Raw genomic sequence first — 57671 nt, forward strand, 5'->3', positions numbered from 1 at the left:
AACACGCAGCTGGCCGGCCTGCGCCACATCTCGCTGACCTCCATCGACAACGGGAACTTCACCGTCGGTGCGCAGGCGGCGAAGTTCCTCATCCAGCGCATGGACCGGCTCACCGCCCCGCGGCTTGTCTACCGGCACACGCCCGAACTGGTGGTCAGACGGACGACGGCGGCACCCCGCTGATGTTCGAGCAGGGCGCCGCCGTCGGACTCAGCCGCGGGCGTACAGGGCCAATGCGACGAGCGCGGGCTGGCCGAACAACCGGATGAGACGTTTGCGATCCGAGTCCAGACCGAACGCATCGATCTTGTTGCGGTACTGATGGATGTTGCCCGGGAACACCGCGACGAAGAACGCCGCAGTCAGGGCGCCCAGCGTGCGACGCTGTTTCGGTAGTCCGACGAGCCCGAGTCCGAGCCCGATCTCGGCGACGCCGGAGGCGAGCACGGTGGCATCCGCGCCGAGGGGGACGAAGTCCGGCACCTGAGCCTGGAACTCCTTGCGCTGGAACGTCATGTGTCCTACGCCCGCCGTGGTGAGGATGACACCAAGCGTCAGGCCGGCGACGCGGTGTGCGTCAGTCATCGGCGAGTGAGAGTGCGACGTCGATGTTGCCGCGTGTCGCATTGGAGTACGGGCACACCTCGTGGGCCTTGTCGACCAGCGACTTCGCTGTTGCATCATCGACCGACGGGAGTGACACCTCGAGCTCGACCGCGAGCCCGAAACCGCCCGATTCGGTGGAACCGAGCGAAACCCGGGCTCCGACAGCAGAATCGGTCACATCCGCGCCTGCCTGGCCGGCCACGAGTCGCAGGGCGCTGTGAAAGCAGGCGGCATACCCGGCCGCGAAGAGCTGCTCGGGGTTCGTGCCGACCCCGGAGCCGCCGAGTTCCTTCGGCATGTCGAGGTCGACGTCGAGCTTGCCGTCGGAGGTCCGGGCATGTCCGTTACGACCATCGCCGGTCGCCAGTGCCTCTGCCGTGTAGATCGCCTTCATGATGTGATTCCTTTCGGTGATGCGGGCGCGTCGAGGTGTCGGCGCAACTCGTCGGTGAGTTCGTGCAGGGTGGTGCGGAGCGCGATGAGTGCCGCGGGGTCGAACGAGACGTCGGTGTCCGATCCCGCTGGGCCCGATCCCGCCGGGCCCGATCCCGCTGGGCCCGGATCTCGTCCACCGGATTCCTCCGCGGCGGCATCGGCGATCGCCGACACGAGGGATTCGTAGACGCAATCCGCCTGCCCGCCCAGGGCTATCCCGTCGGGGGTGAGGGCCACGGTGACCGATCGCTCGTCGTCGTCGGATCTGCGCCGGGTCAGGTAGCCGAGCGTCTCGAGTCGTCGGACGAGCGGTGACACCGTCCCGGAGTCGAGGTGGAGTCGCCGACACAGTCGGCCGATCGAGATCTCGTCTTCTTCCCAGAGCACGAGCATCGCGAGGTACTGCGGATATGTCAGTCCGAGTTCGCGCAGGCCGGGCCGCTGCGCCGCGATCACCGCACGGGATGCCGTGTAGAGGGCGAAGCAGAGCTGGTCGTCGAGCCGGACGGAGGTCACCCGTCCGACAGTAGCGCATTTAAGTTGTGCACAACATGGTTGTGGGGCATTTAACCAAGCATGTCAACCAGAGTTGACGAATCGACAGATACTCGGCACCCTGGACGGATGAAGACCGGAATCGACAGCGACGACGGCGATACGCCGATCGAGGAACTGGCGCGGGTGGCCGCGCTCCGCCGCGACATAGCCCGCGAGGAAGAGGTCGCGGTTGGACGTGCGCGCCATGCGGGTCTGTCGTGGGCCGAGATCGGCACTGTGCTCGGTGTCTCGAAGCAGGCGATGCACAAGAAGTATCGGAAGGTCGGATGAGCGCGGCGCAGCCGCTGGCCGACGACGCGGTGATCGATGCGCTGGGTGTCGACCTGCGATCGGCGGGCTACAGCGCCGACGGCGTGGCCGATCTGCTGGGTGAGGAAGCGAACGAGGCTCTCGGCCGGGGGATCTGGTGGCCTGCGCTGCACGCCACCCGGCGGGCGCAGGAGGACTCGTCCCGACTCGCCACGGTGATCAGGCTCTTCCTCCTGGGTGCCGATGAAACGGAAGCGGCGGTTGCACAAGCGTTTCCCACCGCGGGGATCGATGCGCTGATCGCCAACGGTGTGTTGGCCAGGTTCGGCGCCGAGATGATCCGCGCGACGCTCGACATCCGGCCCCACGCCGACGACGTCCGCGAGTACCTGGTCGTATCGGACCAGGATGCGGTGATGAGGTCGGGGCCGGTCGACCGTGCACACGTGCTCGGGATCGGTGGCGCATCGGTGTCATTGGCGCGTGCGGTGATCCGCACCCCGGTGCGCCGCGCGCTCGACATCGGGACCGGTTGCGGTATCCAGGCGTTGCACCTGGGCACCCATTGTGACGAGATCGTGGCCACCGACACCAATGAGCGAGCCCTCGCGCTCGCCGGTGCCACCGCACGACTCAACGGTATGCGCTGGGAGCTGCGGTCGGGCAGCCTGTTCGAGCCGGTGGCGGGCGAGCGGTTCGATCTGATCGTCTCCAACCCGCCGTTCGTCGTCGGTGCAGGCGGCCAGGATTACGTCTATCGGGATTCCGGCATGATCGGTGATGCACTCTGCGCCGACCTGATCAGGCAGATTCCCGATCACCTGAATCCCGGTGGCACGGCGCAGATCCTGGCGAACTGGATCGTGCCGAAGGATGCGGACTGGCGGGACCGGGTGCGTGGCTGGCTTGCCGGCACGGGCCTCGACGCCTGGGTCGTCCAGCGTGAGCTGGCCGACCCCGTCAGCTACATCTCGCTCTGGTTGTCCGATGCGGGGGAGTCTGCCAACACCGTCGCCGAACGCGGCGCGGCGTGGCTCGACTGGTTTGACGACTCCGGTATCGCAGGAATCGGGATGGGACTCATCACGATGCGCCGCCGGGAGGGTGGTGAGGCCGGGGAGCCGGACCTGGTCGTCGAGGAGATCACCGGGGCGGGGGAGGAGGTGACGGGGACCGAGGCCCAGGCATTCCTGGCCCGGCGCCACTACCTCCGGACCACGTCTGACGAGCATCTGCTCGGCGCCCGGTTGTCGACCGCACCGATCTTCCTGGAGGAACAGTCATTGCCGGGAGAGGATGGCTGGCAACAGATCTCGGCGGCCGCCCGTCGGCCGGGTGGGCCGGGTGCCGTACTCGGGGTCGACGAGGTGTCGCGAGCGCTGCTGGCGGGTTGTCGTGGGCAGGTGCCTCTCGGCGCGCTGATCGACCTGCTCGCCGGCTTTCACGGGGTGGACGAGGGAGCGCTCGCCGAGGCGGCGTTGCCGGTCGTGCGGGAAGCGATCGGCCGGGGGATTCTCTACGAGGCTACCTGACGTGGGTGTCGCCCGCATTCACGTTGTGCGACAGCACATCTCACGTCCGAGGCGGTGTCAACCGAAGGTAGCGTCCAAGGCGTGACGGAGGTCTGATTCGAGGTCGGCGTGATCCTCGAGGCCGACCGAGAACCGGAGGTGCCCCCAGCGCCGGAACTCGGCCGGGTAGGCGGCCACCCGAGGACCGTCGGCGCCGACGTGCACGATCAACGACTCGTCGTGGCCGAGGGAGACCGCAGAGGTGATCACCCGCAGGTGGGAGACGAAACGATTCTGGTCGTCGGGGCTGCCGTTCACCGCGAACGCCATCATTCCGCCGAAGCCACGGCCGCCGAATTGTCGGGTGGCGAGCCCGTGTTGCGGGTGTGATCGCAGGCCAGGATAGGCGACGAACGCGATGCGCTCGTCGGCCTCGAGGAACTCGGCCAACCGTTGCGCATTCGACTGGTGCTGGGCCAGTCGCAGAGGGAGGGTGATCGATCCGCGCGAGATGAGCCACGCGTTGAACGGTGAGATCACCCCGCCCACATCGACCATCGCCTCGGCCTTGATCGGTTCGACGAGGTCGGTTCGCCCGATGACCGCACCGCCCATCGCGTCACCGTGCCCATTGATGTACTTCGTGAGCGAGTGGGCCACGAGATCGGCACCATCGGTGAGTGGGCGGTACAGCGGCGGCGGGGTGAACGTCGAGTCCACCACCAGAAGTGCACCGGCGCCGTGAGCGATGTCGGCGAGGGCCGCGATGTCGGCCACCTTCGTCGTCGGGTTGGCGACGGCCTCGGTGATCAGCAATCGGGTGCTGGGGCGCACTGCCGCGCGTACGGCGTCGAGATCGGTGACGTCGACGAAGGTGGCCTCGATCCCGTATTTGCGGGGCAACAGCGACGACCAGAGCTTCCACGTCGCCTCGTACGTGGTATCCGACACCACAACGTGGTCGCCGGTCGCGACGTGGGTGAAGAAGATCGCGTGAAGGGCGGCGACACCGGACGCGAGCGCGACGGCATCCTCACCGTGGTCGAGCGCCGCGAGCTTGCGCTGCAACGCGATCTGGTTGTCCCCCGAGTTGCGGGTGTAGAACGGCCGATCGGTCGCGGACCAGTTCATCGTGGACGGGTCGTCGGGCAGGCGATAGGAGTTCGCCATGGTGATCGGCGTCCGGATGGCGCCCGACGGGCCCCCCGTGTTGCCGGCGTGGACACACAGCGTGTGGTCGCCGATGCCACGCAGTGGTTCCGGGTGGGATGATTCTGTGGACGTCATGGTGGCGCTCCGACGGTCTCGGCGGCTTGTGCCGCCACAGTGGGTGGATGTGTGTGGTGGCTGCGTCGCTCGAGCCGCCGCGCGAGGATGACCGGCAGCCGGTGGAGTTTGTCGATGTGACAGGCACTCCGGAACTCCGACCATGCCCAGCAGAGGCCGAAGACCGTCAGTACCACGCAGGTGGTCGTCAGTGATCCCCATGGTCGGTGGGCCACATGTATCGGTATGAGTACGAGGGCGATGGCCTGCAGCACATAGGAGTCGAGGCTGCGGGTGCCGGTCATCACAAGCGGTCGCAGCCAGTCCTTGTGCCACCAACGGAGCAGCATGCGGAAGATCCCGTAGATCGCCGGGACCACGAGCCATGCACCGATCGCGCGCGCGGGCCGAAAATCCAGCTTGTCGGCGATCGCCGGCTCGAATCGCATCCACGGGCCGGCGTCGACCACGAAATGGAGGATCAGCGCGACACCGATCGCGACCGCGACGATCGCCGGTAGCCACCGATCGATGAACTCGGGAACCCGCCAATCCCGCCACTTCCAACCCACCACGACGGCCGGGACGAACATGATCTGCCACGCCGCCCAGTTCTGGATCCGCGGTGCCTCCATGGTCGCCGTCAGATAGAACCAGTCCGGCGAGAACGTCAGCGAGATCACGTACAGGGCAACCGAACCCCCGAGGACGATCGGCCACCATCCCCGAATCAACATGGGGAAGAGGACATAGGCCGACGCCATCAGCACCATGTAGAGCAACAGGATGTTGCCGCCGCTCGGCAGGTATTGCATGCGCAATGCCAGACCGAGGCCCTGACCCCAACCGTCGACCGGGAGGAGCAGCGTGAGCCAGCGATGGCCCTCGAGGGCCGCCGCGACCGCGATCAGGGCGATCGTCAGCTGGCACACATAGAGGACCGCAAGTCGTTTGGTGAGTCGCCAATAGGCGAAACGCAACGAGATGCGTTCGATCCAACGGCGGTAGACCAGCCCCAACACCATCCCCGACAGCAAGACGAACGCCGACATCCCGTCGACATAGGGGTACGCGTGGGTGGGCGCGGCGATGTGCGTACCTGCGGCAAAGTGCAGCGAGATCATGCTCCAGATCGCGAGCCCCCGTGTCGCGTCGATGGCGAGATCTCGATTCATCGGATGACACCTTACGTTGTCGACCCTCCGGGGACGCCACGGCGACCGTGGTCACCCGCCCGACGAGAACGCCCGGCTCCCGAGAGGGGAGCCGGGCGTCGGTCGTCTACCCGGTGGGTGTCGGCCCGGCCGGGTGGGCGATCAGGTGTAGAGATCTGCGATGGCCCGCTTCTGCGCGTCGTGGATCACGTTGCGCTTCAACTTCATCGTGGGCGTCAGTTCGCCCGACTCGATGGTGAAATCGGTGTCCAGGATGGTGAACTTCTTGATGGCCTCGGCCTTCGACACCTTCGCGTTCGCATCCTTGACCGCGGCGTCGATCTCGGCGGTCAGGGTCTCGTTCTGGGCGAGATCGGCGAGCGAGGTGTCGGCGGGCAGGTGATGACGCTCGAGCCATCCCGGGATCGCTTCCGGATCGATCGTGATCAGTGCGGCGATGAACGGCTTGTTGTCGCCGACCACGAGGCACTGGCTCACCATGGGATGTGCCCGGATGGTGTCCTCGAGCTGGGCAGGCGAGACGTTCTTGCCGCCGGCCGTGACGATCAGCTCCTTCTTGCGACCGGTGATGAACAGGAAGCCGTCGTCGAGATGCCCGATGTCGCCGGTGTGGAACCAGCCGTCGACGATGGATTCCTCGGTCGCCTTGGGGTTCTTCCAATAGCCATCGAAGACCACCGGACCGTTCAGCAGCACCTCGCCGTCGTCGGCGATCCCCACCGTCACCCCGGGGACCGGACGCCCGACGGAGCCGACACGCTGATGCTCCTCGTTGTTGGCGGTCACCGCGGCGGTGGTCTCCGACAGCCCGTAGCCCTCGTACACCGGGATGCCGACGCCGCGGAAGAAATGCCCGAGTCGCGCACCGAGGGGTGCGCCGCCGGAGATCGCGCCCTCGCACTGGCCACCGAGCGCGTCGCGGAGCTTGCCGTACACCAGCCGGTCGAACAGCGCGTGCTTGAGCTTGAGGCCGAGGCCTGCGCCGCCGTTCTCCATCGCCTTGCTGTATTCGATCGCGGTGTCCGCTGCGCGGTCGAAGATCTTGCCCTTGCCGCCGTCGTAGGCCTTCTGCTTGGCGGAGTTGTAGACCTTCTCGAAGACACGTGGCACCGACAGCACGTAATTCGGTCTGAACTTGCCCAGGTCGTCGATGAGGTTCGGGATGTCGCTGGTGTGACCGAGGACCACCCCGTTCTCCACACATCCGACCGCGACGACACGGGCGAACACATGCGCCAGCGGGAGGAACAGCAGCGTCGACTTGCCCTCGACCAGGCCGGCGCCGACGGCGTCGCGGGTGGCCTCACACTCGGCAAGGAAGTTGGCGTGGGTCAGGACCACGCCTTTCGGCCTGCCCGTGGTGCCCGAGGTGTAGATCAGTGTCGCCGCATCCGAGGAGAGCGCGTTGGCGTGCCGCGTGTCGAGCTCCGCGTCCCCGATCTTGGCGCCGCGCTTGGTGATCGTCGCCAGCGCGTGGTCGTCGATGACGAGGGTCTCGCGCAGCTCGGGAGCTTCTTCGATGACGCGGATGTGCTTGGTGTGGTGGGCGTGCTGCTCGACGAACAACATCGAGGTGCCCGAGTCCTCGAGAATCCATTTCACCTGGTCGGGCGCCGACGTCTCGTAGATCGCCACCGTCGTGGCCCCCGCGCGCCAGATCGCATAGTCCAGGACGGTCCACTCGTAACGGGTCGATGACAGGATCGCGACGCGTTCGCCCGGCTTGATCCCGGACGCGATGAGGCCCTTGGCCACCGCGTCGACCTCGTCGGCGAACTGTTTGGCCGTCACGTTCACCCACTGATTCCCGGAACGTTTCCGGAACAACGGCATCGTCGGGCGTTCCGATCGGTACCGGAGAATGCTGTCGACGGTCGTCGCCTTGTCCTCGATGGAAAGGTTCGACGGGGTGGAATACTGCTCCATGGCGGGCTCCCCTGTGCGCAACGAAATTGGTACATAACGGACACGGGCGGGCCCGCGTGAACTCCGTCAGCTGTCTGTTGAGTGTCACTGACAGTACCAGTATCAGTGGGCGCGATCACAGGTCGGTGCCCACGTGAGCAACGGCAGGTCGAGGCCGTGACGTCGGCGTTCGGTGAGATTCCTCGCCAGAGGCCTCGGCGGATTAGAGTGACAGTGATGAACGGACAGATCGCACATGAGTGAGTCCACCGACGAGAAGGCCGACAACGGCGACGGCCCCGGCGTCACGTTCGACGACCTGGACATCGACCCACAGGTCCGCCAGGCGATCACCGATGTCGGATACGAGACGCCGTCGCCGATTCAGGCCGCCACGATCCCGCCCCTGATGGCCGGCCGCGATGTGGTGGGCCTCGCCCAGACCGGAACCGGCAAGACCGCCGCGTTCGCGATCCCGATCCTCTCCCGGCTCGACGCCTCGGCGCGTCGCCCACAGGCGTTGGTGCTGGCTCCCACGCGTGAGCTCGCCCTGCAGGTATCCGAGGCATTCGGGCGCTACTCGTCGCACATGGCACAGGTTCGGGTGCTGCCCATCTACGGCGGCCAGAGCTATGGCGTCCAGCTCGCCGGGCTCAAGCGTGGCGCGCAGGTCATCGTCGGGACGCCGGGACGTGTCATCGACCACCTCGACAAAGGCACTCTGGACATCTCCCAGCTGGAGTACCTCGTCCTCGACGAGGCCGACGAGATGCTCACCATGGGTTTCGCCGAGGACGTCGAACGGATCCTGGCCGAGACGCCGGACTCCAAGCAGGTGGCGCTCTTCTCGGCGACCATGCCCAGCGCGATCCGTCGGCTGGCGCAGCGGTATCTCGACAACCCGCAGGAGATCACGGTCAAGTCCAAGACCGCGACGGCCCAGAACATCACCCAGCGCTATCTGCAGGTCTCTCACCAGCGCAAACTCGATGCGCTCACCCGGTTCCTCGAAGTCGAGACCTTCGACGCCATGATCGTCTTCGTCCGCACCAAGTCGGCCACCGAGGAACTGGCGGAGAAATTGCGCTCCCGCGGCTTCTCCGCCGTTGCGATCAACGGCGACATGGCGCAGGCCCAGCGTGAGCGGACCATCAACCAGCTCAAGGGCGGGGCGATCGACATCCTGGTCGCCACGGATGTGGCGGCACGCGGACTCGACGTCGAGCGCATCTCGCATGTCGTCAACTACGACATCCCGCATGACACCGAGTCGTATGTGCACCGTATCGGTCGCACCGGGCGTGCAGGCCGGTCGGGAAATGCGCTGCTGTTCGTCTCGCCCCGGGAACGGCATCTGCTGAGGGCCATCGAGCGGGCGACGCGTTCGACTCTGGTCGAGATCGGTTTGCCCAGCGTCGAGGACGTGAACGCGCAGCGTGTCGCGAAGTTCGCGGATTCGATCAACGCGAACCTGGGTTCGGACCACCTCGATCTGTTCCGCAAGCTCGTGGAGGACTACGCGCGCGACAAGGACGTCACGATGGCCGACATCGCCGCGGCACTTGCGCTCGAGACCCGCGACGGCGGTTTCCTGATGGCCCCCGACCCGCCGGAGGGGCAGCGTCCCGAACGGCGTGAACGTGCTCCACGGTCCGGCGGCGGCCAGTTCGCCACCTATCGGATCGCGGTCGGACGCAAGCACAAGGTCTCACCGGGTGCCATCGTCGGTGCGATCGCCAATGAGGGCGGACTGTCGCGTGGGGACTTCGGCAACATCAGCATCCGCGACGACTTCTCCCTCGTCGAGCTGCCCGAGAATCTCGACAACGAGACCTTGGCGGGCCTGCGGAACACCAGGATCGGGAAGACCCCTATCGACATCCGCCGTGACTACGGACCACCGCGGTCACGAGGTGGCGCGAAACGCGGACAGGGTCAGCGCGGCGGGCATGGGCGCGACGGCCACGGGAAACGACCGGATCACTGGGGTAAGCGCACGACGCCGAGAGTCGCCGGCCGCGGCCGGGGCTGAACGTATCCGACGAGATACCTGTGGGGTGTGGTATTTCGTGGTGCAAAACTTGCCGGATCGAGATATTTCCGTAACCTTTCGTGGTGGGGGAGCGACAGACCTGATGGGTCGTGCACATCGCGACCCGAGCCCTTCTGATCACGGCTGAGGCCGTGTGTCAGTGGCGGTTTCAGACAGGACGACACAACAGGAACGGTGAGTCACCAGTGTCAGTGGTGGATTCGATAACAGCAGCCGACGCGAAGTCGCATTGCGAGGACGATCACGCAGTGATCGTCGATGCGCGACCGCAGGTAGTCCGTCACCAGGGCAGTCTGCCCGGTGCGGTCGTGGTGGACCCGAAGGACGTCCGCGATCGGTTCAAGCCGACCCCGTCGGGAACATTCCCCGTCGTGCGTGACCCCGACACCGAGATCGCCGTCGTGTCGGTCCGGTCGCAGGCGCCCGCTATCGCCGAGGAGATCGCGGATCTCGGCTACACGAACGTGCGCTACGTCGACGGCGGTTTCCCCGCCCTGCGCACCGCGTATCGCGCGTAGTCGAAACCGCACGAACCGCACCCGATTGGTAGCGTTTCTTGACGTATCCACGCCAGTGAATCCAGCCGACGACGCCGGATAGGGCGGACGGAGGAGGGAACGGAACAGGCATGGCCGACGGGACCGACACGGCCCAGACCGATCGAGAGCAGACCGATCGAGGGCAGACCGATCGAGGGCAGACAGATCCAGGGCAGACAGATCCAGGGCGCACCGATCAGGCCGACCAAGTGGTGCGACTGCTGGGTTATCTCCGGGAGCTGGTGCGTTCCCGATCAGAGGTCGTCAGCGACGTCGAGCACCATCCGGGCCTGGTCTGGGTGGGCAAATCGACCGACGTGCCGATACGGGTGGGTGCCGGGGCCGGTCAGGCCGTCATCGAGCTCGCGCCTGACAGCCAGGGATATGACGCCGTCTCGCGCCTGATCGACGAACTGCACGACAGTCCGGAGACGCTCGAACTCGTCTTGGCCAACGCGCTGGTCACGGTGCGTGACGTCGAGTCCGCGGGTGACCCCCGCATCCGTGAGCACCTGGTGACCCAGCAGGTGGTCGCCGATCGTGACGACGACACCGCGGCAATCCGGGTGACCATCGGTACCGGCGCGACGCCGATGATGCATGACACCTATCTTCTCGCCCCGATCGACGGTGTCGACCTCGCCGCGGCGGTCAAGGTGCGCGGCAAGATCACCGAACTCGTCAGTCCGGTGGGCAGTCAGGTCTCCGAACTCGTGGACACCTGGCTGCGGCAGGTCCGAGCCGACTCCGCCACCGTGTCGCTCTCGGTCGACATGCGTCCGGCGCTCGTGCTGCGGCGCCGTGGCGTCACGGCAGCACTCGCGTTCTACGACGCGATCCTCGCCGAGCTACGGGAGACCGCCGGTATCGAGAACGACCCGGACCGACCGGGCCGGGGTGAGGTGCCGATCGGACTCGCGCAGTTGGTCGCCCCGATCGAGGCGCCCGAACGCCTGGCCGCGCTCACCCGATCCGGTGCGTTGCCTGCCGAGGACCTCGTGCGCGACGCGCTGTACCCGCTTCCCGCGAACGTGGAGCAGCGTGATGTGTTGGCGCAATTGGGCGTTGACAGTGGCGTGGTCGTCGAGGGGCCACCGGGGACCGGTAAGACCCACACCATCGCCAACCTCACGGCAGCGCTGCTGGCCAAGGGGCAGCGCGTGCTGGTGACGAGCGAGAAGGCACACGCCCTGCAGGTGATCCGGGACATGTTGCCTCCGGAACTGCGAGACCTCGCGGTCTCGATCGCCGACGTCGGGCAGGACGATTTCGAGGCGATGGTCTCCGGTGTGGAGGCCATCGCCGAACGCAAAGCCGGGCACCAGCCGCGGGTGGTGGCCGCGGAGATCGCCGACCTCATCGACAAGCGGGGACAGGCGATCGGTAAGCGTGAGCGGGTGCTCCGTGAACTCTGGATGGCGCGCGAGTCGGAGACAGAGGTCCACGAATGGGTGGCCGGGGAGTATCGCGGGACGGCTGCCGAGGTCGTTCGGCAATGCAACGATGACAAGCACCGATACGACTGGCTGCCGGGTCCGGTGGAGGGGGCGTTGCCCCCGCTCGATGCCGGTGAGTTCGAGGAGCTTCTCGAACTACTGCGCACCACCGACGGTGCGACAACACGATTGGGGCAGCGGCTCCCCGATCTCGCCGATCATCTGCCCGACTCGGCCGACCTCGAGCAGATCTGCGAACGGATCGGGCGGCGGCCGCACGAGCCGATGGTCGGGAGCGGATCTCTGCTGTCGATCCTGTCGGGGGTGGACAGTCGACGGCTGGTGCGGATCAAGGACGTCTGCGACCACCTCGCAGTCTCCGCCGGTGAAGTGGCGTCCTTCCCGCCGCTGGTCGCAGATATGGCCGATCGTCTGCTCGCCGGTCAGGCGGCCCATCTGTGGTCGCGGGTCACCACCCTCTCGCCGATCATCGGCGAGGCCGCCGAGCGCGACCGGGCGATCGGGGCGCATGTGATCGCCACCGAGGGGGCGCGGCCGGGCGACAGCTCGATCTTCCGCGCCGCGGCCGATCACCTTGCCGCAGGCGGCCGCTGGCGAGGCCGGCTCCTCCGGTCGGCAGAACAACGTGCCGTCGAGGAATCCGGTGTCCGGGCCACCGTCGACGGCGTCGAGGCAACCGATGAGCAGTCGTTGCGGCTCGTCGCCGACCACCTCTCGGTCTTCGACGCGGTACAGCAGGTGCAGAAAGTACTCGCGGATCTGCATGTCCCGGTGGACAACTCGGGATCACGGTCGGCGCAACTGAACAGCCTTGTGCGACTGGACAACCAGCTGGCCTGGATCTCCGAGCTGATGGCCGGCCGCGACCAGCTGGTTCGCGAACTCGAGGCGATCAGCCCGGGCGGCCCACGGCCACGCAGCGTCGCCGAGGTGACCGAGGTCGCTGTCCAGGCAGGCGTGATCGCCGCCACCAACGATGCCGTTCTCGCCGAGCACGAGTTGGCCGAATGTGCGTACCGACTGTCGGCCGAAGTGGACCGCGGACCTTCTCCGGAAGGCGATGCGCTTGTCGCCGCACTGGCGAAAGCCGATGCGCAGGCGATCAAGTCGGCGCGGCGGGACTGGAGCGCGGCGCGCGGCGAACTGGAGGCACAGACCGCGCTCGATCTCTACACGCTGCGACTGCGCAACAAGGCGCCGGAGTTCTACGGTCTGTTGTACGAGACCGCGCACGACGACAGCTGGCCGCCCCGACTGCGTGACGTCGGAGCGGCCTGGTCATGGCGTCGCGCCCAGACCTGGGCTCTCGAGCGCAGTGATCCGACGCTCGAGGCACGGCTGCAGGCCGAACTCGACGAACACGAAGCCGACATCGAGCAGTTCACCGCGCGGCTCACCGCTGCCTACGCCTGGCGCGAGTGCCTGGATCGGATGAGTGTCGCGCAGGTTCAGGCGCTGCAGTCCTACCGCGACCACATGATCAACCTGGGCAAGGGATCCGGAAAGCACGCCAACCGTTTCCGGGCGGCTGCTCGGGCGGCGATGGAGCATGCGCAGGGCGCGGTACCCGCGTGGATCATGTCGATCAGTCAGGTCGCGGAAACTGTTGACCCGCACCGCAACGCGTTCGACGTCGTGATCGTCGACGAGGCCAGTCAGGCCGACATCACCAGCTCGTTCCTGCTCTGGCTGGCCCCGCGGGTCATCGTCGTGGGCGATGACCGGCAGTGTGCGCCCACCGGGCTGTCGGGAACCACCCTCGACGACGCGTTCGCCAAACTCGACGCCCACTTACCAGACCTACCGCAGTATCTGCGGGATGGGCTCACGCCCCGATCGAGCCTTTTCTCCCTGCTGCGCAGCCGATTCGGTCATTTGATCCGGCTGCGTGAGCATTTCCGGTCGATGCCCGAGATCATCGAGTTCTCGTCACGTCAGTTCTATTCGGGCGCCCCGCTGCTGCCGGTGCGCCAATTCGGCGCGGACAGGTTGCCCCCGTTGCGATCGGTCGCCGTCGACGACGGTGTGGCCGGCGGTCAGGGGGCGTCGGTGGTGAACGAGAACGAGGCGGCGGCGATCGTGGCGGCGCTGGCCACCTGTCTGGACGACCCCGCCTACGACGGACTCGATTTCGGCGTCATCGCGCTGCAGGGCACCAAGCAGGTGGACGAGATCACCCGCAGGCTGCGTGCCGCCGTCAGCGAAGACGATTGGCGGTCGCGTCGTATCCGGGTGGGGACGCCGCCGGACTTCCAGGGCGACGAGCGGCACGTGATGATGTTGTCCATGGTGGTGTCCGATCCATCCGCGATCGCTCCGCTGACGCGGGCCGAATCCCAGCGCCGGATCAATGTCGCTGCCTCGCGCGCAATGGATCAGATGTGGCTCTTCCACTCGATCGACCTCGATGCGCTCAAGACGAACGATCTGAGGTACTCGCTGCTCGACTACGTCCGGGCCGGACAGGGGCCGACCAATCCGCCGATGCCATCCGATGTCTCGGACATCGAGCGGCAGCAACCGTTCTCCAGCCTCTTCGAGCAGCAGGTCTTCAATCGACTGGCCGACCGGGGCTACTACGTCGTGCCGTCGATGACCATCAACAACCGCGTAATCGATCTCGTGGTCACCGGGGCCGACGCCCGGATGGCCGTCGAGTGCGACGGGGACTCGTTCCGGACCACCGGCGAGCAGGCCCGTTCCGACATGGAACGCGAACGCGAATTGCGTCGGTGTGGTTGGTACTTCTGGCGAGTGCGGGAGTCCGAGTTCGAGCTCGACCCCGACCGTGCCCTCGACGGGCTGTGGGAGGTGCTCGATCGGCGCGGGGTGAAGCCGGGATCGATCACGCCCCTGCCTGCGGATGCGGCGGCGACATCCGACAATCGCTGGGACCCGATCGATCTCAGCACGGGGGAGTGAGAGGCGCAGAACCCTGATCGTCAGTCGGTGGATCGGACCGCTGCGACCAGCGCGGGCAGGCCGATCGCGGCCGACGATCGGATGGTGTGCGTGACCTCGCGACTCAACGCCGATGGCTCCGGATTGAACTCGATGACCGGGGTGCCGGCGGCGATGGCCCGCTCGGGGAGCTCGGCAGCCGGATAGACGATGCCGCTGGTTCCGACCACGAGTACGACATCGCTTGCGGCAAAGACATTCTCGGCCGTCGTCCAGGCGTCGGTTGGCAGCGGCTCGCCGAACCAGACGACACCGGGACGGATCGCGGACAGGCAGACCGGGCATGTGGGCGGTTCGACGCGTACCTCGTGTACGGCCACCTCCGGGTCGGCGTCGGTGCCCTGGTACGGCCGCCCGCAATGACTGCATCGCGGCGCGAACAGGCTTCCGTGCAGATGGCTCACCACGTCGCTGCCTGCCCGCTCGTGGAGATCGTCGACGTTCTGGGTCACGACCATCACCGCACGATCGCGAGCCAGTTCGACGAGCGCGCGGTGCCCGGCGTTGGGCTGGGCGTCGCGAATCATGCGGGCCCGCCACTGATACCACCCCCATACGAGCGCGGGATCGGCCGCCCAGGCCTCCGGCGTCGCCAGCTGCGCGGGGTCGAACTCCTCCCACAGCCCGGTCTCGGCATCGCGGAAGGTGGCGATGCCGCTCTCGGCGGACATTCCGGCGCCGGTGAACACCGTGATCCATTCGGCCCGCCGGACCGCCTCGACCACGTCACCGGGCAGGTCGGGACCAGGCGCGGATGCCGACGACGACGTCGACCGGTTGGTCGGCGGCGATTGGTCGCGCTCGCTCATCGATGATCCGGTTCCAGCGCCACCCGGAGCAGCTCGGCGGTCTGGTCGGGATCGGGGTCGCGGCGTACCACCAGCCCCTTCGCGAAGCTCAGCTTGTCGCCGTTGTGGCGGGGGACGACGTGTAGATGCGTGTGGAACACCGTCTGAAAGGCCGCCCGGCCGTCGTTGACGACCAGATTGACGCCGTCGGCGCCCAGCGCACCCGACTTCATCGCCGCGGCGACCCGTTGACCGGCGGCGAAGAGGCGGCCGCCCATGTCGGGGTCGAGGTCGGCGAGCCCGGACGAGTGCTCGCGCGGGATCAACAGGGTGTGACCGCGGGTGACCGGGCGGATGTCGAGGAAGCCGACGACGTGGTCGTCGCGGTAGACCGTCCGAGCCGGCGCCCGCCCGCCGACGATGTCGCAGAACACGCACGTTGCCATGTCGAGCACCCTACGTTTCCGGACGCGGGCCGTCGCGATCGGTGGCGACGGGTGACCGTCCTGGATCGAGAGTGCACCATGTCACATAACGATTGGATAACGGATCGTCGCCACTTCCGGATGGGCCGAACGAGCGCTCGGAAACGATCCGTGATCAGGGACGATCCGGGGGTGTCCGCCCGAGGGTTCGGTGCACACATGTGTTACCCGCGGGGTTACCCACGGGTATACCCGCGGGTCGATGTCAAACATGAGGAAAGCCTCATTTTCGTGTGTCATCATTGGGTCACGTTCACGCCGACGACGACTCGTAGGTGAGTCTCTCGTGCAGCCAAAAGCGTTGCGCGGCAGGGGTGTTCATCCAGTGTGCCACAGCGCAACACGGATAAGTGCAGCGCAGCACCGAAAAGTCCAGGCCACCGTACCGACAGACCTCAGCGGGTGATTTCTGTGCCCGCGGCTCAGCCAACGACGACAAGCCATTGACTACCCGCGACACGAGCACCCCCGCCACAACAGTGTCGAGACAAGAGGAGAACCCGTGACCGTCGACCAATTCCGTTCAGGAGCACAGGGCGCCGCGCACTCGGACCGCCCGACCACGACGCTGATCGACCGTCTCATCGACGGTGAGCCGTACGCGATCAGTTTCGGTGGACAGGGGTCGCCCTGGCTGCCCACCCTGGCCGAACTGGTCGTCGACGCCGATCTCGAGCATCGGATCGGGAAGGTCGTCGCCGCCGCCGAGCGCATCATCGATCCGGTCGCCGCCCAGCTCACCATCGCAGTGGTGGACGGTTTCCACCCGCTGACCTGGGTTCGTGCCCTCGATGCCGAAGAGCCGGTGCCCGGGGAGACAGAGCTCGCCGACTTCACGCTGTCGGGTCCGGGCGTACTGCTGACCCAACTGGCCGCGGTCGAAGCGCTGAAGAAGCAGGGCCTCGACACCACCGCCATCACGCCGACTGCCATCATCGGGCACTCGCAGGGATCCATCGCCACCCACGCGATCGGCGCCGACGGCCAGGTCGCCGAGTCCGGACAGGGCCTGCTGCTGGCGATCGCACACCTCATCGGGGCCGCCGGCACCCTCGTCGCGCGTCGTCGGGGATTGGCGACCACCACCGACGGCACGCCCATGCTCGCCATCAGCGGTGCCGTGCCCGCGCGCATCGAAGAGATCCTCGCCGACTATCGCGCCGGTCTGAGCGAGTCCGAGCTGGCCTCGGCCCCCGTCGTCGCGATCCGTAACGGCCGTCGCGCCGTCGCCCTCTCCGGTGCACCTCGCCATCTCGCCGCCTTCGCGGCGCTGTGCGAGCGCATCGCGGCCGCCGAGACCGACGAGCGCAAGCGCAAGGTCGCGGGTGGGGCGCCGTTCGCGCCCAAGTTCGATCACCTGAACGTCAGCGTCGCCTTCCATCACCCGACCATGGCCGAGGCCGTCGACCTGGTCGCGGAGTGGGCCGACGAGTGCGGGATCGATCGCGACACCGCGATCGGCCACGCCAAGTCCATCCTGGTCGATCCCGTCGACTGGGTCGCGACGGTCGACGAGGTCGTCGAAGCCGGCGCCAAATGGATCCTCGACTTCGGGCCCGGCGACCTCGCCACCCGCCTCACCTCATCGCTGGTCCGCGGCCAGGGCGTCGGCCTGGTGTCGCCTGCGCTACGCGTGGGTCAGCGGAACCTGTTCAGCCCGGGCGGAGTCCCCGAGGTCGCCCGGCCCTGGACGCAATTCGCCCCGCAGCTCGTCGAGCTGCCCGACGGCCGCACGGTGGTCGACACCGCGTTCACCCGGCTGACCGGTCGTTCACCGATGCTGCTGGCCGGCATGACCCCGACCACCGTCGACCCCGCCATCGTCGCTGCGGCCGCCAACGCCGGACACTGGGCCGAGCTCGCCGGCGGTGGGCAGGTCACCGAGCAGATCTTCGCCGACAACGTCGCACGCATGACCGATCTCCTCGAGGACGGCCGGCAGGCACAGTTCAACGCGCTGTTCCTCGACCCCTATCTGTGGAAGCTGCAGCTCGGCGGTAAGCGCCTCGTGCAGAAGGCCCGCGCCCAGGGAGCCCCGATCGACGGTGTCGTCGTGTCCGCGGGCATTCCCGAACTCGAGGACGCGGTCGCGCTCGTCGACGAGTTCGTCGAGGCAGGCCTGCGTTTCGTCGCCTTCAAGCCCGGCACCGTCGAGCAGATCCGCGCGGTGGTCCGCATCGCCGCCGAGGTGCCCCATCACCCGGTCATCGTCCAGATCGAGGGGGGCCGCGCGGGTGGCCACCACTCGTGGGAGGACCTCGACGACCTGCTGCTGGGCACCTACAGCGAACTGCGGGCCCGCAACAACGTCGTGATCTGTGTCGGTGGCGGCATCGGCACCCCGGAACGGGCGAGCGAATACCTGACCGGCGCATGGTCGTCGGCCTACGGCTACCCGTCGATGCCGCTCGACGGCATCCTGGTCGGTACCGCTGCGATGGCCACCAAGGAGGCCACCACCGCCCCCGAGGTCAAGCAGCTGCTGGTGGACACGGTCGGCTGTGACGACTGGATCGGTGCCGGACACGCGACCGCAGGCATGGCGTCCGGGCGTAGCCAGCTCGGTGCCGACATCCACGAGATCGACAACACCGCGTCGCGCTGCGGTCGCCTGCTCGACGAGGTCGCGGGTGACGGCGACGCCGTCGCCGACCGACGCGACGAGATCATCGCCGCCATGGCCGACACCGCCAAGCCGTACTTCGGTGACGTCGCCGAGATGACCTACCGGGCATGGCTGGACCGCTACGCGACCCTCGCCGTCGGCGACGGCCGGTCCGATCAGCTGCCCTGGGCCGACATCACCTGGCAGCAGCGGTTCACCGATATGCTCCAGCGCACCGAGGCGCGGATGAGTCCCGTCGATTCGGGTGAGATCCCGACGATGTTCGCCGGGACCGGCAGCACCGACGATCCGCACTCCGCGATCGATGCACTCGGCAGCGTCTACCCGGAGATCGAGACCGACGTCCTGCATCCCGCCGACGTCGCGTTCTTCCTCGAGCTCTGCCGCACCCCCGGCAAACCGGTCAACTTCGTGCCCGTCATCGACAAGGACGTGCGCCGCTGGTGGCGTAGCGACTCGCTGTGGCAGGCCCACGATGAGCGCTACCCGGCCGATGCCGTGTGCATCATCCCCGGTCCGGTGGCAGTCTCCGGCATCACCCGCGTCGACGAGCCGGTCGGCGAGCTGCTCGATCGCTTCGAGGCTCAGGTCGTGAACGACTTGCAGGACGCCGGCACCGACTCCATCGCCGTCGACACCCGCAAGCGCGCCGGTCTGGTGGACGGCGACGGCACCATCGTGGCCGTGCTGGAGGCCGACGACGTCGACTGGGTCGGGCGCATGGTGCCCAACCCCATAGCGCTGCTCGGCGACCGCGATCGCTGGACGCTCGTGGACCCGGATCGTGCCGAGCACGAGCCGACGGGTTCGGTGCTCGAGCACGTCGCCGAGGATCGTTACGACCTGGTGACGCCGATCTCGGGTTCCTCGGTCCGGATTCCGCTGCACATCGACGCCGGTCTGCTCGACGGCGGCAACCCGCGGGTCGGGATCGACGAGGCCGCCAACGCCATGCGTGAGATCCTGACCGTCGCCGCCGGTGGCGAACTCGCGACCGTCGAGGACGGCGTCGCGGTCACCACCGTCTCGTGGGACCCGGACAGCGTTGCCGACCACGCCGCGGTGACCGGCTACACCCTGCCTGCCAACCTGCGTCCGACGACCCCGACCGAACCGTTCGGCTTCGCGGTCCCCGACACCCTCGTCGGCGCGAGCTGGCCGAGCGTCTTCAGCGTCATCGGTGCCGCCCGTACCGAATCGGGGGCTCCCGTCGTCGAGGGTCTGCTGGACCTGGTCCACCTCGACCACGCCGTCGAGCTGGTCAGCGAGATTCCTTCCACCACAGCAGAACTGACCGTCACCGCGCGCTCGGGCGCCGTATACGACTCCGAGGTCGGCCGGGTGGTCGAGGTCGGAGTCGAGGTGGCAGGCCCGACCGGTCCGATCGCCACGATGGCCGAGCGGTTTGCCATCCGCGGGCGCCTTGGTTCGGCGGAACTCGCCGACCCGGTCCGTGCCGGAGGTGCCTCCGATGACGAGCGGGCTGCCACGCGCAAGCTGCTCCGTTCTGCCACCATCACCGCACCTAGTCGGATGACCGGCTTTGCGGCGGTGTCCGGTGACCGCAACCCGATCCACACCGATGTCGCGGCCGCCAAACTGGCCGGGCTCGGCGACCCCATCGTCCACGGCATGTGGCTGTCGGCAGCCGCCCAGCAGGTGGTCACCGCAACCGACAGCAAGCACCCGACCCCGTCGGCCCGCCCGTTGGTCGGCTGGACCGCCCGGTACCTGGGCATGGTGCGCACCGGCGATTCCATCTCGATCCGCGTCGACAGGGTCGGTCTCGATGCCGGCCGTGAGGTCGTCGAGGTCACCGCGAAGGTCGGCGACGACCTCGTGATGGCCGCCACCGGTCTGCTGGCCGCGCCGCGGACGGTCTACGCCTTCCCGGGCCAGGGCATCCAGAGCAAGGGCATGGGACTCGACGCCCGCTCGCGGTCGAAGGCCGCACGGGAGATCTGGGATCGCGCCGACAAGCACACCCGCGACGCTCTGGGCTTCTCGATCCTGGCGGTGGTGCGGGACAACCCCACCACCCTGGTCGCCAACGGCACCACCTACAACCACCCCGACGGAGTGCTCTACCTGACGCAGTTCACCCAGGTCGCCATGGCGACGCTGGGTGTCGCGCAGATCGCCGAGCTCAAGGAGGCGGGCGGTTTCGTCGAGAACGCGATCACCTGCGGTCACTCGGTGGGCGAGTACAACGCGCTCGCAGCGTGTGCCGGAGTGCTGCCGCTCGAGGCCGTGCTCGAGGTCGTGTTCCAGCGCGGTGAGGCCATGCATCATCTGGTCCCGCGAGATGACCTGGGCCGCAGCGACTACCGGATGGCGGCGATCCGCCCGAGCCAGTTCGGTCTGGCCGATGCCGACGTCACCGGTTTCGTGACGGAGGTCGGCGAGTCGGTCGGCGAGTTCCTGGAGGTCGTGAATCTGAACCTGCTCGGTTCGCAGTATGCGATCGCCGGTACGGTCCGTGGCCTCGAACACCTCGAAGACGAGATCGAGCGTCGTCGTCTCGAGTTCGGCGGCAAGAAGTCCTTCATCCTGGTGCCCGGTATCGACGTGCCGTTCCACTCCACGGTGTTGCGTGAAGGCGTGCCGGAATTCCGGTCCAAGCTCGAAGGCCTGCTGCCCGAACACATCGATCCGGAGATCCTGGTCGGTCACTACATTCCCAACCTCGTGCCACGGCTGTTCACCCTCGATCGCTCGTTCATCGAGGAGATCGCCGCGCTGGTGCCGTCCGATCCGCTCGATGCCGTTCTGGCGGATTGGGATTCCTGGTCGAACAAGCCGGGACAGCTGGTTCGCGTCGTCCTCATCGAGCTGCTGGCCTGGCAGTTCGCCAGCCCGGTTCGCTGGATCGAGACCCAGGAGTTGTTGTTCGCCGGACCGTCGCGCGACGGCCTCGGGGTGCAGAGATTTGTCGAGATCGGACTGAAGGGCGCCCCGACCCTCGCCGGACTCGCCACCAACACCCTCAAGCTCGACGACTATGCCGCGGCGACCACCGAGGTGGCCAATGTCGAACGCGATTCCGATGTGATCCTGGCCAAGGACTCCGGTCCCGAACCCGAGGACGAGGTCGACGAGGGTTCGCCGGCGCCGACCGCCGATGCCCCGGCGGCGGAGGCCGCACCGACACCTGCGCCGGCCGCCGCACCGGCACCGGCTCCAGCCGCAGCAGGGCCCCGACCGGACGACATCTCGTTCGGGCCTGCCGACGCGGTGAAGTCCGTGATCGCGCTGTGGACCAAGATGCGGACCGATCAGATCGGCTCCGCGGACACCATCGAGGCGCTGTGCGACGGTGTCTCGTCACGCCGCAACCAGCTCCTCCTCGACATCGGTGGTGAGCTCGGGCTCGGTGCCATCGACGGTGCGGCCGAGGCCGACATGAACGCGCTGTCGTCGACAGTGGAGACGCTGGCGCGCGGCTATCGCCCGCTGGGCCCGGTGCTCACCGACGCGGTCGGCGACCAGGTCCGCAAAGCGCTCGGGCCCTTGGGCAAGCGGCAGTCCTACATCACCGATCGTGTTTCCAACGTGTGGCAACTCGGACCCGGCTGGGGCCTGCACGCCACGGTGGCGGTCGCTCTCGGTACCCGCGACGGCGTCAGTGTCCGCGGCGAGGATCTCGGCAACCTGCTCGACGGCGCGCTCGCCAACGCCGACGCGCTCGACGCCCTGATCGATCGTGCGGTCGCCTCGGTGGGTGCGGCACGCGGTGTCGCCGTGGCCAAGCCCGCCGCCGAGAGTGGTGGCGGCGCAACGGTCGACGCGGCAGCCCTCGGTGAGTTCACCGAGCAGATCACCGGTCGCTCCGGTGCGCTGGCCTCGGCCGCCTATACCGTGCTGGAGAAGCTCGGCCTCGCCGAGATCAACGCCTCGGGCGAGGTGGTCGAGGACCCGAATGTGGCCATCGTCGAGCGCGTCAGCGCCGAACTCGGCTCCGACTGGGTCCGGACCGTCGCCCCGGCCTTCGACACCGCGAAGGTGGTGTTGGTCGACGACCGCTGGGCCACCAGCCGCGAGGACCTCGTCCGGATCTGGCTGACCGACGAGCACGACCTCGACACCGACTTCGAGGGTGTGGTCGGCCGGTTCAACGGCGCAGGCGAGACGGTCGCGACGCACGCCACCTGGTGGCAGGGCAAGGCGCTGGCATCCGGAAATGCCGTGCACGCACGTACGTTCGCCGCGATCGCCAGTGCCGCGGAGCAGCCGGGCGTCGGCCAGTGGTCGAACGAGATCGCCGTCGTCACCGGTGCAGGCAAGGGTTCGATCGCCTCCGGCGTCATCGCCGGACTGTTGGCCGGCGGCGCGACGGTGGTCGCCACGACCTCGCGCCTGGACTCCGGCAAGCTAGCGTTCTACAAGAAGCTCTACCGTGAGAACGCCCGGTACGACGCGGCATTGTGGGTCGCGCCCGCCAACATGGCGTCCTACACCGACGTCGACGACCTGGTCGAGTGGATCGGTGCCGAGCAGACCGAGAACCTCGGTGGCACAACGTCGGTGATCAAGCCGGCGATGAAGCCGACCCTGCTCTTCCCGTTCGCCGCGCCCCGGGTGGCCGGTGACCTCACCGACGCAGGCGGTCGAGCCGAACTGGAGATGAAGGTTCTGCTCTGGTCGGTCGAGCGGATGATCGGCGGACTGGGAGAACTGCACGCCGATCACGACATCGCCGCCCGCGTCCACGTGGTGCTGCCCGGTTCGCCGAACCGCGGCATGTTCGGCGGCGACGGCGCCTACGGCGAGAGCAAGGCGTCGCTGGACGCTCTGGTCACCCGCTGGGCGGCCGAGGATTCCTGGAATCAGAAGACCACCATCGCGCACGCCCTCATCGGATGGGTGCGTGGCACGGGTCTGATGGGCCACAACGACGGGATGGTCGACGCCGTCGAGGCTGCGGGAGTGCGCACCTGGAGCACGGCCGAGATGGCCGCGAACCTGCTCGGCCTGTGCACCACGGAGCACCGGCAGCACGCCCGCACCGAGGCGATCGTCGCCGACTTCACCGGCGGTCTCGACCCGTCGATCGACCTCAAGGCACTGGCCGGTGCGGCCGCCGAAGCGGCAACCGACGAAGCCGAGGAGTCCGACGACGAGGTGACCACCGTGGCGGCGCTGCCCGCCCCGGCCCGCGCACCGAAGGGGATGACCCCGCAGTGGTCGTCGATCGACGCTCGTCCGGAGGATCTGGTCGTCATCGTCGGCGCAGGAGAACTCGGCCCGTACGGCTCGTCGCGCACCCGGCTCGAGATGGAGGTCGACGAGAAGCTCTCCGCCGCAGGCGTTGTGGAACTCGCCTGGAACACCGGACTGATCCAGTGGGACACTGCACCCAAGCCGGGCTGGTACGACACCGAATCCGGTGATCCCGTGCCGGAGAGCGAGATCGCCGAGCGTTACCACGACGAGGTCGTGTCGCGCTGTGGAATCCGGCGCTACGCCGACGAGGGTGCGATGGTCGACAACACCTCGCCATTGCTCACCTCGGTCTTCCTCGACGAGGACCTCACCTTCACGGTGAGTTCCGAGGCGGAGGCACGAGCATTCGCCTCGGCCGCCCCGGAGAAGACACGGATCGTGGAGAACGCGGAGACCGGCGACTGGCAGGTGACCCGGCTCTCGGGCACCGAGATCCGGGTGCCGCGACAGTTCACGTTGTCGCGCACCGTCGGCGGTCAGATCCCGACCGGTTTCGACCCGACCCGTTGGGGTGTCACCCCGGACATGGCCGAGTCGATCGACCGTGTCGCACTGTGGAACCTGGTGGCGACCGTCGATGCGTTCCTGTCGTCGGGATTCACCCCGTCGGAACTGATGCGGTGGGTGCACCCCGGTCTGGTCGCCAACACGCAGGGCACCGGCATGGGCGGGATGACGTCGATGCGGGAGCTCTACATCAACACCCTGCTCGGCGAGTCCAAGGCCAACGACATCCTGCAGGAAGCCCTGCCGAACATCGTTGCCGCACATGTCGTCCAGTCCTATGTCGGCAGCTACGGCGCGATGATCCACCCGGTGGCCGCATGTGCCACGGCAGCCGTCTCGGTCGAGGAGGGTGTCGACAAGATCCGTCTCGGCAAGGCGATGTTCGCGGTGGCAGGCGGTTTCGACGACCTCGGTATCGAGGGCATCGTGGGCTTCGGTGACATGTCGGCGACCGCGGAGTCGGCCGCGATGTCGGCACGAGGGATCGACGAGCGCCGGTTCTCCCGGGCCAACGATCGTCGGCGCGGCGGGTTCGTCGAGTCAGCAGGAGGCGGAACGATCCTGCTGGCCCGCGGTGACGTGGCCGCGCAGATGGGTCTGCCGGTCCTCGGCGTGGTCGCCTGGGCGCAGAGCTTCGGTGACGGTGTGCACACCTCGATCCCGGCCCCCGGTCTGGGTGCACTGGGCGCCGCGCGTGGTAACGACGCCTCGCCGCTGGCCTGTGCGCTCAGTGCGCTGGGCGTCAGCGCTGATGACGTCGCGGTGATCTCCAAGCACGACACCTCGACGCGGGCCAACGATCCCAACGAGTCCGAGCTGCACGAGCGGCTTGCCTCCGCGATCGGTCGCGGTGACGGCGCGCCGCTGTTCGTGGTGTCGCAGAAGTCACTGACCGGCCATGCCAAGGGCGGTGCCGCTGCCTTCCAGCTGATCGGGCTCTGCCAGTTGTTGCGCGACGGGGTGATCCCGCCGAACCGCAGTCTGGACTGTGTCGACGAGCAGATGCGCGACTACCCGCACCTGGTGTGGCCGCGCGAGACCCTCGACCTCGGCGAGCGGTTCCCGCTCAAGGCGGGTCTGCTGACCAGCCTCGGATTCGGTCACGTCTCCGGTCTGATCGCCGTGGTCCACCCGGAAGCCTTTGTGGCGACACTGGATTCGGAGCAGGCCAAGGTCTACCGGCAGCAGGCCTCCGAGCGCGTCCGCAAGGGCAACCATCGTCTGCTGGAGGCGATGTGCGGCGTCGAGCCGGCCTACCAGCGTCCGCCGAACCGCCGGTTCGACAGTGCGGCCGACGAGCACGATGCCGAGGCCGAGCTCCTGCTCGATCCGTCGGTGCGGCTCGCGGCAGGTGGCAGCTATGGTCGCGCCGGCGGGGCGGAGTGAAGCCGGAGTCTGATGCGGCGATGAGTGTTCTCGGAGTGGGCATCGACATCGTGTCGATCCCGGAGTTCGGTGAGCAGTTGCGCCAGCCCGGCACGACGTTCGCGGACCGATTCACGGTTCGCGAACGTCGTGACGCGGCGGCGGGCACCGGCGACGAGGCACGCCATCTGGCCGCACGGTGGGCGGCCAAGGAGGCCGTGGTGAAAGCGTGGTCGGTGAGCCGGTTCTCGCGGTCGCCGCTGCTGCCGCTCATCCGCCACAGCGACATCGAGGTGGTCACCGACAACTGGGGCCGCCCGGCGATCCGCCTGGGCGGAGAGATCGGCGAGTTGCTCAAGGACACTCGCCTGCACATCTCGCTCACCCACGACGGCGACACCGCCGCCGCGGTCGCGATCCTGGAAGGCGTCTGACCAGCCGTCTGTCGTGCGCGGCTCAGTCCTCTGCGGTCGTCTCCTCGAGCAGCAGGTAGCCGGCGAGCATCCGTTTGAGCTCGGAGACCGTCTCGTCGTGGTCGTGACCGTCCTGGACGGAGAAACTCAGCAGCGAGTAGGCGGTGTGCACCAGCACCTGCGACATCATCTCGCGTCGACCGCGTTGGGTCGGGGTGAGGGGAGCGAGGATGTGTGCGACCTGCTCGGCGAGTACGCGTTCGTTCCGCGAGGCAGTGGCCCTGGTGGCAGGGGTGGACTGCACCGCCAGCCAGACCGCCCGGCGCGACGGGTCGTCGCGCCACAGTGCGGCGAGGTGATCGAGGAACTTCTCGAGGAGATGGGGCCACTCCAACGACGGGATCTCCGATGAGAACGCCGCCAACTCCTCCCGGACGTCGACCGTGTCCTGGCGGTCGAGCTCACAGACGATCACGTACTTGTTGGCGAAGTACTGATAGAGGGTGCCGATCGGGACCTCGGCACGCGACGCGATCTCTTCGCAGGTCAACGACTCGAAACCGACCTCGATGAGCAGGTCACGGGCGGCGCCGAGCATTGCGGAGAACTTCTTCTTGCTACGTTCCTGCGTCGGCCGCTTCCGTGGGACCAGCGGCTCGGCGAGTGATGCGGACATCGTCGTCGCTCCTCGAGGCCGGTCTCACACGGCGATATCGCGCCGGAGCTTGGCGACATGCCCCGTGGCGCGGACGTTGTACTGCGCCACTTCGATCTTGCCGTCCTCGTCGACGAGAAAGGTCGAGCGGATCACGCCGGTCACGGTCTTGCCGTACATCTTCTTCTCGCCGAAGGCGCCCCAGGCGCTGAGGACCTCTTTGTCCGGGTCGGACAACAGCGGGAACGTCAGGGCCTGTGCCTCGGCGAACTTCGCCAGCTTGGCCGGCTTGTCCGGTGAGATCCCGAGGACGGCGATGCCCGCGTCCTCGAGGTCCTTCAGATTGTCGCGGAAATCACATGCCTGCTTCGTGCAGCCCGGGGTGGACGCGGCCGGATAGAAGTAGACGATCACCTTGCGTCCCGCGTAGTCCGACAGGGACACCGGCGTGTCCTGCGAATCGTGAAGGGTGAAAGCGGGGGCTGGGTCTCCGACGGACAACCTCGGTGTCGCTGGCATACGGCCAGGTTAGTCGATGCGCACATCGGTCGGCTGCCGCGTGTGGGTGCGGAATGTCGGTATCGCTCGATTTCACGTGGGCACTCCGGCGCGGCGCGTGACGGCGCACATGCCTGGTGGGGCCGCCGATGCCGTAGTCTCGAAAGGTCGCAACGCAGGCGTCGCGCGGGTGGCCGTGACGCCACCGAACACCGATCCGATGACGCCGTCAATCACGTATGGGAGGAACCACGTGGCCGGGGATACCGAACGTATCGAGCAGGAGATCGCACAGGCGCGCGAGGACCTGGCCAAGACCCTCGATTCGCTGGCCGAGCGCGCGAATCCGCAGCGGCTGGCAGACGATGTCAAGAAGAAGGTGATGGCCACCCTCTCGACCCCGGCGGTGAAGTACACGCTGGCGGGGGTCGGGACAGTGGTCGTCGTCGTGATCGTACGAAAGATCGTGAAGTGATCCATGTTCGTCTGCCCGGTGTACGCCGGGCTCGTCGCCGTGGCGCCGCAGTGGCGCTGGTGGCCGCACTCTCCGCCGTCGCGCTCGCGGGCTGCTCCACGTCGTCGAGCTATCCCGACGTCATCACCGACGCTCAGAGCCTCGATTCGGTGGCGCAGCCGACCATCTCGGTGACCGGCTGGCATGACCAGCCGATGAACGACAAGGCCGTCGGCGTGATGCCCGGCGCGCCGATCACCGTCACCGCCCACGACGGCAACCTGTCGTCCGTGGTGGTGTCGGGCCCCGACGGTCCGGTGCCGGGGAAGACATCGTCGGACGGCTCTCACTGGGTCTCCACGGGTGCCCTCGACTTCGGTGCCGACTACTCCCTGACGGCGGCCGCCCGCGGCGTCGACGGCGCCGGGGCCCGCAAGATCGGCTTCACCACCGCCTCCGCCGACTCCCTGGCCGACGCGTCGACCGTGACCGGCGACGGTGAGACCGTCGGTGTGGGCCAGCCCGTGGTGATCAACTTCGACACCCCGGTCGCCGACAAGCGCAATGCGGAGAACGCCATCAAGGTCACCACCGACCCGCCGGTCGAGGGCGCGTTCTACTGGCTCAACGACAGCATGGTGCGGTGGCGTCCGGAACATTTCTGGAAGCCCGGAACCAAGGTGCACGTCGCGGCGGACATCAAGGGAATCGACCTCGGCGACGGCGTGTTCGGCGAGAACAATCTGGATTCCAGCTTCAAGGTCGGCCGCAGCTTCATCGCGGTGGCCGACGACAAGACCAAGCAGCTGACGGTGTCGGTGAACGGCAAGGTGGTCAAGACAATGCCGACCTCGCTGGGCAAGGACTCCACACCCACCAACAACGGGACCTACATCGTGGCCGAGCGAGAGCCGAGCGTGATCATGGACTCCTCGACCTACGGTGTGCCGGTGAACTCTCCGGAGGGGTACAAGGAGACGGTCTACGACGCGACCCGAATCTCGTTCAGCGGCATCTACGTCCACTCCGCTCCGTGGTCACTCGGCGATCAGGGTGTCGACGACGTGAGCAACGGGTGCCTGAACGTGAGCCCCGAGAACGCGGAATGGTTCCTCAACCATGCATTGCGCGGCGACATCGTGATCGCGAAAAACACTGTCGGTCCAACACTTCCCGGCGACGACGGGCTCGGGGACTGGAACGTCCCCTGGTCGGTCTGGAAGAAGGGCAATGCCTGATCGGCACGGTGCGGAGGGGCCGTCGCGGGGGCGATTTCACTTCTGCCGCCACGACATGTAAGGTTCCTTTTCGCACCGGCAAGCGCCATTAGCTCAATTGGCAGAGCAGCTGACTCTTAATCAGCGGGTTCGGGGTTCGAGTCCCTGATGGCGCACAACACACAGAGAAGAACGCCCCGCCAAGCGCGGGGCGTTTTTCTGTCGGGTGGAACACCGTGTGCGGGCCCCGATTCATCCAGCGAACCGACTCGGACAAACCGGTCGCACGTCGTCTCGTACACTTGTGTCCAACCGTGGGTCAGGGGCGCGTCATCGTCGACGTGAGCGGTGAGATCGTCGTGGTGGTTACAAGGTTGGAGGATCATGGGGATCAGTCGTACCCGGATGGGGCGTCGTTCACCGCTCGCACTCATCGGTGTTCTCGTCGCGATCGTCGCGAGCGTCTCGTCGTGCACGGAGGACCCGAAGTACTCGTCGGATGTCGGGAGTTCCAACCTGATCGACGACATGCTCAAGCCGGGGGTGGAGGTCTCGGAATGGGGCAATCGCCCGTTGGCCGATCAGGCCGTCGGAATCCAGCCGGGCGCGCCGATCACCGTTGCCGCACGCGAAGGCGCCATCACCGGCGTGGTGATCGCCAAGGCCGACGGTTCGCCGGTCAAGGGCGAACTCTCCGAGGACGGCACCACGTGGACCAGCGCGGAGCCGCTCGGCTACAACCGCACCTACACGCTCCAGGCCGACGCGGTCGGGATCGGCGGCAAGAGCACCAAGCGCGTCTCGTTCACCACCCGCGCGCCGAACAACCTCACGCAGGCATACCTGACGCCGTCGCCGCGTGAGACGGTCGGCGTCGGTCAGCCGGTTGCGGTCAAGTTCGACGAGCCGATACCGGACCGGAAGGCCGCCCAGGACGCCATCAAGGTCACCACCGATCCGCCGACCGCCGGCGCGTTCTACTGGATCAGCGACTCGGAGGTCCGGTGGCGTCCGCAACACTGGTGGAAGACCGGCACCAAGGTCGCCGTCGCGGTCAACACCTACGGCATCGACCTGGGCGACGGATTGTTCGGCCAGGAGAACGTGCGCACCGACTTCCAGGTGGGGCGGTCGATGATCATCACCGCCGACGACAACTCCAAGCAGGTCAGCTTTGCCCGGGACGGCAAGGTGATCCGCAGCATGCCGACCTCGATGGGCAAGCCGGGTGCCGAGACCGACAACGGGGTGTACCTGGTGTCGGACAAGCACGACCACATCATCATGGACTCGTCGACCTACGGCGTGCCGGTGACGTCTGCCGACGGTTATCGCACGCCTGTGGACTATGCGACCCGGATGTCCTACAGCGGCATCTTCTTCCATTCCGCACCGTGGTCGGTCTGGGCCCAGGGCAACACCAACACGAGCCACGGCTGCTTGAATCTCAGCCCGGACGATGCGCTCTGGGTCATGCGCAACACGCTGCGTGGGGACCCGGTGGTGGTGAAGAACACCGGCGGAGCCACCCTGTCGGGCACCGACGGGCTGGGGGACTGGAACATCCCGTGGTCCGTGTGGTCGAAGGGCAACGCCTGACCGCGCCCGGACTCCCTCGCGAGGTGGTCGCGCCGACGTTACCAACACGCACTGTTACGATCGCCGATGACAGTAACGTCCGACGACAAAGGGTGTGCCGACATGGCCGAACGCTCCTCCTGGGAAACCGACGACCTCACCGCGCTGCGTGATCTCGCTCGCAGCTTCTGTGAGAAAGAGATCAAGCCGAACATCGAGAAGTTCATCGACCAGCACCATGTCGACCGCGACCTGTGGAACAAGGCAGGTGAGCTGGGGCTCCTCTGCATGTCGATCCCGGAGGAGTACGGGGGCGGCGGTGGCACGTTCGCGCACGAGGCTGTGCTCATCGAAGAGCAGGCGCGCGTTGCCGATTCGTCCTGGGGCGCGAGCCTGCACAACGGGATCGTCGCGCACTACCTCCTCGCATACGGATCCGAGGAGCAGAAGAAGACCTGGCTGCCCAGGATGGCCAGTGGGGAAGTGGTCGGCGCCATCGCGATGACCGAACCGGGGACCGGTTCGGATCTGCAGAACGTGAAGACAAAGGCAATCCAGCAGGGCGACGACTACGTGATCGACGGGTCGAAGACCTTCATCACCAACGGCAGCCAGGCCGATCTGATCATCGTGGTGGCCAAGACCGACACCAGCGAGGGCGCCAAGGGGATCTCGCTGATCCTCGTCGAAGCGACCCGTGAGGGTTTCCGCCGCGGCCGGGTCCTGGACAAGGTCGGTCAGCGTGGCCAGGACACGTCGGAGCTCTTCTTCGACGGTGTCCGCGTGCCGACCTCGAATCTGCTGGGGCAGGAAGAGGGTCAGGGCTTCATCCAGCTGATGCAGCAGCTACCGCAGGAGCGACTCATCATCGCGGTGGCCTCGGTGGCAGGCATGGAGAGTGCGGTTGCGCAGACCATCGAATACACCAAGGACCGCACCGCCTTCGGCCGACCGATCTTCGGATTCCAGAACACCAAGTTCAAGCTCGCCGAGGCCGCGACGGAGACACGGATTGCGAGGGTCTTCGTGGACGACTGCATCACCAAACACCTCGACGGCAAGCTCGACATCCCGACCGTGGCGATGGCGAAGTGGTGGACCAGCGATCGTGCCATGGTCGTGGCCGACGAATGCCTGCAACTCTTCGGTGGGTACGGCTACATGAACGAGTACCCGATCGCGCGGATGTGGGCCGACAACCGCGTGCAGAAGATCTACGCCGGGACCAACGAGATCATGAAGGAGATCATCGCGCGATCCCTCTGAGCTTCCCGAAGATCGTCGATCAGCCGACCCGGAACTCCGTCGAGATGCCGCTGAACGACCGGGTGGATCCGTTGTCGGCCCGGCTGTCCCCGTGGTACCGGATGCGGAACCGGCCGGCGGTGCCCGACGGAATCGTCCACTCGATCCGGATCACCGAGGCCTGGGACTCACCGGCCGGACGCCGCCAATGGAGTTCGGTCTCCCAGTCGTTGTCGTCGGCAACGGTGGTCCAGGACATACCGTCTCGCCGTTGGATCTCGAGGTAGGTCCCGCCGGTGCGCAGCCGGTTGTTCGGGTGCGCACCGGCGAATTCGGCGACCGCCACCTGACCCGTCCGGTACCGACCCGCCGGGCGGGTCAGCAGGTCTCCGTAGCCGCGGCCCGCCACCGGACGGTCGGGCGGAACCGGTGGCAGCAGGTCGGGCTGGAATCCCGACTTGTTCAGCGGGGCAGGGCCCCGGCCGAGTGGGCTGCCCGACGCCATCGCCGCGGCCAGTGCGTGGAACTCCTGCATGTAGGCCGACAGTGTCCATCGCCCGAATTGGGTCTCGCCGCCCTCGTATTGCTGGGCGTCGTACTCTTCGGGGGTGGTCACGTATTGCGTGTAGGAATTCGAATAGCCCTGCACCAGAACGTTGTCGGGGTCGATCCGCAACGCATCGGCGACGACGGTCCGTAGTCGGAGACCCGCGACGATGGTCACCTCGGCGGGCACCGCGACGAGGACGAGATCTCCGATGCGGAGGATCTGCAGCGGGACGACCTGGGGTATCCATGGTGCCGGCGGCATGATCCCGAGCGGGAACAGGATGAACTTGGGGGCCTGCATGTCGCGGATCCACGGGGAGATGGGCGGTCGACGGTCGCCGCCGAACGCGGAGACCAGCGGGTTGGTCGTGCCCTCTTTCAGGAACGGGAGCTGAGATTTCCAGTTGTCCTCGGTGCTGGTCGCGGCTGCGGCGGCGCCCATCATCGCCGGCGTCGTGGCGGCCGGCCTGCCCTCGGGAGTGTATGCACCGTCGATCGTCACCGCAGACATGTCGACGTAGCGCACGATGGAGTCGACACCGCCGCGGGACATCTGACGCGCGTCGTCGAACGCGGTTCGGCCTGCCAGGTATTGGCGTTCGCCGATCATCTCGCAGTTCGTCTTGTTGTCGGAGGTCGGACCGCCCGGATGCATCTTCACCAGGTTGAGATTCGGTGTCATGTCACCGCTGTTGGTCTGCGGGAAGGCCGCGACAAAGCCGGGATGGGTGCGCTCCCAGCGGTAGCTGGCGTAGCCCTTGTTGTCGCCGGCGATGAGCCGATTGCGATCGGTCAGTGACGTGCCGTGGGTGGAGAACCAGGTGATGGCGCCGATGTCGTTGTCGCCCTGCCGGAATCGCAGCACGGTGACCTTGGGGTCGATGGCCTCGGGGAAATGCTTTCGATCGGAGCCGGGGTTGAGGTCGAACGCGACCTTCGACCGGTTGCGGCTCGCGTTGTGCAGTTCTCCGTGGCCCAAGGAGAGCGTCCCGGGTGCGAGATTCTCATGCGCGCGGACGATGGCCGTGTAGATCCCGTTCAGCTCGGCCTCATAGGAGTTCTTCTTGAAGCCGTAGGCCGCAAGAGAATATGCGAAGTCCCAGGCCGTTCCCCCACAGGAGGCGTGACTGTGCGTTGCATTGAGATTGACGTTGCGCTCGGTGTATCGGGAGCCGAATCTCTGGCGGAGCAAGGGCATCAGGCCCATGTGGTGCGACTCGAAGAGACAGGCGATGTCCGCGGTCACGAACACCACTCGCTCCCCGGTGGCGCGGTCGACGATGATGTAGGCCCGTGCCCAGCAGCGCTGGAGGAGGCCTGCCGCGACCTGGTCGGCGTCGGAGTACCCCATCATGCCCTGGCCGGCGATCGCGCCGGTGATGTCGGCGATACCGCAACCGACGAGGAGGTCGGTACTCCCCGTGCCGGGCACCGGGCCGGACGCCTTCGGCGCCGCGTCGGCCACCGGCGGCCCAGCGGTGAGTGCGGCGCCGCCTGCGACGGCCGTCGCCGCAACCCCGGCGAGGAGCTGTCTACGTGTCACGTCCATGATCTGTCCCCCTGTCGATCTCGCGTCATCGTCGACGCACAGATGTTGATCAGCTCGAGCGTGTGCGGGTCACGTGGCCGAGAAGCAGCGTCACGGTCGCCTCGGCGACGCGTTCGCAGACAGCGCGGTCGCGCGTGTTGAGATAGGCGAGGGTGATCCCGTCCGTTGCCGCGACCACGAGCGGGGCCAGTTCGTCGGTCGGACGGTCCCATTCGACTCCGGCCTGCTCGGCGCCGACGTCGAGCCCGTATGCGATGGCCTCGTAATAGCGGCGGTACATGTCGGCGCCGAGCCCGGCGAGCCCGGCGGTCTGCCTCGCGTACTGGTTGAGTGAGATCATCGCCTGCTCACGGTCCGGATCCTCGATCAGACCGTCTATATAGCCGAACAGGCTCTCTCGCAGCATGATCCGGATTCCGTCGAAGCCGCCGATGCCATCTGCCGATGCGGCCGTCAGCGCGTCGGCGATCACTGCCAACTCCGTGTCGGTACCGCGCTCCACCAGCGCGGCCAGCAGGTCGTCCCGCGAAGAGAAGACATAGTGGAATGTCGACAGCGTCATCCCCGCCTCGGCGCAGATCGCCCGCGTGGTGGCGCCGTCGACGCCGTCGCGGGCGATCACCCGAAACGCTGCGTCGAGCAGCAACTCGCGGCGCCTCTCGACAGGCATCCTGGCCATGATGTGCGCGGATCAGCGGAGGTCGGCGAGGACTTCGCGTGCGGCGCGCCGGCCCGATCGCACCGCACCGTCCATGTATCCGGTCCAGTAGTCGGCGGTCTCGGTGCCTGCCCAGTGGATGGGGCCGACCGGATCACGCAGTGCCGGGCCGTATCTGGTCAAGGTCCCCGGCGAGCTGACCGCAACCGGACCGCCCTGCGACCACTCCTCGAGATCCCACTTGAACACGCCGTAGTCGATGAGATCGCGCGCCTCCGGACCGAAGTAGTCGACGAAGTTGCCGACGCACTCACGCACGATCTGACTCTCCGGTGCGTGATCGAGTCTGCGCATGGCATCGGCGGAGATGAACCCGATGAGTATGTGACGACCTTCGGCATGACTCTCGAAGGTCACATCGATCGGCCGCCCGTTGCCGATCACTTGACCGGAGAAACCCTTGTCCCGCCAGAACGGTCGTCGGTAGACCGCGGAGAACTTGCTGACCGCCCCCATGTGGAACCCGCGACTGAGGGCGACGCGTGCGGCAGGCAGGCCGGGTCGGTACCTGATCTGACCGCTGATCGCCGGCGACATCGCGACGATGACCTTGCGTGCGCGGAATGTCCCGGCATCGCTGTTGACCGAGGCGATCCCGCCCGTGTGGTCGATGGAGCGAACCGGCGCGTTGTACACGACACGTCGCCCGAGGGCGTTCGCCATGCGCAACGGGATCAGCGCCGCTCCGCCCTCGAAGAGACTCTCCTGCGCGCCGCCGTCGGTGCTCAGCAGGCGGATGAGCGTTCCGGGATTGTTCTCGTCGCCCGACGCCGCGATGTAGTTGATGTAGTAGAGGGCCGAGACCTCGTCGGGACGCACGGAGAGGGCGGCCGACATCGCGATGCTGGTGAGCATGCGTGCGGTCGGGTCAGAGGTGATGGAGTCGGTGTACTGCTTCCAGGTGATCGAATCCAGGTGGCGGGCATTCGGATGCTTCCAGGCTTCGCCGACCGGGTAGGGGAGCAGGGCCTCGGCCTGGGCGCGGGCCAGTGCCGGCAGCGCCGCGAGGGTCGAGAACTCCGCGGGCAGCGGTAGCGCCGCGGGCATCCGGGTGCCCTTGTCCGTGTTCCAGAAGACGCTGTCGCCCTGGTTGTAGGTGCGGATCGACCGCACATCGTATTCGCGCGCGAGGCCGGCGATGTGGTTCTGCGTCGGCCCGATGAACTCTGCTCCGGCATCGAGGGTGGCGCCTGCCCTCGGCGTGGTGATGTTGTGGACCCGCCCACCAGCCCGGTTGCGGGCCTCCAACACGACGACGGACGCTCCGGACTCGCTCAGGGTCTTGGCCGCCGACAACCCGGACAGTCCGCCACCGACCACGATCGCATCGACCGTGTCGCCGGGAGCGGCCGCCGCGCGACCGCTGCCGAGTGTGGCCACGCCGGCGACCGCGCCCGCGGTCGCGACTGCGCCGCCCAGAAAGACGCGGCGTGAGATGTCTTGGCTCATGAAGGTTTCCGATCCTGACCAGGGACTGCTGGAGTCCGCCACGGGGTACGACCAAACGTTAGGGTCCGAATGTTCAGGTCATTTGACCTGAAGTAACGGCAGAGTAACAGGTGCCTGTGTCGTACGTCTCGGAGGTCGTGGTGTTTCGGACCCGGTCACCCTGGGTGGACACCATCGAAATCACCCCACCGCCGACGAATCATCCCTGCGGTGCGCGGGGCATCGTCGGCGACGGGGTGGAGTGGAAGGCGAACCACGAGGACGTGATCCGCTGGTCGCGCTACTTGTACTTCTTGATGATCTTGGCCGCCTCATCGGCGTCGACATTCTTCGCCACGAGCTTGGCGTTCTTGGTCTTCCGGATGGAGTACTTGCCATCCTTCTTCGCCGCGGCAACGTGCAGACCGACCTTCTTGGCCGCCTTGTTCAGATCCTCGAGCATGCGCGGGATGGTACGGGATGGAGGTGAACAGTCGGCGTCGCGACTCAGGTGGCCCGCGGCGACCGGGCGGCTACGCCGCGTCCTGCGCCCGTCGGATCGCCGCCACGAGCGCATCGACCGCGTCCGGCGTCGTTGCGTGGGATGTGACGAGTCGCGCGACACCCGGCTCGGGGTGGCCGTGATGAAAGACGAAGCCGTCGTCGGTGAGTGCCTCGACGGTCGCATCTGGCAGGTGGCAGAACACGATGTTCGCCCCACCTGTTCCGCGCACGTGCACGTGCGGGGTGGCGCGTAGGCCGTCGACGAGGCGCTCGGCCATCGCGTTGGCGTGGCGAGCGTTGCGCATCCAGACGTCGTCGGTCAGGTACGCGGCGAGTTGGGCGGACTGAAAACGCATCTTCGAGGTGAGCTGCCCCGCCCGCTTGACCCGATAGGCGAGTTCCGTCCCGAGTGTCGTGTCGAAGGCGACCACGGCATCGGTGGTGAGGCCGCCGTTCTTCGTCACCCCGAAGGAAAGGATGTCGACGCCCGCGCGCCAGGTCATCTCGGCCGCAGTGATATCCAGTGCGACAAGCGCGTTCGTGAAGCGAGCGCCGTCCATGTGTACCCGGAGGCCCGCGTCGTGGGCGATCGTGGTCAAGGCGCGGATCTCGTCGACGGTGTAGACCGATCCGCTCTCGGTGGCCTGCGTGATGCTGACGACCTGGGGCTGGGCACTGTGGATGCTGCCGACACCGGCGCGCACGGCACGACCGAGTTCGTCGGGATCGATCTTGCCGTCCGGGCCGTCGAGGGGGATGAGCTTTCCGCCCGAGGTGAAGAACTCCGGCGCGCCGCACTCGTCGTAGAAGATGTGGCTCCCGCGATGACAGAGGACCGACCCCCACGGATCGAGGAGGGTGGCCAGGGCCAACCCGTTGGCCGCGGATCCCGTCGACACGCAGTGCACGATCGCCTCGTGGCCGAAGACTTCGGTGACCTTGCGTCGGGCTTCCACGGTGTACGCGTCCTCGCCGTACGCGAGGTGTCCGCCTGCCGATGCGCGTGCGACGGCTTCGACGATCTCGGTCGAAGCACCGACAGCGTTGTCGCTGGCGAACATCCGATCGGCCGGGTGGCGCACGAGCGTGGCGTCCGATTCAGGCATGAGCACAAGTGTAGGTGGATCGAGCAGCAGCCCTCGGAGTCGCCGACGAACAATGCCCCACCTGCGACAGCGCAGGTGGGGCATTGATTCTGTCGGGGTGGATGACGGGACTCGAACCCGCGACAGCCAGGATCACAACCTGGTGCTCTACCAACTGAACTACATCCACCATCGGCGTCCGTCACCCAGGATCGCTCACCGGGTTCCAGAGCCAAGGTCATACTCTAGCCGGTCGGGCCGCCCGAACTCCAATCGGCAGGCGGTGCGCGTGTTCACGCAGGTCCGAGGTCCTTCACGATGGCAGCGAGGTCGTCGGCGTCAGGACCGGGTGCCGCCACGAAGACGGCTGTCCGGTAGTACTTCAGCTCGCGGATGGACTCCCGTACGTCGGCGAGTGCGCGGTGGGCGAGTCCCTTCTCGGGCTGCCCGTAGTAGATCTTCGGGTACCAGCGGCGGCACAGCTCCTTGATCGAGCTCACGTCGACCATGCGGTAGTGCAGGTAGGCGTCGAGTTCTGGCATGTCCCGGGCGATGAAGCCGCGGTCGGTGGCGATCGAATTGCCCGCCAGTGGCACGGCGCCTGCCGTGGTCACCTGGGTACGGATGTAGTCGAGGACCTGCTTCTCGGCTTCTGCGACGGTCACCGTCGAGGCGCGCACCTCGTCGGTCAGGCCAGATGCCGCGTGCATCTTGGTGACCACGTCCGGCATCGCCGCCAGGTCGTCGTCGGAAGCGTGGATCACGATGTCCACGCCGTCACCGAGGACGTTGAGTTCGCTGTCGGTGACGAGCGCGGCGATCTCGATCAGCTTGTCCGATTCGAGACGCAGACCGGTCATCTCACAATCGATCCACACCAGTTTGTCCTGCATCCGGTCAACCTTAGTCGTCGGTGCCGTTCGCGACGGGTGGTGATGGCCATTGTTTGCCGTGGTGCACGTGCTGATACGGCCACGTGGATGACAGGACAGCTGTGTGACCGACCCCGAGAACGCCGCGACATCGATGCGGCGGCGCGGGAGCGGACCATCTGTTGACGATGGGCTCCGGCACATGCGCTTGTCAGAACTACGGATTCGCAGGGTCGTCGCCACCGAGTCGGCGATAGAAACTGCCGACGATCGGCGCGACGACCGCGCGCGGACTGTAACCACCTGCCACCGACATCGCTTTGGACAGGGTGCCCGGAACCACGCGCATCTTGTTGTTCTCCAACGCATCCAGGCTCAACTCCGCGACCTTGGCGCTGGAGTGCCAGAGGAAGTCGGGGACCACACGATCGACGATCGAGGCGTCTTCGGGAGCGGGTGTCGAGGTGCGTACCGGGCCGGGGGCGAGCAGCGTCACGTGGACGCCCCGGGGACCGACCTCACCGCGCAGCGACTCGCTGAACGAGTTCACGAAGGCCTTCGTGGCCGCATAGGTGGCGTTGTTGGGGATGGGCATGTTCCCGGCGGCCGAACCCACCATGAGGATGCCGCCGGAACCACGGCGCACCATCTGGGGCAGCACCGCCAGGGTCAGGTCATGGACGGCGTTCACGTTCAGGCGGACCTGTGCGCGCTCGTAGTCGGGGTCGAGCTCGCTGAGGGCCCCGAACGTCGAGATGCCCGCGTTGTTGCAGAGGACGGAGATCTCACGGTCGGCCAGCTCGGCGCAGAAGACCTCCACGGCGCACGGATCCGACAGATCCACTGCCCGGACCTCGGCCTGGACATCGTGGCGTGTGCGGATTCGGGCGGAGAGATCTTCGAGGATGTCGCCGCGCCGGGCGACCAGGATGAGCGAGTGCCCGCGCGCGGCCAAGTCCCAGGCGAGGGCCATCCCGATGCCCGATGAGGCGCCGGTCACCACGGCGCGGGCGGACTCGTTCGGCGCAGGTATACCCATGACAGAAATCCTAGTCGGGCGCCGACCGCCGGCCGGCGCCCGAGGGATTCGTGACTCGATCGCTTTCTCAGGCGATACCGGCGGCCACCTCGGTGCCTTGGCGGATGGCCCGCTTGGCGTCGAGTTCGGCGGCCAGGTCGGCACCACCGATGACGTGGGTGGTCACGCCGGCCACGGTCAGCGGATCGACGAGCTCGCGCACCGATTCCTGACCGGCGCACACGACCACGTTGTCGACCTCGAGCACACGCGTCTCGGTCACCGAGCCGTCCTCACCTCGGAAGCTCAGATGCAGGCCCTGATCGTCGATCTTGTCGTAGGTCGCTCCGCTGATCTGCTCGACGCCCTTCATCTTGACCGTGGCGCGATGCACCCAGCCGGTGGTCTTGCCGAGCGTCTTGCCCTGTCGGCCGGATTTGCGCTGCACCAGGAACACCTCACGCACCGCGGGGAGCGGGCGGGGCTTGGTGACGAAGCCGGGCTTCGAGAGATCTTCGCTCACACCCCATTCCTGTTCCCATTCCTTGAGATTCAGGGTCGGCGACTCATCGACGGTCAGGAACTCGGTGATGTCGAAGCCGATTCCGCCTGCCCCGATCACGGCGACCCGCTTGCCGATCTCACGGTGACCGAGGACGGCATCGGCGTAGGACATGACCATCGCATGGTCGATGCCGGGGATCTCCGGCATCCGCGGGGTGACCCCGGTCGCCACGATCACCTCGTCAAACTCGGCCTCGATGATCTCCTCGGCGGTGACCCGGGTGTCGAGGTGCACCGTGACATTGTTGACCTCGAGCTGGCGGGTGAAGTATCGGATGGTCTCGTTGAACTCTTCTTTGCCGGGAATCCGTGCGGCGATGGAGAACTGGCCACCGATGTGCTCGCCTGCCTCGTACAGGTGCACCTTGTGACCGCGCTGGGCGGCCGACACCGCCGCCGACAGGCCTGCAGGCCCGGCGCCGATCACCGCGACCCGCTTGGCCCGGCGGGTGGCGCCGAGCGTGAGGGTGGTCTCGCGTCCCGCACGGGGGTTGAGCAGGCAGGACACCTTCTTGCCGACGAATGCGTGATCGAGGCAGGCCTGGTTGCATCCGATGCAGGTGTTGATCTCGTCGGCGCGACCGGTCTCGGCCTTCGCGGCGAAGTCGGGGTCGGCGAGCAGCGGGCGCGCCATCGAGACCGCGTCGACCTTGCCGCGCTCGAGGATCTCCTCGGCGACCTCGGGGGTGTTGATGCGGTTGCTGGCGATCAGCGGGATGGACACCTCGTCGCGGAGCCGCTCGGTGAACTTCACGAAGGCGGCGCGCGGCACCGAGGTCACGATGGTCGGCACGCCGGCCTCGTGCCAACCGATGTCGGTGTTGATCGCATCCACGCCGTATTCCTCGGCCTTGCGGGCCATGAGCGCGATCTCGTCCCACGTCTGGCCCTTGCGGACGAAATCGGCGATCGACTGACGCAGGATGACCGGGAAGTCGCGCGGCACCTGGCGGCGGATCTCTTTGATGATCTCCACCAGGAAGCGCTGCCGGTTCTCGGTGGAGCCGCCCCACTTGTCGGTGCGGTCGTTGGTGTGCGGGCAGAGGAACTGATTGATCAGATAGCCCTCGCCGCCCATGATCTCGATGGCGTCGTATCCGGCTCTGCGGGCGAGTTTGGCGGAGCGGCCGAACGAGCGGATCACGTGCCGGATGATCTGTTCGGTCATCTGCAGATGCTTGAACGGGTGAATGGGGGAGGGTTCCGAACCCGCGGCGACCTTCAGCGGTGTGTAACCGTATCGGCCTGCATGGATGAGCTGCATCGCGATCTTGCCGTCCTCGCGGTGAACGGCGCGGGTGATCCGCTGGTGCCGCTTCACATCCGCGACATTGGTCATCTTGCCGGCGAAGGGCAGCAGGAGTCCGGTCCGCGACGAGCTGAACCCGCCCGTGATGATCAGCCCGACCCCACCCCGAGCGCGCTCGGCGTAGTAGGCGGCGAGCTTGTCGGTGTCCCAGACGCGATCCTCGAGTCCGGTGTGCATGGAGCCCATGACGAGCCGATTCTTCAGTGTCGTCCCGCCGAGCGCCATGGGCTCGAACAGTCTCGGATAGTGCGGATTCGGTGCGGCCGTGTGGGCTGACATGGCGACCTTTCGGATTCGATGGATGACCGGCTGGGGCCGGTCAGGCGGACAGCTCTCGTTCGAGTGCGGCGATGACCTCGTCGCACCATTCGATGAAGCCTGCTTCTTGGCGGATACCGCCGCGCAGCACCAGATATTGATGCAGTTTGCGGCCGGTGAGCGTGTCCGGATCCGGGTAGTAGCTCTCTTCGAATCCGGTGAAGATCTTGAGCTGGGCGACGTGCTCGTCGCGGTGCACCTTCAATTCGCCGATGATGGCGGAGAGGTCGCCGAACTCGGCCGCTCGCAGCTTCACACCCAGGTCGCTTCGAAGGGGCTGCATCGGCGTCGGGCTCGTCGCCCACGCCGACAGGACCTCTCGGCCGGCGTCGGAGATGGTGTAGACCTTCTTGTCCGGCCGGCCGTCCTGGGTGATCGACTCGAAACTGACCAGCCCGTCGGAGTGAAGCTTTTTGAGCGTGCGATAGATCTGCTGATGTGTCGCCGACCAGAAGTAGCCGATCGACCTGTCGAACTGCCGGCCGATCTCGTAACCCGTACCGGGTCGCTCGGCCAGCGACACGAGAATCGCATGCTCGAGTGCCATGGGGTCACGCTAGCAGTGCACCAACGCACTATGCAACTAGGTTCATATCCGCCGCGCAGGCGGCGGGCGGTCAGGCGATGGCGGCGCTACGGCTGTGCAGGCGTCCGTCCCGGAGCTCGAGGACGTCGTCGGCGATCTCCGTCACCCGGGCATCGTGGGTGATGAGCAGGGTGGACCGCCCGCGTGCGAGGCGACGCAACGGTTCGAGGATGCGCTGCGCGGTGGCGTCATCGAGGCCCGCGGTGGGTTCGTCGAGGATCAGGACCGGACTGTCGCGCAGAAACGCGCGCGCCATGGCGATCCGTTGCCGCTGACCGCCCGACAGCGTGAGGCCGTCCTCGCCGAGGGGCGCGTCATAACCGAGCGGCAGATCCGAGATGAATCCGTCGGCATCGGCCGCGATGGCCGCGCTGATGATCTCCGCACGGGATGCATCGGGACGACCGTAGGCGATGTTGTCGGCGACGGTGGCCGCCTTGATGATCGGCTGCTGGGGGAGCAGGGTGACGTGATCACGGATCGAATGGCCGGTGAGCGTGGTGAAGTCGTTGCCGCCGAGCATGATCCGACCGTCGTCGGGATTCTCGAAGCGACACAGCAATGACGCCAGGGTCGACTTTCCGGCGCCACTGCCCCCGACGAGGGCGGTGATCTCGCCGGGCCGCAGGTCCAGGGAGACGTCGTCGAGGATGGTGACGCCGTCGCGGCGCAGCGTCACGCCGCGGACCGCGACGTCGTGACCGGGCCCGGTGTGCGCCACAGCGTCCTCGCGATCCGAGTCGGTGGGGACGAGGTCGAGGAGTTCAGAGATCCGTTCCGCGCTCACCACGGCGGAGGCGAGCGACAGCCGAACCTCTGCGAGTTCCTGCATCTTCGGATACAGCATGCCGAGGTAGCCGGTGAGCGCGAGCAGTTCTCCGACGCTGAGGGCACCCTGGCGGACCTGCCAGACGCCCGCGACGGCGATGGCGAGGGTCACCACCACCTGCCCGAAACCCATGACGGCGCCGAAGCCGGCCTCGATCCGCGTCTGTGACATCCGGGCGCCGAGCCAGGTGACGCCGTGGCGGTGCAACCGCGCGTGTTCGCGGCTCTGCTGGTTGTAGGCGACCGCGGTCTCATGTCCGCTGAGGGCGGTCTGGACGGCGATGGCGATGTCGGCGTTGGCAGTTCGCTCGTCGCGGGTCACGATGGTCTGACGGCGGCCGTAATAGGCCGAGATCACCCACAGGATCGGTACCGCTGCGATGGCGACCAGTGCAACCTGCCAACTCATGATGAACGCCGCGACGACGAGGCCGATGGTGTTGGCCACCGCGATGACGAATTGCATGACGCCGGATCCGACGAGATACTCGACCGCTTCGAGGTCGCTGGAGTGTCGGGTCACGAGGTCGCCGAGGCCGAAACGTCGATGGATGACCGGATTGAGCCGCTGTACGTGGGCGAACAGCGAATCGCGCAGGCGTAGGACCACCCGCTCGGAGATGCCGATGGCGGTGACCTGACCGTAGTAGTCCGCGCCGGTGGAGACCGCGGTGATGAGCAGCCACAGAGCCGCCAACTCGGCGAAGCGGACGGCGCTGTCGGCGGTGAGCGCTCCGTCGATCACGTCGGAGAGCACGAAGATCGCGATGATCTCGCAGCCGGCGGCGACGAGTAGAAGTGTTGCGGCCAGCGCGAATCGGGCGCCTTCGCCCTTCAGGGCGGGGAAGAAGCGGCGGAAGGCTTCGCGTGCGGTCATCCTGTGATCCGATCGATGACGTGCGGCGTTCCGAGACCATACGTGTGGCGGTATGGCCGCGGAACGCTGCGGTGGTGGTCAGAAACGGGTGGTGATCAGAACCACGCCCAGTCCCACCGATGCAGACGCCGGTTCCAGACGCGACGACGGCGACGCTTGCGAGGGGGTGCGGGATGCTGCTGCTGCGGGCGAGGGCCGTTTCCGTGCTTGGGTCCTGGCTGAGGCATGAGTGCTTCTCCTTGTGTTCGGGCCGGCAACATTGCCGACGTGGAGAAAGCTATGGGCGCCACCTTCGGACGGCCTTGGCCGTAGCTGGCAGAAGGCTGTCAGATCGGAGTCGTCTGCTGTTCCGGGGCACCGATCGTGCCGTCGCGATCTCCGCCGCCCTCGCGCGGACGCTCGGTAAGCGCGCGGACGCAGGGCGTCATGTCGCACACTGATTCCCATGGCGACAACGGACACGCGAACGGGTGGATTCTTGTCCTGGCGGAAGGTCGACGGCGGGGGAGTCATCGCACCTGACGAACGCCTCAGCTGGCCTCGAACGGTGGGTATCGGACTACAGCACGTCGTGGCGATGTTCGGCGCGACCTTCCTCGTCCCGGTGCTCACCGGATTCCCGCCGTCGACGACACTGCTGTTCTCCGGGATCGGCACGGTGCTGTTCCTGCTGATCACCCGCAACCGGCTACCCAGCTATCTCGGTTCGAGTTTCGCGATCATCGCCCCGGTGCTGGCGGCCACCGCCTCCAACGGCCAGTCGGCCGCGCTGGGCGGGATCGTGGTGGTGGGAGCGCTGTTGATCGTGATCGGCGCGATCGCACACTTCGCGGGTATCGGCTGGATCGAGATCCTCATGCCACCGGTCGTGACCGGCACGATCGTTGCGCTCATCGGGCTGAATCTCGCGCCGACCGCGAAGACGAATTTCGAGAAGGACCCGGTCATCGCGACGGTGGTGCTGGTGCTGCTCGTCGCGTCCGTGGTGCTGTTCCGAGGGCTGTTGGGGCGCCTGGCGATCTTCTTCAGCGTGATCCTGGGGTACGTGATCTCGCTGATCTTCGACAAGGTGGACACCAGCGGTATCGGCGATGCCGCGTGGGTCGGCCTCCCCGAGTTCCACACCCCGACATTCCATCTCTCGGTGATCCCGATGTTCTTGCCGGTCGTGCTCGTGTTGCTGGTGGAGAACATCGGCCATGTGAAGTCGGTCGCGACCATGACCGGGAACAACTACGACCGCCGGATCGGCCGCGCGCTGGTCGCCGACGGATTGGCCACGGCGCTCGCCGGCAGTGGCGGCGGTTCGGCCACCACGACCTACGCGGAGAACATCGGCGTGATGGCGGCGACGAAGGTGTATTCGACTGCCGCGTACTGGATCGCGGGTGTGGTGGCGGTGCTCCTCGGACTGTCACCGAAGGTCGGGGCAGTGATCGCCGCGGTGCCGGCCGGCGTGCTCGGTGGCGTCACGACAGCGCTGTACGGGCTGGTCGGCGTCCTCGGTGTGCACATCTGGGTGACCAATCGAGTGGATTTCTCCAGGCCGGTCAACCAGTTCACCGCAGCAATCCCGCTGGTGATCGGGATCGCCGACTTCACCTGGGTCGTGGGGGATCTCGACTTCGGCGGTATCGCCCTGGGTGCCGCAGCGGCGCTGGTCATCTTTCACTCGATGTCGCTGATCGGACGGTGGCGCGGCACGGTACCGCGCGAGCGCGCCGGCGACGAGAGTTCACGCTGACGACACTGAACGTGCGTCTGCTGTCGGACGGACGGCTCGCGGCCAGGGCGTACGGGCGGCCCACGCGTGGCGGGCGCGGGACCTACACGTCGTTCCGGGTTCCCGACGATCCCGAGATCTCGACTCTGATCGATCGGGCTGCGGCGCGCGCTGCGACCTTGTGGTCGGGTCATCGCGGACTGGGGTGACGTAGCCGAGATCACACGGCGGAGGGCGCCTGCGTCGAGTTCTTTCGACGACGGCGGGTGCACCGCCGCTGGTGCGGACGAGGATTCGGTGGTGCCCCCGGCAGGACTCGAACCTGCGACCTAGGGATTAGAAGGCCCTTGCTCTATCCACCTGAGCTACGGAGGCAGCGCCGCTCGGGGCGGCAGCGTGGGCGAGTATATCCCGTCCTAGAGTGGTGCCATGACCAGCGCAACGCCGACAGTTCCGGCCGAGCCCGGCCGGGACGCGATGCGTGAGCAGCGAGGCGCGGCGGCGGGCCTGTCGTGGGCGCTCGGTTGGCTGGCCGGGATCGTCGCGATCCTCGTGACGGCGATGTCGGCGGCGACGGCGGTGCAACTCGCCGGTGTGCCCGACCCGGGGTGGCTGACGACCTATGGGCTGCCCGCGGTCACCGCGATCGGTGAGGTGAGTGCCGCGATCGCTCTCGGGTCGGCCGTCTTCGCCGCGTTCTTCGTGCCGCCGCAGTCCGACGGTGTGCTCGACGTCGGTGGCTATCGAGCGATCCGGATCGCGGCGACCGCCGCCCTCACCTGGGGTGTCTGTGCCGTCCTGTTGATCCCGTTGTCGATCTCCAACGTGAGTGGGCAACCACTGTCGGCGTCGCTGAAACCGGCGAACCTGATCAACTCGTACTCGCAGGTCGCCGATGCCCGCACCTGGCTGTGGACGGCGATCTTCGCGGTGGCCGCCGCGGCCCTGGCACGGGTGATCCTGAAGTGGGGGTGGACGTTCGGCGCTATCGCGCTGATGGTGCTGAGCCTGATGCCCGCGGCGCTCGCCGGCCATTCGTCGACGGGTGGCAACCACGACGTGGCCACCAACAGCCTGATCGTGCACATCGTCGGCGCGACGGTGTGGATGGGTGGGCTGTTCGCAGTGGTCGTCTACGCCCTGGCCGATGGGCGCTGGCGGGTGCTGGCGGTACGACGGTTCTCCCGCGTCGCGTTCTGGAGCATCCTCGCGGTCGGCGTGAGCGGGGTGATCAACGCACTCGTCCGGATGCCGCTCGGCGATCTCTTCACCGACACCTACGGGCGGCTGGTGCTGGCCAAGACCTGTGCACTGGTCGTGCTCGGCGCGCTGGGGGCCTGGCATCGGCGGGTGACCATCGCACGTCTGGAGGACGAGCCGGCGCCGCGGTCGACGTTCGTCCGTTTCGGCATCGTCGAGACGCTGGTGTTCGCCATCACCTTCGGACTGGCCGTCGGCCTGTCCCGGACCCCACCGCCGGCCGGCGAGAACGCCGACGTCTCCGCGGTCGAGGCACAGATCGGATACCGGATCGACGCCGCGCCGTCGCTGTGGCGGATTCTGGTGGACTGGCGGTTCGATCTCCTGTTCGGGACGCTCGCGATCATTCTGGCCATCGTCTATCTGCGCGGGGTGGTGCGGCTCCGGCGCCGTGGGGACGACTGGCCGGTCGGGCGGACGGTGGCATGGATTCTCGGCTGCGCGCTGTTGCTGTTCACGACCTCGTCTGGTCTCGGCAGATACTCGCCAGCGATGTTCAGCATGCACATGATCGCGCACATGCTGATGTCGATGATGATCCCGGTCCTGTTGGTCCTGGGCGGGCCGGTCACGCTGGCGCTGCGTGCGTTGCGGCCGGCCGGAAAGGGCAATCCCCCCGGGCCGCGGGAGTGGATCCAGTCGGCCATCCACAGTGGGCCGTCGCGGTTCCTGACCCACCCCGCGGTCGCGGCGATCCTGTTCGTCGGCAGCTTCTACGTCCTCTACCTGGGCGGTGTGTTCGAGGCGGTGGTGCCGTATCACGCGGCGCACATCCTGATGAACGTGCACTTCCTGCTCAGCGGCTACCTCTTCTACTGGATCGTGATCGGCATCGACCCCGCGCCCCGTCAGGTCCGACCGGTCGCCAAGCTCGGCATCGTCATGGGTTCGTTGCCGTTCCATGCGTTCTTCGGGGTGGCCCTGATGATGACCAGTGCGGTCATCGCCGAGGGGTACTACCGCAGTCTGAACCTGCCGTTCGCCTACAACCTGTTCGACGATCAGCGCGCAGGCGGTGGAATCGCCTGGGCGGCAGGCGAGATACCCCTGGTGGTGATCATGCTCGCGCTCCTCGTGCAATGGCGGCGTCAGGACGAGAAGCAGGCTCGCCGTTACGATCGCCGGGCCGCGCGTGACCACGACGCGGACCTCGAGAGCTACAACGAAATGCTCAAGGATCTCCACAACCGCACATGATCGCCGACGATTCCGCGGACTTGTCCACAGATCAGGCTGCGGATCGTTTCGCGGCCCTCGCGTCATCGATGCTGGCACCAGCCACGACAACGCGTGGCGCGGGAGAACCCGAGGAGTCGAGCATGTACGAGACCTACACCACCATCATCGGCACTGTTGTTTCCGAACCACGGCGCAGGCAGACCACCACCGGGGAGGAGGTGATCTCCTTCCGCGTGGCGTGCAACTCGCGACGGATCGACAAGCGCAGTCAGGAATGGATCGACGGTCCGACCCTGTATCTGACCGTGAGTTGCTGGCGTCGGCTGCTGGCGGGAGTCGGTCTCGCGGTCGCGAAGGGGCGCCCGGTCATCGCCCACGGGCAGATCAAGACCAACGAATACGTCACCGCCGATGGGGAGAAGCGCTCCGACCTCGAGATGACCGCCAGCGCGGTGGGACTGGACCTGAGCCGGTGTGTGGTCACCTACCAGGGCACACCAGGAGCGGCAGGCCACGCGCGGGTGGTGGAGGCGGTCGACCGATCGACGTTAGATCACGCCGCCCCCAGCGCGGCGTGATCCTCGTCCGGCCGCCACGGCCGGTGACCGTTGTGCCCGGATGGGTACAACGGTCACGGCCTCGCCGGCCGGTGGCGAGTCACCGGACGACACCGCGCCCCGGCGCGCCCACTAGGCTGGTGGGCGTGAGTGCGCGCTATCGCGTGCATCGGAGGTCAACGGCTGACGCCAGCCGACAATGAGCGCAGGTCTGAAGGAGTTTTTCTGTGGCTGAGTTCATCTACACGATGAAGAAGGTGCGCAAGGCGCACGGCGACAAGGTCATCCTCGACGATGTCACCATGTCGTTCTATCCCGGTGCCAAGATCGGCGTCGTCGGGCCGAACGGCGCCGGCAAGTCGTCGATCCTGAAGATCATGGCCGGACTCGACCAGCCGTCGAACGGCGAGGCCTTCCTCGACCCCGACGCCACCGTCGGCATCCTGCTGCAGGAGCCTCCCCTCAACGAGGAGAAGACGGTCAAGGAGAACGTCGAGGAGGGCATGGGCGAGATCAAGGTGAAGCTGGACCGCTTCAACGAGATCGCCGAGCAGCTCGCCACCGACTACTCGGACGAGTTGATGGAGGAGATGGGCAAGCTCCAGGAAGACCTGGACAACAACGACGCGTGGGACCTGGACTCGCAGCTCGAGCAGGCAATGGACGCTCTGCGGTGCCCGCCTGCCGACTCGCCCGTCACCCATCTCTCCGGTGGTGAGCGCCGACGCGTAGCCCTGTGCAAGCTCCTGCTGCAGAAGCCCGATCTGCTGCTCCTCGACGAGCCGACCAACCACCTCGACGCCGAGAGCGTGCTGTGGCTCGAGCAGTTCCTGGCCGGGTACCCGGGCGCCGTCCTCGCGGTCACCCACGACCGGTACTTCCTGGATCACGTCGCGGGCTGGATCTGTGAGGTCGACCGCGGCAAGCTGCACCCCTACGAGGGCAACTACTCCACCTACCTGGAGAAGAAGGCCGAACGTCTCGAGGTCCAGGGCAAGAAGGACCAGAAGTTGCAGCGCCGCCTGAAGGAAGAGTTGGCGTGGGTCCGCTCGGGAGCCAAGGCGCGTCAGACCAAGAACAAGGCCCGTCTCGCGCGCTACGAGGAGATGGCGACCGAGGCAGAGAAGACCCGCAAGCTCGATTTCGAGGAGATCCAGATCCCGACCCCGCCACGTCTGGGTGACGTGGTGGTGGAAGTCAACAACCTCGACAAGGGTTTCGACGGGCGGGTGCTGATCAAGGACCTGTCCTTCACCCTGCCGCGCAACGGCATCGTCGGCGTGATCGGCCCCAACGGCGTCGGCAAGACGACCCTGTTCAAGACGATCGTCGGCCTCGAGGAGCCCGATTCGGGCTCGGTCAAGGTCGGCGAGACGGTCAAGCTGAGTTACGTGGATCAGAACCGCGCGAACATCGATCCCAAGAAGAACGTCTGGGAGGTCGTGTCCGGTGGGATGGACTTCATCGAGGTCGGCCAGAACGAGATGCCGTCGCGCGCGTACGTGAGCGCATTCGGCTTCAAGGGCCCCGACCAGCAGAAGCGTGCCGAGGTCCTGTCCGGTGGTGAGCGCAACCGCCTGAACCTGGCGCTGACCCTCAAAGAGGGCGGAAACCTGATCCTGCTGGACGAGCCGACCAACGATCTCGACGTCGAGACCCTCGGTTCGCTGGAGAACGCTCTCGAGAAGTTCCCCGGCTGCGCCGTGGTGATCTCGCACGACCGGTGGTTCCTCGACCGCACCTGTACCCACATCCTCGCGTGGGAGGGCAACGTCGCCGAAGGTCAGTGGTTCTGGTTCGAGGGCAACTTCGAGGCCTATGAGGCCAACAAGTTGGAACGTCTCGGTGCCGACGCAGCGCGGCCGCATCGGGTCACGCATCGCAAGCTCACCCGCGACTAGTTCGTGCATCGGCGGCCGGACACGCGCCGGATCGGCTGACCGCGACCACCTCGGTCATTACCATCGCAGGGGAGCGGGCATACTCCGGAGATTCCGGGTCCCTGCCCCTCCCGCGATGGGGTGAGTGCCGTTGCCGAACGTGACATCGCTTCTGCCACAAGCGATTGCGCGATATTTTAGCTCCTCGTCGTCGGCGCGCCCGGCAGAGTCGCCGGACCTGGATCGATTCGCATCCGAGGAGGTCGACCGGGTACGTCGTCACCTCGACGTGGCTCATCGGCGCGCTCCCGGCGAACGTCTGGTCGACATCGTCGCGAGTCGGTCCGGCGGCGTCGAAGTGGTGGTGGTCAACGACGACATGCCCCTGCTGGTCGAGGCGGTGCTCGCGACGGTCGAGGCCCACGAGCTGGTGGTGACCCGCATCGACCATCCGGTGCTGCCGGTGATCCGTCGCGACGACGGGACTCTGTCGGCGTTCGGCGACGACGATCCGACCGCGGTCGAGTCATGGATCTTCGTCGTCGCCCTGTCGCAGCAGCCCGACTTCGATCTGGCGGCACTGAGGTCCGACGTCCTCGAGGTCATCGGCCGGGTCGCCGACGTCGACCGGGACGTCGATCGGATGCGGACCGGGCTCACCGAGTTGGCCGTCGAATGCGCGGCCGTCCAGGAGTCCGGTGCCACCGGCCTGCCCGCAGGCGAGCGTCAGGAGTACGCGCGCCTGCTGGAGTGGTTCGTCGGCAACCATTTTCTGCCGCTCGGATATGCGCGGGCCCCCGCCGACGGCGCGGCCCTCACCGACCGCCTCGGAGTGTGGCGCACGGACACCGTCGTGTCGTCGTTCCCGGTCGCCGCCGACGCGCCGTTGCCGCGGGTCTCGCGCATCTACCTCGAGACCGGAATCCAGCGTTCCGACTTTCCCACCCTGCTACAGATACCTGCGTTCACCTCCGATGGTCAGCACGCAGGCGAGCATCGGTTTGTGGGCACCTTCACCTCGTCGGGTCTGCATCAGACGGTGCTCGACATCCCGGTGCTGCGCGTCAAGGTTCGTGGCGTTCTCGACCGGGCCGGTGTCGACGCGGACTCGTTCGCCGGGCAGGCGATGCTCGAACTGCTGCAGAACTACCCGCTCGTCGAGATGTTCGCCGCCACCGATGCCGAACTGGGCCGCCAGGTCGATGAGATGCTGGACGCCGTCGCGACCCGGTCGCTGCGACTGTTCGTACGCATGAATCCCGACGGGCGGATGGCGGCGGCGCTGGTCTACCTGCCGCGTGATCGCTACAACACCCAATCGCGTCTCACATTGCAGGCCGAACTCCTCGACGCGCTCGGCGGGACCGCGATCGAGTACACCGCACGAGTGAGTGAGATGCCGCTGGCACTGCTCCAGGTGCTGGTACGTGTCGACAGCGACCGCGCGCGGCTGCTCGGTTCACTCGACACCGGCGGTCGCAGACATCAGGCGATGCAGGCCAAACTCGCCGGATCGATACGCAGCTGGGACGAACGTGTCCGTGCTCTCGGCCGCGCCACCGAGGCCGGACACCCGCCGTCGGCCTGGCCGGCCGGTGGTGTCGACACCTTGCTCCGCGCCCTGCCCTCACTTCCGGAGGACTACAAGGAGCAGCGGAACCCACGGGCAGCCCTCTCCGACCTGATCCACGTGACCCAGTTGGAGCCGGGCGGCGTCACCGTCACGCTGAGTCGATTCGTCCAGGGGGAACCGGACGAACGGGAGCTCGGTGAGGCAATCGCCGACACCGACAACCGACAACTCACCGACAACCGTCAACTCGCCGACGACCGGTGGATCTTCACGCTGTACCTGTGCGGGGCGGCCGCCACCCTCACCGATGTGCTGCCGGTACTCCACAGCCTCGGCCTCGACGTCCTCGACGAACATCCCTATCACCTCATTCGCCCCGACGGAACATCGTGCTGGGCTTATGAATTCGGTGTGACCCTGACGACAGGGATGTCGGTGGACGCCGAGGCCCTCGACGATCTCGAGCACCGGTTCACCGATGCATTCCGCCAGATCTGGCGCCAGAACGCGGAAGTGGACGCGTTCAACGAATTGGTGATCCGATGCGGGTTGGACTGGCGGTCGGCGGCGATGCTCCGTGCCTATGCCAGGTATCTGCGTCAGTGTGGATTCTCCTATACCACAACACATGTCGCGGCGGTTCTCGGCGAGCACAGGTCGGTCACCCGTGGGTTGGTCGACCTGTTCGCCGCGTCGTTCGACCCGACAGGTGCCGACGAGGACCGGCGTGACGATGTCCTCACACGTCTGCGGCGCGACGTCGGGACGGTGATCAGCCTGGACGCCGACCGCATCCTGTCGGCGTTCGTCGCGGTGGTGACGGCGACCTCGCGTACCAACTACTACGTGACCGGCGATGGCGGTCGTCGACCGGTCATGTCGTTCAAGCTCCGTCCCCGCGACATCCCGCAGGCGCCGGAGCCCCGGCCGCTGCACGAGATCTTCGTGTACTCACCGCGGATCGAAGGCGTGCACCTGCGCTTCGGCATGGTCGCCCGCGGTGGTCTGCGATGGTCTGATCGGCGCGAAGATTTCCGCACCGAGATCCTCGGACTGGTGAAGGCGCAGGCCGTGAAGAACGCGGTGATCGTCCCCGTCGGGGCCAAGGGCGGGTTCGTCGTGAAGCGCCCGCCTGCGTCGACTGGTGATCCGGTCGCGGACCGTGACATCCAACGCTCCGAGGGTGTCGAGTGCTATCGGGCCTTCATCTCCGGTCTGCTCGACGTCACCGACAACATCGACCATCAGAGCGGAACGGTGATCCCGGCGCGGTCCGTGGTGCGTCGGGACGGCGACGATCCGTATCTCGTCGTCGCCGCGGACAAGGGCACCGCGTCGTTCTCCGACATCGCCAATGACGTTGCTGCGCAGTACGGTTTCTGGCTCGGTGACGGCTTCGCATCGGGCGGTTCGGCCGGTTACGACCACAAGGCGATGGGGATCACGGCCCGGGGTGCATGGGAGTCGGTGAAGCGTCATTTCCGGGAGTTGGGCCGCGACACCCAATCCGAGGACTTCACGGTGGTCGGGATCGGCGACATGAGCGGTGACGTCTTCGGCAACGGGATGCTGTTGTCCGAGCACATCAGGCTGGTCGCTGCCTTCGACCACCGACATGTCTTCGTCGATCCGAAACCCGATGCGACCGCTGCACGGCGAGAGCGTGAACGGCTGTTCGCCCTCACCCGTTCGTCGTGGGCCGATTACGACACCACGCTGATCAGTCCCGGCGGCGGGGTGTGGTCGCGCGAGCAGAAGTCGGTCCCGGTCAGCGACGAGATGCGTGCTGCGCTCGGCCTCGGTGACCCGATCACCGCGTTGTCGCCACCGGAACTGATCCGCGCCATTCTGCTGGCGCCTGTCGATCTGCTGTGGAACGGCGGCATCGGCACCTATGTCAAGGCGTCCACCGAGTCCGACGCCGAGGTCGGCGACAAGGCGAACGATGCGATCCGCGTAGACGGCTCGGAGTTACGCGCCAAGGTCCTGGGGGAGGGTGGGAATCTCGGCGCCACCGAGCGCGGCCGGATCGAATTCGACCTGGCGGGTGGGCGCGTCAACACCGACGCGATGGACAACTCGGCGGGCGTCGACTGTTCCGACCACGAGGTGAACATCAAGATCCTGCTCGACTCGGCGGTGTCGTCGGGTGACCTGGATGTCGCGGACCGCAACCCTCTGCTGGAGTCGATGACCGGTGAGGTCGCCGATCTCGTGTTGGCCGACAACATCTCCCAGAACTCCGAACTCGGCTTCAGTCGAACCTTCTCCACTGTCCGGGTGGACGTCCACATGCGGCAGCTGACCGATCTCTCGCGCAATCGCGGGGTGGACCTCCGGTTGGAGGCGTTGCCGCAACCCGCCGAACTCCGGAAGCGATTCGGCAGCGAGTTGCATCGCGGCCTCACCTCTCCCGAACTCGCCACCCTGATGGCCCATGTGAAACTGGCGGCGAAATCGGATCTCCTCGCGACCGATCTGCCCGACAACGAGGTGTTCGACGCGCGGTTGTCCGGCTATTTCCCGATGCCCCTGCGGGATCGATTCGCCGACGGTATCCGGTCGCATCGCCTGCGCAGGGAGATCGTGACCACCACGCTGGTCAACGACGTGGTCGACAAGGCGGGAATGACGCACCTGTTCCGTCTGGGGGAGGGCACCGGCTCCTCGACGGAGGAGGGCGTTCGCGCATATGTGGTGGCGGGCGCGGTCTTCGGGATGGACAGTCTGTTCGAGCGGATCACCCATGCGCCGGCTCCTGCCGCGGCGATCGACGAGATGTCGATGTACGCCAGGCGCCTGCTGTTCCGGGCATCTCGGTGGCTGCTGGCATTCCGGCCACAGCCACTGGCGATGGCCGCGGAGATCACCCGGTACGGGGAGCGGGTCGCGGAGTTGTCGGCCCTGCTGGACAGTTGGTTCGGGGCGAGTTCGGCATTCGATGTCGACGCGCGTGTGGACCGCTATCAAGCGGCAGGCGTACCGCAGGATCTCGCGCACGACGTGGCGGTGAGCCTGCATCGGTTCTGCCTCCTCGACATCATCGATGCCTCGGAGATCGCGGACCGTGAGCCCGTCGAGGTCGGCGAACTCTATTTCGCGGTCATGGAACACTTCGGACTCGAGGAGCTGCTGACCGCGGTATCCGACCTCGCCTATGGCGATCGATGGCATGCGCTGGCGCGCTTGGCACTTCGCGATGACATGCACGGTGCACTCCGGGCTCTGACACTGAAGGTCCTCGAGGTCGGCGAGCCCGATGAGTCGGCGGCGGAGAAGATCGACGAGTGGGAGTTCTCGCACACCTCCCGGTTGTCCCGGGTCCGCACGATGCTCGCCGACATCACCGAGTCGGACACCCTGGACCTGGCTGTGCTCTCCGTGGCGGCCCGCCAACTGCGCAGCGTGATCCGTTGAGCGATACCGTCCGGACCGAGGCCGACCCGGTCTAGGGTTGGTCATGGCCCGAAATGCGCTGCGCATCTGTCCGCTGTGTGAGGCGACCTGCGGACTGACCCTCACCGTCGACGACTCTCGGCGACGGGTCCTGACCGCCCGCGGCGACCACGACGACGTCTTCAGTCGTGGCTTCATCTGTCCCAAAGGGGCGAGCCTGCCCGATCTCGACGGCGATCCGGATCGCCTCGGACAACCTCTGGTGCGCCGTCGTGGTGAGCTCGTCACCACCGGCTGGGATGAGGCGTTCGACGTGGTCGCCGACCGCTTGGGAGCGATCATCGGCGATCACGGGGGGTCGTCGGTCGGCCTGTATCTCGGCAATCCGAATGCGCACACCGTCGCCGGGGCGCTCTACACGCCGCTGCTGGCCAGGGCCCTCGGTACCCATCAGGTGTTCAGCGCGAGCACCCTCGACCAGATGCCCAAACAGGTGGCCCTGGGGTATCTGTTCGGGAACCCGTTCGCGTTCCCGGTGCCCGACCTGGATCGGACCGACCACCTGGTCGTCATCGGTGCGAACCCGGTGGTCTCCAACGGAAGCGTCACCACGGCCGCCGATTTCCCCGGAAAACTCGCCGCATTGCGTCGTCGCGGCGGGCGGTTGACGGTGATCGATCCGGCTCGGACCCGCACGGCGAAACTCGCCGACACGCACATCTCGCCCCGCCCGGGGACCGACGCCGCCCTCCTGTTCGCCATGGTCCACACGTTGTTCGACGAGAACCTGGTGGCACCCGATCTGGGTGGGACCGCGCGCCATGTGACCGGGGTCGACGCGCTGAGACGGGCCGCGGACGAGTTCGCCCCCGAACGCGTCGCCGGATACTGTGACGTCCCCGCCGCGGATCTCCGCGCGCTCACCCGCGCGGTGGCAACTGCGTCGTCGGCGGCGGTGTACGGCCGGATGGGCACCACCACAGTCGAATTCGGGACCGTCGGGAGCTGGCTCATCGACGCGATCAACATCCTCACCGGCAACCTCGACGTACCCGGCGGCGTGATGTTCCCGACCGCCCCCACTGCACCGGCGCCTCGTCCGCCACGCCCGGGCCGCGCGTTCCGGACGGGACGCTGGCGGAGCCGGGTATCCGGACACCCCGAGGTGGCGGGCGAACTACCGGCCGTGGCCCTCGCCGAGGAGCTCGACACCCCAGGGCCCGGACAACTCGAAGCCCTGATCACGGTTGCCGGGAACCCGGTCCTGTCCGCGCCGAACGGGGAGCGTCTGGCGCGCGCCCTCGAGGGCGTCGACTTCATGCTGAGCATCGACCCCTACCTCAACGAGACCACCCGTCACGCCGACGTCATCCTGCCGCCGCCACCGCCGTCGCAGAGCCCTCACTTCGACTTCGTGCTCAACAATCTCGCCGTCCGGGCGACGGCCCGCTACTCGCCCCCGGTGTTCGAGTTGCCCGCCGGGCGGCCCGACGAGGCAGAGATCGTGTCCCGGATCGCGCTGGCAGTCAGTGGGGTCGGGGTGCACGCCGATCCGGCCCTGGTGGACGACCAGGCGATCACCGCAACGCTCTCGAAGGAGGTGTCGGATCCGCACTCGCCGGTGGCCGGCCGTCGGGTCGAGGAACTCGCCGACATGGTGTGCGACGGTCCGGGTTACGAACGACGACTCGACATGATGCTGCGGCTCGGAGCCTACGGGGACGCGTTCGGTTCCCGGGCCGACGGATTGACCCTCGACTCTCTGCGGGAGAACCCGCACGGCATCGACCTCGGTCCCATGAGGCCTCGGCTGCCCGGGGTGCTGCGGACCGAATCGGGGAAGATCGAGCTCGCCGCCGAGGATCTGATCGGCGACGTCGCACGGTTGCGCGCCGCAATCGATCGCGGGCCCGACGATCTCGTGCTCATCGGCCGACGTAATCTGCGCTCCAACAACAGCTGGATGCACAACCTGGGGGCCCTGTCGGGAGGGACCAACCGCTGCACCCTGCACGTCCACCCGGATGACGCAGACCGCCTCGGGCTCGCCGACGTCGCGGTCATCCGCGGTCCCGGCGGCGAGCTCAGCGTCCCCGTCGAGATCACCACAGACATCCGTCCCGGTGTCG

General features: G+C 67.0%; 40 protein-coding genes and 3 tRNA genes (2 of these 43 cut by a window edge). 20 read left to right on the top strand and 23 right to left on the bottom strand.

The window, feature by feature from the left end:
* On the top strand, positions 1-183 hold the final stretch of the coding sequence (locus IDF66_RS18475) for a LacI family DNA-binding transcriptional regulator (RefSeq protein ID WP_317628763.1). It extends 870 nt beyond the left edge of the window; the window shows 183 of its 1053 coding nt (coding positions 871-1053); its start codon lies off the left edge, out of view; it ends in the stop codon at positions 181-183.
* Between the two features lie 27 nt (positions 184-210).
* Here the strand turns inward: IDF66_RS18475 and IDF66_RS18480 are convergent, their stop codons facing one another.
* From IDF66_RS18480 to IDF66_RS18490, 3 genes are read right to left on the bottom strand one after another with little or no spacing between them, the layout of a single operon-like run.
* Positions 211-585, bottom strand: a complete 375-nt coding sequence (locus tag IDF66_RS18480) for a DoxX family protein (RefSeq protein ID WP_190268114.1) — start codon at positions 583-585, stop codon at positions 211-213.
* Positions 578-1000, bottom strand: coding sequence for an organic hydroperoxide resistance protein (locus IDF66_RS18485; RefSeq protein WP_190268115.1), 423 nt, complete (start codon positions 998-1000; stop codon positions 578-580). Before IDF66_RS18485 ends, IDF66_RS18480 begins: the two co-directional genes overlap by 8 nt.
* A complete protein-coding gene (locus IDF66_RS18490) occupies positions 997-1557 on the bottom strand; it encodes a MarR family winged helix-turn-helix transcriptional regulator (RefSeq protein ID WP_190268116.1) in 561 nt (186 codons plus the stop codon). Before IDF66_RS18490 ends, IDF66_RS18485 begins: the two co-directional genes overlap by 4 nt.
* Before the next feature lie 108 nt (positions 1558-1665).
* Here IDF66_RS18490 and IDF66_RS18495 point away from each other — a divergent pair, with 108 nt between their 5' ends.
* Together IDF66_RS18495 and IDF66_RS18500 are read left to right on the top strand one after the other, a co-directional pair.
* Positions 1666-1869 carry a hypothetical protein gene (locus IDF66_RS18495; RefSeq protein WP_190268117.1) on the top strand — a complete coding sequence of 68 codons (204 nt, stop codon included), beginning with the start codon at positions 1666-1668 and terminating at the stop codon, positions 1867-1869.
* Positions 1866-3380 (top strand): DUF7782 domain-containing protein, encoded by a 1515-nt coding sequence (locus IDF66_RS18500; RefSeq protein ID WP_190268118.1) that lies wholly within the window; start codon positions 1866-1868, stop codon positions 3378-3380. Before IDF66_RS18495 ends, IDF66_RS18500 begins: the two co-directional genes overlap by 4 nt.
* Before the next feature lie 57 nt (positions 3381-3437).
* Here the strand turns inward: IDF66_RS18500 and IDF66_RS18505 are convergent, their stop codons facing one another.
* The 3 genes from IDF66_RS18505 to IDF66_RS18515 form a co-directional block, all read right to left on the bottom strand.
* On the bottom strand, positions 3438-4646 hold the full coding sequence (locus IDF66_RS18505) for a trans-sulfuration enzyme family protein (protein WP_190268119.1): 1209 nt from the start codon (positions 4644-4646) through the stop codon (positions 3438-3440).
* Positions 4643-5800 carry an OpgC domain-containing protein gene (gene opgC, locus IDF66_RS18510; protein ID WP_190268120.1) on the bottom strand — a complete coding sequence of 386 codons (1158 nt, stop codon included), beginning with the start codon at positions 5798-5800 and terminating at the stop codon, positions 4643-4645. The genes IDF66_RS18505 and opgC overlap by 4 nt, the downstream gene beginning before the upstream one ends.
* Positions 5801-5941: 141 nt before the next feature.
* Positions 5942-7726: an AMP-dependent synthetase/ligase gene (locus IDF66_RS18515; RefSeq protein ID WP_164306589.1), complete on the bottom strand. Its 1785-nt coding sequence runs from the start codon at positions 7724-7726 to the stop codon at positions 5942-5944.
* 235 nt (positions 7727-7961) lie between these two features.
* On the opposite strand from IDF66_RS18515, the gene IDF66_RS18520 reads away from it, so the two are divergent.
* The 3 genes from IDF66_RS18520 to IDF66_RS18530 all read left to right on the top strand — a co-directional run bounded on the left by IDF66_RS18520 (position 7962) and on the right by IDF66_RS18530 (position 14676).
* Positions 7962-9737 (top strand): DEAD/DEAH box helicase, encoded by a 1776-nt coding sequence (locus IDF66_RS18520; RefSeq protein ID WP_190268121.1) that lies wholly within the window; start codon positions 7962-7964, stop codon positions 9735-9737.
* A gap of 206 nt (positions 9738-9943) precedes the next feature.
* Positions 9944-10276: a rhodanese-like domain-containing protein gene (locus tag IDF66_RS18525; RefSeq protein WP_164306591.1), complete on the top strand. Its 333-nt coding sequence runs from the start codon at positions 9944-9946 to the stop codon at positions 10274-10276.
* Between the two features lie 110 nt (positions 10277-10386).
* Complete coding sequence (locus IDF66_RS18530; protein WP_190268122.1) at positions 10387-14676, top strand: AAA domain-containing protein; 4290 nt, start codon at positions 10387-10389, stop codon at positions 14674-14676.
* 20 nt (positions 14677-14696) lie between these two features.
* On the opposite strand, the gene IDF66_RS18535 is transcribed toward IDF66_RS18530, so the two are convergent.
* Both IDF66_RS18535 and IDF66_RS18540 read right to left on the bottom strand, forming a co-directional pair.
* A complete protein-coding gene (locus IDF66_RS18535; RefSeq protein ID WP_190268123.1) occupies positions 14697-15524 on the bottom strand; it encodes an SIR2 family NAD-dependent protein deacylase in 828 nt (275 codons plus the stop codon).
* Positions 15521-15949 (bottom strand): HIT family protein, encoded by a 429-nt coding sequence (locus IDF66_RS18540; protein ID WP_164306594.1) that lies wholly within the window; start codon positions 15947-15949, stop codon positions 15521-15523. Before IDF66_RS18540 ends, IDF66_RS18535 begins: the two co-directional genes overlap by 4 nt.
* Before the next feature lie 541 nt (positions 15950-16490).
* Between IDF66_RS18540 and IDF66_RS18545 the strand changes: the two genes are divergently transcribed.
* Positions 16491-25730 (top strand): type I polyketide synthase, encoded by a 9240-nt coding sequence (locus IDF66_RS18545; protein WP_190268124.1) that lies wholly within the window; start codon positions 16491-16493, stop codon positions 25728-25730.
* Positions 25731-25750: 20 nt separating this feature from the next.
* Positions 25751-26143: a holo-ACP synthase AcpS gene (gene acpS / locus IDF66_RS18550; RefSeq protein WP_164306596.1), complete on the top strand. Its 393-nt coding sequence runs from the start codon at positions 25751-25753 to the stop codon at positions 26141-26143.
* 22 nt (positions 26144-26165) lie between these two features.
* Here the strand turns inward: acpS and IDF66_RS18555 are convergent, their stop codons facing one another.
* Positions 26166-26798 (bottom strand): TetR family transcriptional regulator, encoded by a 633-nt coding sequence (locus IDF66_RS18555; RefSeq protein ID WP_164306597.1) that lies wholly within the window; start codon positions 26796-26798, stop codon positions 26166-26168.
* A gap of 24 nt (positions 26799-26822) precedes the next feature.
* On the bottom strand, positions 26823-27296 hold the full coding sequence (gene bcp, locus IDF66_RS18560) for a thioredoxin-dependent thiol peroxidase (protein ID WP_190268125.1): 474 nt from the start codon (positions 27294-27296) through the stop codon (positions 26823-26825).
* A 232-nt stretch (positions 27297-27528) separates the two neighbouring features.
* Between bcp and IDF66_RS18565 the strand changes: the two genes are divergently transcribed.
* The 5 genes from IDF66_RS18565 to IDF66_RS18585 all read left to right on the top strand — a co-directional run bounded on the left by IDF66_RS18565 (position 27529) and on the right by IDF66_RS18585 (position 31790).
* Positions 27529-27750, top strand: coding sequence for a DUF3618 domain-containing protein (locus tag IDF66_RS18565; RefSeq protein ID WP_164306599.1), 222 nt, complete (start codon positions 27529-27531; stop codon positions 27748-27750).
* Between the two features lie 50 nt (positions 27751-27800).
* Positions 27801-28967 (top strand): L,D-transpeptidase, encoded by a 1167-nt coding sequence (locus IDF66_RS18570; protein WP_317628790.1) that lies wholly within the window; start codon positions 27801-27803, stop codon positions 28965-28967.
* An 82-nt stretch (positions 28968-29049) separates the two neighbouring features.
* Positions 29050-29122 (top strand) — tRNA-Lys (locus IDF66_RS18575).
* A 208-nt stretch (positions 29123-29330) separates the two neighbouring features.
* Positions 29331-30545 (top strand): L,D-transpeptidase, encoded by a 1215-nt coding sequence (locus IDF66_RS18580; protein ID WP_164306600.1) that lies wholly within the window; start codon positions 29331-29333, stop codon positions 30543-30545.
* Positions 30546-30647: 102 nt separating this feature from the next.
* Positions 30648-31790, top strand: coding sequence for an acyl-CoA dehydrogenase family protein (locus tag IDF66_RS18585; RefSeq protein WP_190268369.1), 1143 nt, complete (start codon positions 30648-30650; stop codon positions 31788-31790).
* 19 nt (positions 31791-31809) lie between these two features.
* Here IDF66_RS18585 and IDF66_RS18590 read toward each other — a convergent pair whose 3' ends face one another.
* The 12 genes from IDF66_RS18590 to IDF66_RS23985 all read right to left on the bottom strand — a co-directional run bounded on the left by IDF66_RS18590 (position 31810) and on the right by IDF66_RS23985 (position 44201).
* Positions 31810-33867, bottom strand: coding sequence for a neutral/alkaline ceramidase (locus tag IDF66_RS18590; RefSeq protein ID WP_190268126.1), 2058 nt, complete (start codon positions 33865-33867; stop codon positions 31810-31812).
* Between the two features lie 49 nt (positions 33868-33916).
* Positions 33917-34537 carry a TetR/AcrR family transcriptional regulator gene (locus IDF66_RS18595; RefSeq protein ID WP_190268127.1) on the bottom strand — a complete coding sequence of 207 codons (621 nt, stop codon included), beginning with the start codon at positions 34535-34537 and terminating at the stop codon, positions 33917-33919.
* Between the two features lie 21 nt (positions 34538-34558).
* Positions 34559-36034 (bottom strand): flavin monoamine oxidase family protein, encoded by a 1476-nt coding sequence (locus IDF66_RS18600; RefSeq protein WP_190268128.1) that lies wholly within the window; start codon positions 36032-36034, stop codon positions 34559-34561.
* Between the two features lie 280 nt (positions 36035-36314).
* Positions 36315-36476 carry a hypothetical protein gene (locus tag IDF66_RS18605; RefSeq protein WP_190268129.1) on the bottom strand — a complete coding sequence of 54 codons (162 nt, stop codon included), beginning with the start codon at positions 36474-36476 and terminating at the stop codon, positions 36315-36317.
* A 70-nt stretch (positions 36477-36546) separates the two neighbouring features.
* Positions 36547-37623, bottom strand: coding sequence for a threonine aldolase family protein (locus tag IDF66_RS18610; RefSeq protein ID WP_190268130.1), 1077 nt, complete (start codon positions 37621-37623; stop codon positions 36547-36549).
* A 96-nt stretch (positions 37624-37719) separates the two neighbouring features.
* Positions 37720-37792 (bottom strand) — tRNA-His (locus IDF66_RS18615).
* Positions 37793-37895: 103 nt separating this feature from the next.
* Positions 37896-38495 carry an oligoribonuclease gene (gene orn / locus IDF66_RS18620; RefSeq protein WP_190268131.1) on the bottom strand — a complete coding sequence of 200 codons (600 nt, stop codon included), beginning with the start codon at positions 38493-38495 and terminating at the stop codon, positions 37896-37898.
* 196 nt (positions 38496-38691) lie between these two features.
* On the bottom strand, positions 38692-39513 hold the full coding sequence (cmrA, locus tag IDF66_RS18625; RefSeq protein ID WP_190268132.1) for a mycolate reductase: 822 nt from the start codon (positions 39511-39513) through the stop codon (positions 38692-38694).
* A gap of 67 nt (positions 39514-39580) precedes the next feature.
* Positions 39581-41644: an NADPH-dependent 2,4-dienoyl-CoA reductase gene (locus IDF66_RS18630; RefSeq protein ID WP_190268133.1), complete on the bottom strand. Its 2064-nt coding sequence runs from the start codon at positions 41642-41644 to the stop codon at positions 39581-39583.
* 40 nt (positions 41645-41684) lie between these two features.
* On the bottom strand, positions 41685-42230 hold the full coding sequence (locus tag IDF66_RS18635; protein WP_190268134.1) for a PadR family transcriptional regulator: 546 nt from the start codon (positions 42228-42230) through the stop codon (positions 41685-41687).
* A gap of 70 nt (positions 42231-42300) precedes the next feature.
* Positions 42301-43974, bottom strand: a complete 1674-nt coding sequence (locus IDF66_RS18640) for an ABC transporter ATP-binding protein (protein WP_190268135.1) — start codon at positions 43972-43974, stop codon at positions 42301-42303.
* A gap of 95 nt (positions 43975-44069) precedes the next feature.
* Entirely contained in the window at positions 44070-44201 is a 132-nt protein-coding gene (locus tag IDF66_RS23985) for a hypothetical protein (RefSeq protein ID WP_263282343.1), read from the bottom strand.
* A 218-nt stretch (positions 44202-44419) separates the two neighbouring features.
* On the opposite strand from IDF66_RS23985, the gene IDF66_RS18645 reads away from it, so the two are divergent.
* Together IDF66_RS18645 and IDF66_RS18650 are read left to right on the top strand one after the other, a co-directional pair.
* Positions 44420-45718, top strand: coding sequence for a uracil-xanthine permease family protein (locus tag IDF66_RS18645; RefSeq protein WP_190268136.1), 1299 nt, complete (start codon positions 44420-44422; stop codon positions 45716-45718).
* 11 nt (positions 45719-45729) lie between these two features.
* Positions 45730-45906 carry a hypothetical protein gene (locus IDF66_RS18650; protein ID WP_223309856.1) on the top strand — a complete coding sequence of 59 codons (177 nt, stop codon included), beginning with the start codon at positions 45730-45732 and terminating at the stop codon, positions 45904-45906.
* An 89-nt stretch (positions 45907-45995) separates the two neighbouring features.
* On the opposite strand, the gene IDF66_RS18655 is transcribed toward IDF66_RS18650, so the two are convergent.
* A tRNA-Arg gene (locus IDF66_RS18655) sits at positions 45996-46072 on the bottom strand.
* Positions 46073-46126: 54 nt separating this feature from the next.
* Here IDF66_RS18655 and IDF66_RS18660 point away from each other — a divergent pair.
* The 5 genes from IDF66_RS18660 to IDF66_RS18680 all read left to right on the top strand — a co-directional run.
* A complete protein-coding gene (locus tag IDF66_RS18660) occupies positions 46127-48154 on the top strand; it encodes a cytochrome c oxidase assembly protein (RefSeq protein WP_190268138.1) in 2028 nt (675 codons plus the stop codon).
* A gap of 122 nt (positions 48155-48276) precedes the next feature.
* A complete protein-coding gene (locus IDF66_RS18665; protein WP_190268370.1) occupies positions 48277-48714 on the top strand; it encodes a single-stranded DNA-binding protein in 438 nt (145 codons plus the stop codon).
* 206 nt (positions 48715-48920) lie between these two features.
* Positions 48921-50594: an energy-dependent translational throttle protein EttA gene (gene ettA, locus IDF66_RS18670; protein WP_190268139.1), complete on the top strand. Its 1674-nt coding sequence runs from the start codon at positions 48921-48923 to the stop codon at positions 50592-50594.
* Positions 50595-50724: 130 nt separating this feature from the next.
* Entirely contained in the window at positions 50725-55563 is a 4839-nt protein-coding gene (locus IDF66_RS18675; RefSeq protein WP_190268140.1) for an NAD-glutamate dehydrogenase, read from the top strand.
* A 43-nt stretch (positions 55564-55606) separates the two neighbouring features.
* Positions 55607-57671, top strand: partial view of a molybdopterin-dependent oxidoreductase gene (locus tag IDF66_RS18680; protein ID WP_190268141.1) — the 5' portion only. It continues 167 nt past the right edge of the window; 2065 of the gene's 2232 nt are visible here — the first part of the coding sequence; its start codon is at positions 55607-55609; its stop codon lies beyond the right edge, outside the window.

This window comes from Gordonia hankookensis (assembly GCF_014673215.1).
Taxonomy (GTDB): Bacteria; Actinomycetota; Actinomycetes; order Mycobacteriales; family Mycobacteriaceae; genus Gordonia; species Gordonia hankookensis.

Excerpts from the sequence above, each read along its gene's own strand:
- IDF66_RS18635 (WP_190268134.1), bottom strand. The coding sequence starts at position 42,230 with ATGGCACTCGAGCATGCGATTCTCGTGTCGCTGGCCGAGCGACCCGGT.
- IDF66_RS18485 (WP_190268115.1), bottom strand. The coding sequence starts at position 1,000 with ATGAAGGCGATCTACACGGCAGAGGCACTGGCGACCGGCGATGGTCGT.
- IDF66_RS18495 (WP_190268117.1), top strand. The coding sequence starts at position 1,666 with ATGAAGACCGGAATCGACAGCGACGACGGCGATACGCCGATCGAGGAA.
- IDF66_RS18505 (WP_190268119.1), bottom strand. The coding sequence starts at position 4,646 with ATGACGTCCACAGAATCATCCCACCCGGAACCACTGCGTGGCATCGGC.
- IDF66_RS18665 (WP_190268370.1), top strand. The coding sequence starts at position 48,277 with ATGTACGAGACCTACACCACCATCATCGGCACTGTTGTTTCCGAACCA.
- IDF66_RS23985 (WP_263282343.1), bottom strand. The coding sequence starts at position 44,201 with ATGCCTCAGCCAGGACCCAAGCACGGAAACGGCCCTCGCCCGCAGCAG.
- IDF66_RS18515 (WP_164306589.1), bottom strand. The coding sequence starts at position 7,726 with ATGGAGCAGTATTCCACCCCGTCGAACCTTTCCATCGAGGACAAGGCG.
- IDF66_RS18555 (WP_164306597.1), bottom strand. The coding sequence starts at position 26,798 with ATGTCCGCATCACTCGCCGAGCCGCTGGTCCCACGGAAGCGGCCGACG.
- IDF66_RS18540 (WP_164306594.1), bottom strand. The coding sequence starts at position 15,949 with ATGGCAACGTGCGTGTTCTGCGACATCGTCGGCGGGCGGGCGCCGGCT.
- IDF66_RS18630 (WP_190268133.1), bottom strand. The coding sequence starts at position 41,644 with ATGTCAGCCCACACGGCCGCACCGAATCCGCACTATCCGAGACTGTTC.
- IDF66_RS18645 (WP_190268136.1), top strand. The coding sequence starts at position 44,420 with ATGGCGACAACGGACACGCGAACGGGTGGATTCTTGTCCTGGCGGAAG.
- acpS (WP_164306596.1), top strand. The coding sequence starts at position 25,751 with ATGAGTGTTCTCGGAGTGGGCATCGACATCGTGTCGATCCCGGAGTTC.
- IDF66_RS18500 (WP_190268118.1), top strand. The coding sequence starts at position 1,866 with ATGAGCGCGGCGCAGCCGCTGGCCGACGACGCGGTGATCGATGCGCTG.
- orn (WP_190268131.1), bottom strand. The coding sequence starts at position 38,495 with ATGCAGGACAAACTGGTGTGGATCGATTGTGAGATGACCGGTCTGCGT.
- IDF66_RS18605 (WP_190268129.1), bottom strand. The coding sequence starts at position 36,476 with ATGCTCGAGGATCTGAACAAGGCGGCCAAGAAGGTCGGTCTGCACGTT.
- cmrA (WP_190268132.1), bottom strand. The coding sequence starts at position 39,513 with ATGGGTATACCTGCGCCGAACGAGTCCGCCCGCGCCGTGGTGACCGGC.
- IDF66_RS18610 (WP_190268130.1), bottom strand. The coding sequence starts at position 37,623 with ATGCCTGAATCGGACGCCACGCTCGTGCGCCACCCGGCCGATCGGATG.
- IDF66_RS18580 (WP_164306600.1), top strand. The coding sequence starts at position 29,331 with ATGGGGATCAGTCGTACCCGGATGGGGCGTCGTTCACCGCTCGCACTC.
- IDF66_RS18600 (WP_190268128.1), bottom strand. The coding sequence starts at position 36,034 with ATGAGCCAAGACATCTCACGCCGCGTCTTTCTGGGCGGCGCAGTCGCG.
- IDF66_RS18530 (WP_190268122.1), top strand. The coding sequence starts at position 10,387 with ATGGCCGACGGGACCGACACGGCCCAGACCGATCGAGAGCAGACCGAT.
- bcp (WP_190268125.1), bottom strand. The coding sequence starts at position 27,296 with ATGCCAGCGACACCGAGGTTGTCCGTCGGAGACCCAGCCCCCGCTTTC.
- opgC (WP_190268120.1), bottom strand. The coding sequence starts at position 5,800 with ATGAATCGAGATCTCGCCATCGACGCGACACGGGGGCTCGCGATCTGG.
- IDF66_RS18535 (WP_190268123.1), bottom strand. The coding sequence starts at position 15,524 with ATGAGCGAGCGCGACCAATCGCCGCCGACCAACCGGTCGACGTCGTCG.
- IDF66_RS18595 (WP_190268127.1), bottom strand. The coding sequence starts at position 34,537 with ATGCCTGTCGAGAGGCGCCGCGAGTTGCTGCTCGACGCAGCGTTTCGG.
- IDF66_RS18585 (WP_190268369.1), top strand. The coding sequence starts at position 30,648 with ATGGCCGAACGCTCCTCCTGGGAAACCGACGACCTCACCGCGCTGCGT.
- IDF66_RS18590 (WP_190268126.1), bottom strand. The coding sequence starts at position 33,867 with ATGGACGTGACACGTAGACAGCTCCTCGCCGGGGTTGCGGCGACGGCC.
- IDF66_RS18660 (WP_190268138.1), top strand. The coding sequence starts at position 46,127 with ATGACCAGCGCAACGCCGACAGTTCCGGCCGAGCCCGGCCGGGACGCG.
- IDF66_RS18640 (WP_190268135.1), bottom strand. The coding sequence starts at position 43,974 with ATGACCGCACGCGAAGCCTTCCGCCGCTTCTTCCCCGCCCTGAAGGGC.
- IDF66_RS18480 (WP_190268114.1), bottom strand. The coding sequence starts at position 585 with ATGACTGACGCACACCGCGTCGCCGGCCTGACGCTTGGTGTCATCCTC.
- IDF66_RS18520 (WP_190268121.1), top strand. The coding sequence starts at position 7,962 with ATGAGTGAGTCCACCGACGAGAAGGCCGACAACGGCGACGGCCCCGGC.